This is a genomic window from Azospirillum sp. UENF 111221 (assembly GCF_058780625.1).
Genome location: NZ_JBSNCH010000005.1, coordinates 2,786,117 through 2,840,686 on the forward strand (window position 1 = coordinate 2,786,117; position 54,570 = coordinate 2,840,686).

The window sequence follows — 54,570 nt, forward strand, 5'->3', positions numbered from 1 at the left end:
GTCGGAGGAACTGACCGGCTCCATCGTCGAGATCGGCCGGCAGGTGTCGGAAGCCAGCCGCGTCGCCGGCGAGGCGGTCGGCATGGCGCAGCAGGCCACCGGCCGCATCGGCAGCCTGGCCGAGGCGGTCGAGCGGATCGGCACCGTGGTCGGGCTGATCAACTCCATCGCCGGCCAGACCAATTTGCTGGCGCTGAACGCGACCATCGAGGCGGCGCGGGCAGGGGAGGCCGGCAAGGGTTTCGCCGTCGTCGCCAGCGAGGTGAAGGCGCTGGCCAACCAGACGGCCAAGGCGACCGACGAGATCGGCGGCCAGATGAGCGGCATCCAGACGGTGACCGGTCAGGCGGTGACGGAAATCCAGAAGGTGGCGGCGGTGATCGAGCGGCTGAGCGGCATCGCCACGGCGATTTCCGCCGCGGTCGAGCAGCAGAACGCCGCAACCGCGGAGATCACCCGTTCGGTCCAGCAGGCCGCCGCCGGCACCGGCGAGGTGTCGAGCAGCATTTCCGGCGTCACCGCCGCGTCCGACGAGAGCGGCCGCACTGCCCGCGAACTGGTCGACGCGCTCGGCAAGCTGACAAGCGAGGCGGCCGGGCTGAACGCGCAGGTCGGCGACTTCCTGGCGACGGTGCGGGCGGCCTGAGGGCGGCCTGGGAACAGGTTGTCTCAAAGAAAAAAGGCGCCTTCCGTGGGGAAGGCGCCTTTTTCTTGCCGAAGCGAGGCTTACTTGGCGTTCGCCATGGCGACGGCGGTGTCGCTCATGCGGTTGGAGAAGCCCCACTCGTTGTCGTACCAGGTCATGATGCGGACGAAGTTGCCGTCGATGACCTTGGTCTCGTTCAGCGCGAAGATCGAGCTGTGCGGATCGTGGTTGAAGTCGGTCGAGACCAGATCCTCGGTGTAGGCCTCCAGCACGCCCTTCAGCGGGCCGTTGGCGGCGTCGGAGATCGCCTTGGTGATCTCTTCGACCGAGGTGGCGCGCTTGGACGTGAACTTGAAGTCGACGACCGACACGTTCGGGGTCGGAACGCGCATGGCGGTGCCGTCCAGCTTGCCCTTCAGCTCCGGCAGGACCTTGCCGACAGCCTTGGCCGCACCGGTCGAGGTCGGGATCATGTTCAGGGCCGCGGCGCGGGCGCGGTGCAGATCCTTGTGGTTGGTGTCGACGATCCGCTGGTCACCCGTGTAGGAGTGGATCGTGGTCATGAAGCCCTTCTCGATGCCCACCAGGTTGTGGAGGACATGCGCGACCGGCGCCAGGCAGTTGGTGGTGCAGGACGCGTTCGAGACGATCTTGTGCTCGGCCGTCAGCTTGTCGTGGTTGACGCCGTAGACGACGGTGATGTCCTCGTCGGTGGCCGGGGCCGAGATCAGCACCTTCTCGGCGCCGGCTTCCAGATGCTTGGCGGCGTCGGCGCGCTTGGTGAAGATGCCAGAGCACTCCATGGCGATCTGGACGCCCAGATCCTTCCACGGCAGCTTGGCCGGGTCACGCTCCTGCACGACCTTGATGGAGTGGCCGTTGACGATCAGGACGCCGTCGCCGGTCTCGATGGTGCCGGGGAAGCGGCCGTGGACGCTGTCGTACTTCAGCAGGTGCGCGTTGGCCTTCAGATCGGCGAGGTCGTTGATCGCCACGACCTCCACGTCCTTGCGGCCGCTCTCGTAGATGGCGCGCAGAACCAGACGGCCGATGCGGCCAAAACCGTTGATCGCTACCCGTACAGCCATGACTTCCTCCAGTTGGATATGGGGCGCCCGAATTCGGCTGGACGCCCCTTCGGCTTCTCTCAGAGACGCGCCTTAACGGCGTCCACGACCGCTTCGGCGGTGATGCCGAAGTGCTTGTACAGTTCCTGGTAGGGGGCCGATTCGCCGAAGCCGGCCATGCCGACGAAGGCGCCCTTGTCGCCCAGCCAGCGGTCCCAGCCCAGACGGATCGCCGCCTCGACGCCGACGCGCACGCCGGTGCCCAGCACGGATGCCTTGTACGCATCGTCCTGGCGCTCGAACAGTTCCCAACTCGGCATAGACACAACGGCGGTGCCGATGCCCTGGGCCTGCAGCGCCTTGCGGGCCTCCACCGCCAGCGACACTTCCGAGCCGGTGGCGAGGATGGTCGCCTTGCGCTCGCCCTCGGCCTCGACGATCACGTAGGCGCCGCGGGCCGACAGGTTTTCGGCGGTATGCTCGGTGCGCAGCGTCGGCACGTTCTGACGGGTCAGCGCCAGCACCGACGGGGCACCGGTGGCCTCCAGCGCGATCTGCCAGCATTCGGCGGTCTCGACCGCGTCGGCCGGGCGCAGGACCAGCAGGTTCGGGATGGCGCGCAGCGCGGCCAGATGCTCGACCGGCTGGTGGGTCGGGCCGTCCTCGCCGAGACCGATCGAGTTCGTGGGTCATCACGAAGACGGTGCGCTGCTTCATCAGCGCGGCCAGACGGATGGCCGGACGGCAATAGTCGGCGAACTGCATGAAGGTGCCGCCGTAGGGGATGATGCCGCCATGCAGCGTCATGCCGTTCATCAGCGTCGCCATGCCGTGCTCGCGCACGCCGTAGCGGACGTAGCGGCCGGCGAACTCGCCCTTGCCCTTCACGTCGGCGGTGTTCTTGACCTTGGTGTTGTTCGACGGGGTCAGGTCGGCGGAGCCGCCGACCATCTCCGGGATCGCCGGCACCAGGACTTCCAGCGTGTTGCCGGAGGCGACGCGGGTCGCCCAGCTCGGCTTCTCGGCGCTGACCTTCTGCTTGAAGGCGACGATGGTGTCGGTCAGCGCGCTCGGCACGCCATGGCTGAACGCCTCGTCGAAGGCCTTGCCGGCCTCGGCGCTCAGGGTGGCGCGGCGGCTGCTCCAGGCATTGTAGGCCTCGGCGCTGCGGGTCCCGGCGGCGCGCCAGGCGGACAGTACCTCGTCGGGAACGACGAAGGCCTCATGGGTCCAGCCGATGGCGGTGCGGGTCGCGGCGATCTCGTCGGCGCCCAGCGGCGAGCCGTGGCAGGCGTGGCTGTTGGCCTTGTTCGGCGCACCCTTGCCGATGATGGTGCGGCAGGCGATCAGCGTCGGCTTGTCGGTGGAGGTCCGCGCCTGGGCGATGGCCTTCGACACGGCGTCGGTGTCGTGGCCGTCGACGGCGATGGTGTTCCAGCCGTATGAGCGGAAGCGCGCCTGGGTGTCGTCGGTGAAGCTGAGGTCGGTCGTGCCGTCGATGGAGATGTGATTGTCGTCCCACAGCACGATCAGGCGGTTCAGCCCGAGATGGCCGGCCAGCGAGCAAGCCTCGTGGCTGACGCCCTCCATCAGGTCGCCGTCGGACGCGATGACGTAGGTGAAGTGGTCGATCAGCTCGTCGCCGAAGCGGGCGTTGGTGATCCGCTCGGCCAGCGCCATGCCGACGGCGGTGGAGACGCCCTGGCCCAGCGGGCCGGTGGTCATCTCGATGCCGAGGCTGGGGTCGACTTCCGGGTGGCCGGGGGTCAGGCTGTGCAGCTGGCGGAAGCGCTTGATCTGGTCGATGGTCATCCGCTCGTAGCCGGTCAGGTAGGCCAGCGAGTAGAGCAGCATCGAGCCGTGGCCGGCCGACAGCACGAAGCGGTCGCGGTCGGCCCAGGTCGGGTTCTTCGGATCGAACTTCAGGAACTGCGTGAACAGGACCGTGGCGACGTCGGCCATGCCCATCGGCATGCCGGGGTGGCCGGACTTCGCGGCCTCGACCGCGTCCATGGAGAGCGCGCGGATCGCGCTGGCCATCGTGTGGAGGGAGGGCTGGGCGGAGTCAGCGGACATCTGGCGTTTCCTGCGGGTCGGACGCGGTTGCGGCGTCGGCAACGGTGGTTGCGCGGTCGCCGGAAGAGGCGCCGCGAAACGGGCGCACCATGCAGAACCGCCGTCCGCAGGTCAACATGGGATTGGGGTAGGGAAGGGCATGGCAGAGGCCCCTCGTCCGTGTGGGACGCCCCGCACCCGTTAAGGGTTCGAAACCGATGCGTCGGTTGCGGCGTTCCGTCACGCCCCGGTATTCGGTATGGGCATTCGGTGGAAGAGTCCGTCGTGATGGTTGACGCGGTCGGCGTGCCGGCCCAACTCTATGCGCTCCGATAAGGCAGCGGCTCGGCTTGGCGGAAAGCCGGTCCGGGTCCGCGGCCCGTCGAACATGACGTGCCCACAGGTCGAGGTTGACGTCCATGGATTCCCTGAAAGCTGCTCTCGACCGTCTCGGCCGCGCCGTGGAACGTCTCGACCATGCCGCCGCCGCCCGCGAGGAGCGGGTGGTCCGACGGGAGCAGGATCTGTCCCAGGCGCTGGAAACCGCGCGGGCGGACCGGGCGACCGCCCAGGCCACCGCGGAGGCGGTGTCGCAGCGGCTGGAGGTCGCCATCGCCCGACTGCAACACGTGCTGGAGAGCTGACGCCATGGCGCAGGTCGATATCGAGGTGAATGGCCGCTTCTACCGCATGCTGTGCGAGGACGGGCAGGAGGGCCGGCTGCGCGAGCTTGCGGCCTATGTGGACGACCGCCTGCGCCGTCTGACCGGCGGCGGGCGCAGCGGGTCGGAAGCACAGATGATGCTGATGACCTGTCTGGTGCTGGCCGACGAGCTGCAGGACGTGATGTCCGGCAAGGGCATCGCCCCCTCGGTGGACGAGGGCGCGGTGGTCGTCGAACTCGATCGTGTCGCAAAACGCATCGAAGAGGTTGCCGCGCGGCTCGAGCGCGCCTAGATTGGTGCACGGAAGGACCGCTGCCTGGTTCGACAGGCTGCAATAATCCCCAGGGCCGATAACCTTGAACTCTAGGGAGCTGTCCCTGTCCGGCCCATCGGGCCGGGTACACGGCGCCCACCTGCTCATGCAGGCCATGGAGGATAGGCACATGGCCACCGGCCGAGGCGGCGCCTTCCACCCTCTTTCCGGGCCTCCCCGTTCCGGGGACTCCCTCGTTCCTCCCTCCGCACGCAGTCCACGATGACCGATCCGCAAGCCAAGGACGCCGCCCGACGCGAGGCGCGCGCCCGGCGCGACGCCATCGCCGACGGCGACCGCTCCACTGCCTCCGCCGCCGTGCGCGACCGCATCGCCGAACTGGCGCGGGACGGCCATCTGCCGCGCGGTGCCGCCGGGGGATATTGGCCGTTGGGCTCGGAACTCGACGCGCGGCCGGCTTTGCTCCATCTTAAAAACCTCGGCCATGCGGTCGGGCTGCCGGTCTCCGGGCCGCGCGGCACCGCGCTGCTGTTCCGCGACTGGGATCCCCAGGCGCCGATGGCGGCCGGCCGCTACGGCATCCAGGAACCGGCGGAGGGGCGCGCGGCCCTGCTGCCGTCGCTGCTGCTGGTGCCGCTGCTGGCCTTCGACCGCTCCGGCCACCGGTTGGGCTATGGCGCCGGCTATTACGACCGGACGCTGGACGGCCTGCGGGCAGGCGGCGCGGTGGTCGCTGTCGGCGTGGCCTTCGCCGCGCAGGAGATGCCGGCGGTTCCGGTGGACGGCCATGACGAGCGGCTGGACTGGATCGTGACGGAGCGCGAGACGCTCCGCATTCATAAGTGAGCTTTTCTGGAAGGTTGGGGCGATGCGGATTCTGTTCTTCGGCGATGTGGTGGGCCGGTCCGGGCGCGAGGCTGTGCTGGCGCATATGCCGATGCTGCGCGAGAAGCTGGACCCCGACCTGACGGTGGTGAACGGCGAGAATTCGGCCGGCGGCTACGGCGTCACCGTCAAGATCGCCGAGGAGTTCTTCGAGGCCGGCATCGACGTGGTGACCCTGGGCAACCATACGTGGGACCAGAAGGAACTGGTCTCCACCATCGAGCAGCAGCCGCGCATCGTCCGCCCGGTGAACTACCCGGAGGGCACGCCCGGCCGTGGATACGTCCTGCTTCAGGCGCGCGGCGGCCGGAAGGTGCTGGTCGTCAATGTGCTGCTGCGCCTGTTCATGGAGCCGATGGATGACCCCTTCGCGGCGGTGGACCGGGTGCTGAAGGCCCATCGCCTCGGGCCCGGGGGCGTCGATGCCGTGCTGATCGACATGCATGGCGAGGCGACCAGCGAGAAGATGATCATGGGGCATTTCTGCGACGGCCGCGCCTCGCTGGTGGTGGGCACCCACAGCCATGTGCCGACCGCCGACCACATGGTCCTGCCGAAGGGCACCGCCTACCAGTCCGATGCCGGCATGTGCGGCGATTACGACAGCGCCATCGGCATGAAGAAGGAGGTGGCGCTCGCCAAGATGGTGCGGAAGCTGCCGACCGAACGGCTGTCGCCGGCGGAAGGCGAGGGCACCGTCTGCGGCTGCTACGTCGAGACCGACGACCGCACCGGGCTGGCGGTCCGCATCGAGCCGCTGCGCATCGGCGGGCGGCTGAGCCGGGCCTTGCCGGAACGGACGCAGTAAGGTGGTCACGGCTTAGGGGGCGCGGTCCATGGGGTTCCAGGCCAAATACGACAAGGATTTCTACGCCTGGGCGATGGAGCAGGCTGCACGGCTGCGCGAGGCTGCGGCGTCGGGAGCCAGCTTGCCGTTGGACTGGGAGAACCTTGCCGAGGAAATTGAGAGCATAGGGCGCCGCGAGCAGATCGAGGTCACGTCCCGGCTGGCCCGCATCATCGAACATCTGCTGATGCTTGAGCTATCGCCCGCCGACTGGCCGCGCAACGGTTGGAAGCGGTCGGTGAACCAGCAGCGGACGTCATTGACCCGCGTGCTGCGCGACAGTCCAAGCCTGAGTGCCAAGCTGGACGAATTTCTGCCCGATGCCTGGGTGGATGGGAGGCAGGATGCGTTGTTCGGCCTGGAAGCCGACTGCCTGTTCGACCGCGACCTGCCGCGCGAATGCCCGTATCGTCTGGGAGAACTGCTCGATCCTGAGTTTTGGCCGGACAATCAGAGCGGGAACCAATAGGGGCTTGCGCCAGTAAGAGTCCGTGATGGAGCCCTTGGCAAAAGCGGCCAAGCCGCGCCGCAATCTCGCCATATTGACTTTCTAATCCCGTGGGTGTCGTCTCCCGCGCCGAAAAGGTGCGGTGGAGCGGCAGACCTGTTACATGTGTCGTGCGCTTAACCCCGCCCGATTGACCAATTCCGTTTCGAGGCTCGTTCGACCCATGGCCGGTCATTCCCAGTTCAAGAACATCATGCACCGCAAGGGCGCGCAGGACGCCAAGCGGTCCAAGATCTTCAACAAGCTCGCCCGCGAGATCACCGTCGCCGCCAAGAGCGGCCTGCCGGACCCGGCGGCCAACCCGCGCCTGCGCGCCGCCATCCTGGCCGGACGCGCGCAGAACATGCCGCGCGACCGCATCGACCGCGCCATCAAGCAGGGCACCCCCGGCGGCGGCGACGACGCGAACTACGAAGAGGTGCGGTACGAGGGCTACGGCCCCGGCGGCGTCGCCCTGATCGTCGAGGCGCTGACCGACAACCGCAACCGCACCGCCGCGGAAGTGCGCTCCAGCTTCACCAAGTACGGCGGCAGCCTGGGCGAGACCAACTCGGTCAGCTTCATGTTCAGCCGCATCGGTGCGATCTTCTATCCGGCCGCCGCGGCCGACGCCGACGCCGTGTTCGAGGTGGCGCTGGAGGCCGGTGCCGACAACGTCGAATCCGACGAGAACGGCCACGAGGTCACCACCACGGTGGAGAATTTCGGCATTGTGCGCGATGCGCTGGAGGCCAAGTTCGGCGGTGCGGAGAGCGCACGCCTGACCTGGCGTCCGCTGAACACCGTCGCGCCGGGCGAGGACGCCGCCGCCAGCCTGCTGAAGCTGCTGGACGTGCTGGAAGACAACGACGACGTCCAGGTGGTCGAAGGCAACTTCGACATCTCCGACGAGCTGATGCAGAAGCTGACCGCGTAAGCTGAACGCGGGTCTTGCAAGCGGAGAGCGGGTGCCGTGTTTGCGCGGGCAGGACGAAGTGAGGCGACGGTGCCTTCGCCGGTGCGGCTGCTGGGGATCGACCCCGGATTGCGCCACACCGGCTGGGGCATCATCGACGTGGCGGGCAACCGCCTGAGCCACGTCGCCGACGGCGCTGTGCATTCCGACGACCGCTGTCCGCTGGCCGAGCGTCTGGTGCAGCTCCACGACGCCCTGTCGGCGGTGGTGGAGCGTTACCAGCCCGACGAGGCGGCGGTAGAGGAGACCTTCGTCAACAACAACGCGGTCTCGACGCTCAAGCTGGGACAGGCCCGCGCCGTGGCCCTGCTGGTGCCGGCCCAGGCCGGGCTGGCGGTGGCGGAATACGCCAACAACATGGTCAAGAAGGCGGTCGTCGGCCAGGGTCGCGCCGAGAAGGCGCAGGTCCAGACGATGGTGCGCCTGCTGCTGCCCGGCTGCGAGATCGCCTCGCCGGACGCCGCCGACGCGCTCGCCATAGCGATCTGCCATGCGCACCACCGTGCAAGCTGGACGATGTGGCGGCGGGGCGGCGACACCACGGGGAAGCAAACCCTCTCCCCCCGGGGAGAGGGCAGGGTGAGGGGGATGCACAGCGCTCCTCTCCCAAGAGTCCACGCAGCGCTTCCCCCTCACCCCGACCCTCTCCCCGGGGGGGAGGGGGATGGTCCCCTGGGGCGAGTGGAGGATATGGCGAGCATCGCAAAGGCGAAGCCAGCCGATTACATAACCGGGCGCGCGCGAGACCTGCGGATGAACGCCACGGACGTGGAAAAGATCGTCTGGCAGAAGCTGCGCAATGCCCAGCTCGGCGCGAAATTCCGGCGGCAGGAGCCGATCCTGGGCTTCGTCGCCGACTTCGTCGCCCACGACCATCGCCTGATCGTCGAACTGGACGGCGGCCAGCATGCCGAGCAGCGCGCCGCCCATGACGAGCGGCGTGCGCGCATGCTGGAGCAGGCCGGCTTCCGCATCCTGCGCTTCTGGAACACCGACGTGATCGACAACCTAGACGGCGTGCTGGAGACCATCCGCGCGCGTCTCGAAGAGACCCCCATTCTTCGCAGCCAGCCTTCGGGCCGGGAGTTCCCATGATCGCCAAGCTGACCGGCATCGTCAATTCCACCGGCACCGACTGGGTCGTGCTCGACGTGAACGGCGTCGGTTACCTGCTGTCCTGCTCCAACCGCACGCTGTCGCGCCTGGCGGTGGGAGAGCGGGCGTCGCTGGTGGTCGAGACCTTCATCCGCGAGGAACGCATCGTCCTGCACGGCTTCGGCGACCAGGCCGACCGGGAGTGGTTCAAGCTGCTCACCACCATCCAGGGCGTCGGCGCCCGGCTGGCGCTGTCGATCCTCGGCGTGCTCGACCCCGACCAGCTGACCCGCGCCATCGCGTCCCAGGACAAGACCGCGCTGGTGCGCGCCGATGGCGTCGGGCCGAAGGTGGCGGCGCGCATTCTCAACGAACTCAAGGACAAGGTCGGCAATCTGGCGCTCGGTCCGGCGGCGACCGCGGGCGCGCCGGCAGGCAAGGGCGCCCCCGCCGCCGTGCCGGGCGCCACCCCGGCGCTGGCCGATGCGGTGTCGGCGCTGGTCAATCTCGGCTATGGCCGGTCGGAGGCCTTCGGCGCGGTCGTCGCCGCCGGGCGGGTGCTGGGCGATGATGCCGGCGTGTCCGATCTGATCCGCCAGGGCCTCAAGGAACTGAGCCAATGAGCGATCCCAACCACGACCGTCTCGTCCAGCCGGGCCAGGGCCACGGCAATTCGGCCGAGGCGTCGATCCGCCCGCTGTCGCTCGCCGAATTCATCGGCCAGCGGCAGGCGCGCGAGAACCTGTCGATCTTCATCCAGGCCGCCCGCTCCCGCAACGAGGCGCTGGACCATGTGCTGCTGTTCGGGCCCCCCGGCCTCGGCAAGACCACGCTGGCGCAGATCGTGGCGCGCGAGCTGGGCGTCGGCTTCCGCGCCACCTCCGGCCCGGTCATCGCGCGGGCCGGCGATCTGGCGGCGCTGCTGACCAACCTCCAGCCGCACGACGTCCTCTTCATCGACGAGATTCATCGCCTTAATCCCGCCGTGGAAGAGGTGCTCTATCCCGCCATGGAGGATTTCCAGCTCGACCTTATCATCGGCGAAGGCCCGTCGGCACGGTCCATCCGGATCGACCTGCCGCCCTTCACCCTTGTCGGCGCCACGACGCGCAGCGGCCTGATCACGCGCCCCTTGCGCGAACGCTTCGGCATTCCCGTGCGCCTGCAATTCTACGAGCCGGACGAACTGGAGCTGATCGTGCGCCGCGCCGCCGGCGTGCTCGGCATGGGCATCACGCCCGAGGGCGCGCGCGAGATCGCCAACCGGGCGCGCGGCACCCCGCGCGTGTCGGGCCGGCTGCTGCGCCGGGTGCGTGATTTCGCCGCGGTCGCCGGCGTCGAGGAGGTCGACAAGCGCGTTGCCGATGCCGCCCTGACCCGGCTGGAGGTTGACCGGTTGGGACTCGACAGCATGGACCGCCGCTATCTCGGGCTGGTCGCCACCAATTATGGCGGCGGGCCGGTCGGCGTCGAGACGCTGGGGGCGGCGCTGGGCGAACAGCGCGACGTGCTGGAGGAGGTGGTGGAACCCTACCTGATCCAGCAGGGCTTTTTGCAGCGCACGCCGCGCGGGCGCATGCTGACCGACCAGGGCTTCCGCTATCTCGGGCTCAACCCGCCGAACGCGCCGCTTCGGCAGCTCGACCTGTTGGACCGAGTCCCCGACCCGACGGAGGGGGATGGCGATGAGTGACGCTCCCGCTCTCTCGGGATGGTTCGCGGAGGACGGCACGCACCGGTATCCGCTGCGGGTCTATTACGAGGACACCGACGCCGGCGGCATCGTCTACCACGCCAATTACCTGCGATTCGCGGAGCGGGCGCGCACGGAGATGCTCTCCCTGATGGGCTTCCGTCAGAGGGAGATGGCCGAGGGTTTGGGCGATGTCACAGGTGTGTCATTTGCGGTACGGCGCCTGACCATCGATTTTGACGCCCCTGCCAAGCTGGAGGACACGCTTGAAGTGGAAACCCAAATCGTCGATATCCGCGGTGCCTCCTTCGCAGTTGCACAAGTCATTCGCCGCGACGGTCGCGTGCTGGCGCGCGCCGACCTGCAGCTGGTGACGATCAACCGGTCAGGTCGGGCCGTGCGCCTTCCCGAACCGGTGAAAGCGGCGATGGAGACGCTGCATGCCAAGCAGACCACGCCTGCCCACTCTTAACCGACCGTTTTCCTTCCACATCCCCGTGCCAACAGCGCAACCGCGAGACTGACTGCGATGGACGCCCTGCAAACCGCCCAGCTGGCCGGCAATGCCGCCGCCACGACGGCACATGAGATCACGATCCTCGGCCTGTTCTGGCAGGCCGACGCGGTCGTCAAGATCGTGATGATGATGCTCGTCGTCGCCTCGATCTGGTGCTGGGCGATCATCATCGAGAAGCTGATGCGCATCCGCCGGCTGAACGCCCAGGCCAACTCCTTCGAGGAGGCCTTCTGGTCCGGCGGGTCGCTCGACGCGCTGTACGACCGCATCGGCCAGACCCCGGCCGACCCGATGGCGGCGACTTTCGCCGCCGGCATGCGCGAATGGCGCCACGCCGCCGACCGCGGCATCGGCGGCACGATGAAAAGCTCGCTGCAACAGCGGGTGGAACGGGTGATGGCGGTGACCATCGGCCGCGAGATGGCGCGGGCCGAACGCTACATGACCTTCCTGGCCTCGGTTGGCTCGACCGCCCCCTTCATCGGCCTGTTCGGCACGGTGTGGGGCATCATGAACTCCTTCACCTCGATCGCCGGCTCGGGCAACACCAGCCTCGCCGTGGTGGCGCCGGGCATCGCCGAGGCGCTGTTCGCCACCGCCATGGGCCTGCTGGCCGCCATCCCGGCGGTGCTCTCCTACAACAAGTTCTCCACCGACCTCGGCCGCTACGCCGACCGGCTGGACACCTTCTCGGGCGAGTTCTCGGCGATCCTGTCCCGCCACCTCGAGGAGCGGGGAGCCGCCTGAACCATGGCCGGACAACTCGCAGGCAAATCCCACGGCCGCGGCAAGCGCCGGGGCTATCGCGCGATGGCAGAGATCAACATGACGCCGTTCATCGACGTCATGCTGGTCCTGCTGATCGTCTTCATGGTCGCCGCCCCGATGCTGACCGTCGGCGTGCCGGTCGACCTGCCCAAGACCAACGCCGCTCCGCTGGAGCAACAGAAGGATCCGCTGTTCGTCACCGTGCAGACCGACGGCCGCGTCTTCGTCCAGGAGACGCCGGTCGAGCTGGCCAACATGGTGCCGCTGCTGATCGCGGTCACCAACAACAACCCCGAGGCCCGCATCCTGGTCCGCGGCGACGCCAAGATCGCCTATGGCAAGATGCTGGAGGTGATGGGCACCATGAGCGCCGCCGGCTTCAAGAAGGTCGGGCTGGTCGCCGAGATGCCCAACGGCCCGACCGCGTCCAGCGCGCGGGTCGGCGCGCCCAAGCCGGCGCGTTGAGGCGGGCGGAACTCCCATGCGCAAGCCCCTGATCGCCTCGGCGGTGCTGCACGTCGCGCTGGTCGCGCTGATGGTGCTCGGCATGCCGCCCAGCGATCGCAAGCTCGAGATCGCCTCCTCGATCCCGATCGAGATCGTCGACGTCGGCGAGATCACCCAGGCTGCCCGCGTCGAGAAGGGCGAGCCGAAGCCGGCCACCGCCGCCCGTCCGCCGATGCCCGAGGCCAAGCCCGCCCCGCCGGCGCCGGAACCGCCGGACGAGGAGGACGAGCCGCCTCCGCCCCCGCCTCCGCCGTCCAAGACGCCGGAGCCGCCGAAGGTCGCCCAGGTGCCGCCGCCCCCGCGCGAGCCGACGCCGCCGCCCAAGCCGACCCCGTCGCCCCCGCCGCCTCCACCGCCACCCCCGCCGCCTCCGCCCCCGGATCCGGCGCCGTCGCCGACTCCGAAGCCGCCGGAGCCTCCCAAGCCCGAGCCGCCGAAGCCGGAACCGCCCAAACCGGAACCGCCGAAGCACGAGCCCAAGCCCGAGCCTCCGAAACCGGAGCCTCCCAAGCCCGAGCCGAAAAAGCCCGAGCCTCCCAAGCCGGAACCGCCGAAACCGGAACCGCCCAAGGCGGAGCCGAAGAAGCCGGAGCCTGCCAAGGAGGTCGCGAAGGCCGAGCCGCCGAAGGATGCCAAGGCCGAGACGAAGAAGGCGGATGCGCCGGCCAAGCAGCCGGAGAAGCCGTCGGCCAAGGCCGACCCGCTGTCCGACCTGCTGTCGAACGTCGGGAAGATCAAGCCGTCGGACAACCCGAAGGCTGACGGCAAGGCATCGGCCAGCGCCAACAGCGACGCCAAGCCCAGCCAGAAGACCGCGTCGGCGGCTCCGGCCGGGGCGGCCAAGGCAACAAACGGCCCCGACAAGCCGTTCAAGCCATCCGGCCGCGCGTTGGACGCCATCCGCGGCCAGCTGAGCAAGAACTGGAACTTCGACAGCGGCCGCAAGGACGCCGGTTCGATGCAGATCGAGATCCATGTGGAGGTCGGCCGCGACCACAGCGTGGTTCGCGCCTGGATCGACGACAAGTACAGGTCGCGCTACATGTCGGATGCCGCCTTCCGGGCGTCGGCCGACGCGGCGGTGCGCGCGGTCAAGCGGTCCAGCCCCCTGGAGCTGCTGACCAGCGAGTTCACGCCGCAGACTTATGAAGATTGGCGCTTCATCGTGTTCAATTTCGACCCGAGGGACATGTTCTGACCATGACGACGAAGACGAGGCTTCTGTTGAAGCTGGCCGGGGCCACCGGCGCGCTTCTCCTCTCCCTCGGCGTTGCCGCTCCGCAGGAGGCGCGCGCCGAGTTGCGCATCGACATCACGCGGGGCGTGTCCGAGCCGCTGCCCATCGCCATCACCAGCTTCGCCGGATCGGGCGGGCGCGATGCGCAGATGGGCGCCGACATCTCCAAGGTGATCTCCGACGACCTGGAGCGCTCCGGCCTGTTCAAGCCGCTGGACCCGCGCGGCTTCCTGCAGACGCCGGACCAGCTGCGCAGCGGCGAGCCGCGCTACCAGGACTGGAAGGCGCTGGGCGCCCAGGCCCTGGTCGCCGGCAACACCACCACGGGCGCCGACGGCCGCATGAAGGTCGATTTCCGCCTGTGGGACGTCGCCGCCGGCCAGTACATGCAGGGGCTGAGCTACAGCGCCTCGCCGCAGGAATGGCGCCGCATCGCCCACATCGTGGCCGACGCCATCTATAAGCGCCTGACCGGCGAGGACGGCTATTTCGACACGCGCATCGTCTATGTCGCCGAATCCGGCCCGGCGAACGCGCGCAAGAAGCAGCTGGCCATCATGGACCAGGACAGCGCCAACCATCAGTTCCTGACCGACGGCCAGACCCTGGTCCTGACGCCGCGCTTCTCGCCGACGTCCCAGGAAATCACGTACATGTCGTACTTCAACAAGAAGCCGCGCGTGTACCTGTTCAACATCGACACCGGCCGCCAAGAGGTCCTGGGCGACTTCCCCGGCATGACCTTCGCCCCGCGCTTCTCGCCGGACGGCAACAAGGTCATCATGTCGATGGCCCAGAATGGCAACACCGACATCTACACGCTGGACCTGCGCACCCGCCGCCAGACCCAGCTGACCGATGCGCCGGGCATCGACACCGGCCCCAGCTACTCGCCGGACGGCCAGCGCATCGTCTTCGAGTCGGACCGCGGCGGCACCCAGCAGCTCTATGTCATGGGCGCCGACGGCTCGGGCGTGAAGCGGCTGACCTTCGGCGAGGGCCGGTACGGTACGCCGGTGTGGTCGCCGCGCGGCGACCTGATCGCATTCACGCGCCAGCGTGGTAGCAGCTTTGCAGTTGGCGTAATCCGTCCGGATGGGACGGGGGAACGGATCCTGACCGAAGCCTTCCACGTCGAGGGTCCGACCTGGGCCCCCAACGGCCGAGTCATCATGTTCTTCAAGGACTTGCCGTCGGGTGACGGGCGTGGCCGCAACGCAAAGCTGTACAGCATCGACATCACCGGCGCCAATGAGCGTCGCGTGAGCACCCCGGTCGATGCGTCGGACCCCGCGTGGTCGCCCTTGATTCCCTAGTGGAGTAGCCCTATTTTGCGGCCACGCGGGAGCAATGCTCAAGACAAAGGTCGAACGTCGTCTTTTCGTCGGGGATTGGCGGAAAGAAGCGGCTCCTGTGCAGACAAAGTTCGACCATCAAACAAGTTTCGTTCAAGGGGTCCCTGAACATGCGTATGAAGTTCCTCGCTCTCGCCGCGGTCGCTCTGCTCGCCGCTTGCAAATCCACTCCGAACGACGCCGCCAACGGCGCCAACACCGGTGCCCAGCAGTCGTCGGTCCGTCCGGGCTCGGCGGAAGATTTCGTCGTCAACGTCGGCGACCGCGTCTTCTTCGGCCTCGACCGCTTCGACCTGTCGCCGGAGGCTCGCGCCACCCTCGACCGTCAGGCCAAGTGGCTGCAGACCTACGGCTCGGTCACCGTCACCGTCGAGGGCCATGCCGACGAGCGCGGCACCCGCGAGTACAACCTCGCCCTGGGTGAGCGTCGCGCCAACTCGGTGAAGAACTACCTGGCCGCCAAGGGCATCACCCCGAACCGCGTCAACGTCGTCTCCTACGGCAAGGAGCGTCCGGCCGTCGTTGGTTCGAACGAGGCCGCTTGGTCGCAGAACCGCCGTGGCGTGACCGTCGTCAACTGATGACGCCGGTCCCCGCCTGACGGGGAACAGGGAAGGGCGCCGCCGCCGGGTAACCGGGGGCGGCGCCTTTTCTTTTTTGGCGGCATCTTCCCGGGGGAGCCTTTTCGGGGGCCGGAAAAATCCGGCAAGGTCGGTTCTTTGCGTGGACGCGCAAGTTCTGCTAAACAGCGGCCATCGCGTCGCCTTTATCGTTCGCCATGGTCGCCGTGGGTGCTCCCCCGGCATCGAATCTCCTCAGGATCCCACGCGCATGACCAACATCCGTCCCGTCGCCGCCCTCCTGCTGGGTGGCATGCTCGCGGCAACCCCAGCCGTGGGCCCCGCCCTGGCCCAGTCGAAGGGGCAGATCGAGCGGCTGCAATCGCTGGAAACGCAGGTCGCGGCACTGGGCGGTCCGGTGGAGGTGGCGCAGCTGTCGCCCTCCGTCGCCGCCGATTTCGAGATCCGCCTGCAGAACCTGGAGCGCACCATCCAGGATCTGACCGGCAAGTACGAGGAATCGACCTATCAGCTCAGCCAGCTGCGCGAGCGCCTGGAGAAGGTGAACGCCGACGTCGATTTCCGCCTGAAGGATCTGGAGAAGGGCGGCGGGACCGCCGGCGGCGCCATGGGGGGTGCCATGTCCGATGCCGCCCCGACCAAGCCGTCCAAGGCTGCCGCGGCTGACGAGAAGAAGGCCGACAAGCCGGCGCAGACCGCTTCGGCCAATCCGCCCTCGACCGCCGGACTGTCGCCGGAAAAGCAGTATGAGCAGGCGTTCGAGTTGCTGCGCAACTCCGACTATGACCGGGCGGAGAAGGCGTTGCAGGAGTTCATCGTCAAGAACAAGTCGCATGCCTATGCCGGCAACGCGCAATATTGGCTGGGCGAGAGCTATTACGTCCGCAACAAGTTCCCGGAAGCGGCCCAGGCCTTCGCCGAGGTGCTGTCCAAGTACCGCACCAACCCGAAGGCGGCCGACAGCCTGCTGAAGCTGGGCATGACCCTGCAGCAGATGAACAAGAAGTCGGACGCCTGCACCGCCTTCGGCCAGCTGCTGACCAAGTTCCCCGAAGCCTCGGCCAGCGTGAAGCGCCGCGCCGATACGGAGCGCAAGCGCATCAATTGCCCGGCCTGATGGGCGGCAACTCCGGAGACGGCCCCGGGGACGGTGGGCCGGTATCGCGGGAGGAGTTCGCCCACGCCCTGGCGGCGCTGGGCGGATTCGAACCGTCACCGGCCGTCGCGGTCGGGGTTTCCGGTGGTGGCGACAGCGTGGCGCTGGTCCTGCTGCTGCGGCATTGGGTCGCGGAGCGGGGCGGAAGCCTGCTGGCGCTGACGGTCGATCATGGGCTGCGGCCCGAGTCCGCCGGGGAGGCGGCAGCGGTCGGGCGGGCGATGGCCCGTCTTGGCGTTCCCCACCGCATCCTGCGCTGGGACGGGGCGAAGCCGTCGGCCGGAATCCAGGCTGCCGCCCGGACGGCGCGGCACCGGCTGCTCGGCGCGGCCTGCGCCAAGGCCGGCATCCTGCATCTGGCGCTCGCCCATCATCGTGACGATCAGGCTGAAACGGTTCTGCTGAGGCTGGCCCGCGGGTCCGGCATCGACGGGCTGGCCGGGATGGCGCCCGTCCGTGCCGATGGGGCGGTGCGGGTGATCCGGCCGCTGCTGCGCTTTTCCCACGAGCGGCTGCTGGCGACCTGCCGCGCGGGAGGCGTGGACTGGATCGAGGATCCCTCCAACAGCAACCCGCGCTTCGCCCGTGCCCGGCTGCGCGCCGCCCGCGAGACTTTGGGCGGGGAGGGGCTCGACGCCGGCCGGTTGGGCGAGGTCGCCCGGCGCGCCGGCCGTGCCCGGGCGGCGCTGGAACAGGCGACGGCCGCGCTGCTGGCAGAGGCCGCAACCATTCATCCCGAGGGCTGGATCACCCTGGCGCCGGCACCGCTGCGCGCCGCACCGCTGGAGATCGCGCTGCGGGCTCTGGGTGCCGCGCTGGCCGCGGTCGGCGGACCGGCGTACCCGGTGCGCGACGAAGCGCTGGAGCGGCTGCTCGACGGTTTGAAGGACGGGCAGGGCGGAGCGAAGACGGGCGCGACCTTGGGCGGCTGCGTCGTCCGGATGCGGCGCGGCGCGGTCATGGTCGCGCGCGAACCGGTGGCGGTGACGGAGCGGCCGACGGTGGCCCCCGGAGGAACAATTCGCTGGGACGGTCAATTCGACCTGAGGGTGTCGCCCGGCCATTGCCGGCCCGTCACGGTCGCGGCGCTGGGGGCCGAGGGTTGGCGCGAATGGGCAGGTCGCCAAGCGCCGAAGGGGGTGCCCGACCTGCCGGTTCCGGTGCGGGAAACCCTGCCAAGCCTTTGGTCGGGCACGGATTTGCTTGGTGTGCCGATGATCGGCGTGTGCTACGGGTTCGACGCGGATGGACAGCATCCGGTGGACCGCGCAAGGTTTTGTCCACTTTCGTCGTTGGGAAGACCAGCTTTTACGGTTGTTTCGGACCGGGACGGCATTATTTAATCTGGGAACGTGCCCGTAGGAGACCGGGGTGCGGCCTTGTCGGCGCACCGCATGGCGATGGGTTCGCAGAAAGGCGTGTGACGTGAACAATTTCGGCAAGAACCTCGCTCTCTGGATCATCATAGGGCTGCTGCTCGTGGCCCTGTTCAACCTGTTCCAGAGTTCCTCCACCCGCAGCCCGCAAACGACCGTTCCGTTCAGCGAGCTTCTCGCCGAAGTGGACCGGGGCCAGGTCGCCGACGTGACGATCAAGGGCAACCAGGTTTCGGGCCATTTCTCCGACGGCCGCTCCTTCAGCACCTATGTCCCGCCCGAAGCGGGGCTGGTGGAGCGCCTGACCAACAAGAACGTCCGGATCAACGCGGTCCCCGACGACAGCAACGTGCCGTCGCTGTTCTCGGTGCTGCTGTCCTGGTTCCCGATGCTTCTGCTGATCGGCGTCTGGATCTTCTTCATGCGCCAGATGCAATCCGGCGGCGGCAAGGCCATGGGCTTCGGCAAGTCGCGGGCCCGCCTGCTGACCGAGAAGGTCGGCCGCGTCACCTTCGACGACGTCGCCGGCATCGACGAGGCCAAGCAGGAGCTGACGGAGATCGTCGAGTTCCTGAAGGACCCGCAGAAGTTCCAGCGGCTGGGCGGCAAGATCCCGAAGGGCTGCCTGCTCGTTGGTCCTCCGGGCACCGGCAAGACGCTGACCGCCCGCGCGGTGGCCGGCGAAGCCAATGTGCCGTTCTTCACCATCTCCGGTTCGGACTTCGTCGAAATGTTCGTCGGCGTGGGTGCGTCCCGCGTCCGCGACATGTTCGAGCAGGGCAAGAAGAACGCTCCCTGCATCATCTTCATCGACGAAATCGACGCGGTCGGCCGCCATCGCGGTGCCGGCCTGGGCGGCGGCAACGACGAGCGTGAGCAGACCCTCAACCAGCTGCTGGTCGAGATGGATGGCTTCGAGGCGAACGAGGGCGTGATCCTGATCGCCGCGACCAACCGTCCGGACGTTCTCGACCCCGCTCTGCTGCGTCCGGGCCGCTTCGACCGTCAGGTCGTGGTGCCGAACCCCGACGTGCTGGGCCGCGAGAAGATCCTCAAGGTCCACATGCGGAAGGTTCCGCTGTCGCCGGACGTCGACGCCAAGGTCATCGCCCGCGGCACCCCCGGCTTCTCGGGCGCCGATCTGGCGAACCTGGTGAACGAGGCGGCGCTGCTCGCGGCCCGCATCGGCAAGCGCGTCGTCGGCATGTCCGAGTTCGAGAACGCCAAGGACAAGGTCATGATGGGTGCGGAACGCCGCTCCATGGTGATGACCGAGGACGAGAAGAAGCTGACCGCCTACCACGAGGCCGGCCACGCCATCTGCGCCATCCACTGCGCCGACAGCGACCCGGTCCACAAGGCCACCATCATCCCGCGCGGCCGTGCGCTGGGCATGGTGATGCGCCTGCCGGAAGGCGACCGCATCAGCCTGTCGCAGGCCAAGCTGCTGGCCGACCTGACCGTCGCCATGGGTGGCCGCATCGCCGAGGAGCTGATCTTCGGCAAGGAGCGGGTGACCACCGGCGCCTCGGGCGACATCAAGATGGCGACCGAGATGTCGCGCCGGATGGTGACGGAGTGGGGCATGAGCGACAAGCTCGGCCCGCTGCTCTACGGCGAGCCGACGCAGGAAGTGTTCCTGGGCCATTCCGTGACCCAGCACAAGAACATGTCCGACCGCACGGCCCAACTGGTCGACGAGGAAATCCGCCGCATCGTGGACGAGAGCTACGACCGCGCGCGGGTCATCCTGACCGAGAACATCGACCAGCTGCACACACTGGCCAAGGGCCTGCTCGAGTACGAGACGCTGAGCGGCGACGAGATCAACCGTCTGCTGCGCGGCGAACCGATCCTGCGCGACGATGACCGCGAGACGATGGCCGTCCCGCCGCGTCCGACCACCGGCTCCGGCCGCCGCTCCTCCGTTCCGCCCAGCACCGGGCAGGAAAGCGGTGGCATGGGTCCGGAACCGCAGGGCACCTGAGGCTCCGGGTTCGGAAATGAAGAAGGCGGCGCTGCGAGGCGCCGCCTTTTTCTTTGGCAGATTTCGAAGTGGGCAGGAACCGCTCAGAGCGCGCCCTTCTGCTCGCGGCGGCGGTCCAGCGCCACGTCGAACTGGCGCAGCAGCTTCTGCATGCCCTCGAAATACAGCTTGCGCGTCGGCGTGTTCTTCATGCAGCGGGCGTCGAGATGGGCGACGCTGGTGAGCGCGGACACGCAGTAGCCGAGCAGCCAGTAGCGCGACCGGATGCTGCGCAGATAGTCGCGGAACGGCTCCGGCTGGCCGGCCATGAAGCTGCTGAAGGAGGTCTCGTAGTCCGACAGGATGGTGCGGATGTCCAGCAGCGTCGTCTCCAGCAGCTTGCCCACCTTCTCGATGTGCATCAGCAGCTGGGTCTCGTAGGGCTTGTGCATGCGGATGTCGACCGGGATGCACTCGCGCGATTTCAGCCAGGTCAGGATGGTGCGGGCGCGCGGGGCGATGCGGCGCAGCTGGTATTCGTAGAAGGTCGTGCCCTTCCACGCGCTGAAGATGGTGTCGGCCTCCGACCGTTCGATGCCGAAGGCGGAGACGAACAGGCCGGCTTCTTCCAGGTTGGGGTTCCAGATCGCCTCCAGGAAGCGTTCGACGCTTCCGGCGCTGCCCTGGCTGCCCGACAGCGCCTTGCGGACGATCGGCTCGATGCGGGCGCGGATCAGGCGGCGGAGCTGGTGGTCCTCCTCGTTGGAGATCAGCCAGTGGCGCGGATCGACATTGATCTTCTCCGCCTCGAAGCAGGTCTTCAGCAGGAAGGCGTCGAGCGACGGCACGTCGTCGATCATCTGGAGCATCTTCATGTCACCGATGATGCCGTTTTCCTGCGGCCCGTGCTTGATGCCGAACTGCTCTTCCAGCAGGGCCGCACTGTTGCGGCCGCGAAGATAGACGGCGACACCGCCGGCCTCCGGTGCCTTGGAGTTGTGCGGCACATAGATCCCGGTTTCGACCGGGCGCTCGCCGCCCTCCAGTTCCTCGTCCTCGGCGATGGGATCGCCGCCGTCGTCGTCGCGGTCGTCGAAGTTCGGGTACTTGAACAGGATGCAGTTGTTCAGGCCCTGAGCCTTGAACATGCGCTGCTCTTCCGGAATCTCGCGCGTGATGCCGATGAGATTCATCGACACGCTGGATCCGCCATAAAGGATCTGCTCAAGGATCGGAGAAACCGAGTCCATTTTCTTGCGAGCGCGCATGAATATTACCCAATCCCGCGAATATTTCTCAAATCATAAACGCCGTATTCGCAAACGCAAAGAGGGATCGGCGGACCGATCCCTCTCTTCATCGTGCGATTGCGTGCACCGTCCGGCTGTTCCACCGAGCGGGCCGTGGCGTCAGCCGGCCTTCGGCGTGCCGCCCAGCGAGCCGAGCAGGCTGGCGACTTCGGCCGCCTCGTCCACCGCGACCATGCCGACGGTGTGGTAACCGCTGTCGACATGCATCACCTCGCCGGTGACGCCGCTGCCCAGATCGGACATCAGGAACAGGCCGGCGCCGCCGACCTCCTGGATGGTGACGTTGCGCTTCAGCGGGGCGTTCAGCTCGTTCCACTTCAGGATATAGCGGAAGTCCCCGATGCCGCTGGCGGCCAGAGTCTTGATCGGACCGGCGGAGATGGCGTTGACACGGATGTTGCGGCCACCCAGATCGACTGCCAGATAGCGCACGCTGGCTTCCAGCGCGGCCTTGGCGACACCCATCACGTTGTAATGGGGCATGACGCGCTCGGCGCCATAGTAGGATAGGGTAAGCAGGCTGCCGCCGTCCTTCATCAGCGGCACGGCGCGCTGCGCCACCGCGGTGAAGGAGTAGCAGGAGATGTCCATGGTGCGCAGGAAGTTGGCCCGCGTGGTGTCCAGGTACAGCCCGTCCAGCTCGTTCTTGTCGGAAAAGGCGATGGCATGAACCACGAAGTCCAGCTTGCCCCAGTCCTTCTCGATGGCGGCGAAGGTCGCATCGATGCTGGCCTCGTCCGTGACGTCGCAGGGCAGGACCAGCTTGGCGCCGACCTGCTCGGCCAGCGGCTTCACCCGCTTCAGCAGCGCGTCGCCTTGGTAGGTGAAGGCAAGCTCCGCCCCGTGCTGGGCCAGGGCGGAGGCGATCCCCCAGGCGATCGAACGATCGTTGGCCACGCCCATGATCAGGCCACGCTTGCCGGCCATGAGCGGCATCGGATTGGACATCGGAACCTCGTGAACGACGGATGTGCTGCGGCTCCAGCCGCGAAAAGTGGGGCGCATCCTACACGAAAGCGCCCAACGGTCAAACCGACGCGGGCTGTCTTGCCGCAGGAGGCGTCGCATGTCTCATCCTAAGGACAATCCGGGCCATGAGGACGCCGAGCGCAGCCGCATCCTGACCGGCCTGCGGGAGCTTGGCGGCTTCTTCGGCCACTCCATGCTGCGCTTCTACAACGACAACTGCTTCCAGACCGCCGCGGCGCTGACCTATACCTCGCTGCTGGCCATCGTGCCGATGATGACCATCGGCTTCGCCATCTTCTCGGCATTCCCGGCCTTCAGCGCCCTGCAGCTGCGCATTCAGACCGCGCTGGTCAAGAACCTGGTGCCGGAGATCGGCGACGCGATCCTGGAATATCTCGGCCGCTTCATGGCGAACGCCGGCCAGATGCCGATCTTCGGCGTGATCGGGCTGGCGGTGTCGGCGGTGCTGCTGATCTGGACCATCGAGGGATCCTTCGCCACGGTCTGGCGCGTGCGCGAGCCGCGGTCCTACGTGACGCGCATCCTGTCCTTCTGGGCGGTGGTCTCGCTGACCCCGCTGTTCGCCGGTGCCAGCCTGTCCCTGTCCAGCACGCTGTGGACGGCGCTGGAGGTCGCGCATCTGGAAGGGGTCGTCCATCCGCTGGCGGGGATCGGCATGCTGCTGCCCTTCGCCTTGCAGCTGGTCGGCTGCTCGCTGCTGTATCTGGTGATCCCGAATCGGGATGTGTTCTGGCTGGACGCGCTGTGCGGCGGGGCCATCGGCTCCATCCTGCTGGAAGGGTCGAAGGCGATCTTCGGCTGGTACATGCGGGAATACCCGGCCTACCAGACCATCTACGGCGCCCTGTCGGTGGTGCCGATCTTCCTGTTCTGGCTCTACATCGCGTGGTCGACGGTGCTGTTCGGCGCGGTTGTCGCCGCGTCGCTGCCCGAATGGCGGGCGGGCAAGGTCACCCGCGGCGGCATGGAGGGGCTGCTGCCGGCCCAGCGGCTGGCGCTGGCTCTGGCCGTCCTGCATGAGTTGATGGAGGCGAGCCGGCTCGGTGTCGGCATGCGCCGCCGCACGCTGGTCGGGCGGGTGCCGGTGGGCACGCTGCTGATCGACGGCATCCTGGAACAGCTGCGCGATGCCCATTGGGTGGCGCACACCACCCGCGACGCCTGGGTGGTCACCCGCGACATGGGCGAGGCGACCCTGCTGGAGCTGATGAAGGCGCTGGGCATCGGCATGCGCGGCTCGGTCCATGGGCTGGGCGGCCTTGACCTGCCCTGGCAGGAGCGCACCGCCCGCCTGCTGGACACCGCCGAGGCGCGGCAGGGCGATCTGCTGAACGTGCCGCTGAAGACCCTGCTGAACGACGATCCGCCGCCGGAAGGTCAGCCGGCGGGGCAAGGGGCGGGGCAAGGGGCGGGGCAGGCAGGCACCGGGCCGGTGCCGCTGCGGGCGGTGAAGAAATAGGGGACCGGCAGCGGCGGCGGGCCGAAGCGGTTCTGCGCCCTGAGGGGAGGGGGAAACCCGGCGGCGGCGGTTACTCCAGCCCGGCTTTCTTGCGGACGTCGTAGCTGCGGGTCTTCGCCCATTCCTCGACGAACTTGACCAGTTCGCCGTCGGGCGGGTCGGGCAGGACGACCTTCAGCTTCACATACTGGTCGCCCGGCTGTTTGGTGGCCTGGTTGACCACGCCCTTGCCGCGCAGGCGCAGGACGGAGCCGGTGTTGGCGCCCGGCGGCACCTTCACCGCGACCTTGCCGCTGATCGTCGGGACATTGACGGTCGCACCCAGAACCGCCTCGTTCAGCGTGATCGGCACCTCGACATGGATGTCACCGTCCTGCCGGGTGAAGAAGGGGTGGGATTCGACATGCACCTCGACGATGGCGTCGCCGTTGGGCATGCCGCCCATGCCGGGCAGGCCCTGGCCTTTCAGGCGCAGCTTCAACTCGTTCTCCGTCCCGGCCGGGATGGCGACGTCGATGCTCTTGCCGTTGGACAGGTTGATGCGGCGCTTCGACCCGTTCGCCGCCTCGATGAAGGGGACGGTGACGGAATAGGAGATGTCGCTGCCCCGCACCTTCGGCCCGGCGGAGCCGCCGGCCCCGGCTCCCGCTCCGGCCCCCGGCCCGCCGGGGCGGCGCCGGCCGCCGCCGAACAGGTCGGAGAACCAGTCGTCGCCGCCGCCGAAGAAGCTGTCGTCGGCGGTGCTGCTGTAGGCCTTGCCGCGGCTGCCGGCGGTCCGGCCGCGCGAGCCGAAGCCCGCGTGCCGTTCCTGCCCCGACGGGTCGATCTCGCCGCGGTCGTAGCGGGCGCGCTTCTCGGCATCCGACAGCAGCGTGTAGGCGGCCGAGATTTCCTTGAACCGCTCCTCGTTGGCGGCATCGCCCGGCTTCAGGTCCGGGTGATGCTGCTTGGCGAGCTTGCGGTATGCCTTCTTGATGTCGTCGGCACTGGCGGACCGGCTGACGCCGAGAACGCTGTAGGGATCGCGCGTAGCCACGGGCAGAGATTTCCCGCCCCAGGGGGGCTCAAAGGTTGCGGGTCGGCGGTGTTACGAGTTGCCGATGATCTTCCACGTACCGTCGGCCTGTTTGCAAGCGGTTCCGTAGGCCTGCTCCGTCCGCCCCTTGACCACGATGGTCTGCTGGAACTCGCGGCAATAGGTGCCGGTGTTGCTGTAGCCGTCGCGGGTGGTCACGATGGTGCCGGAATTGCCCGACTGCGGGTTGTTCCAGTTGATGCGGTCGCCGACCGGGGCGGCATAGGCCTGACGGGCGGCGGTCTCGGCATAGCCGGCATCGGCCTTGTCGAGCGAGCCGCCGATCTCCTTGCCGATGAAGGCGCCCAGCAGCGTGCCGACGCCGGTCGCCACCAGCTTGCCCGTTCCGCCGCCGATCTGCGAACCGATCAGGCCGCCGGCGACCGCACCGCCGACCGTGCCGACCGTTTCCTTCTGACCGCCCGTCTGGCACCCGGCCAGCAGGCCCACGACGATCACGGCCGGAACGACTTTCTTCACGAACATCCTTGCGCCTCGAAAAGGTTGGTTGCCGCGGCAGCCAATCGGTGGCTTCGCGGTGGACAGTGATATAAGCGACCCTATGCTTGCTGTGAATTGTGATGAGGCTGTGACCCTTTCGCTTTTGCACAAAAGAACGCTCCCGCACCGGCCGCGCAACCCCTTGTCCGGCGGCGCGGGACCCATCGAGACAGGACCACAGGAATGACGGACAGCAACGACCGCGATCCCCGCTCCCCCTACGACCTCTTCGCCGACTGGATGAAGGAGGCGGAACAGAGCGAGCCCAACGATCCCAACGCCATGGCGCTCGCCACCGCCGACGCCAGCGGCATTCCGTCGGTGCGGATGGTGCTGCTGAAGGGGATCGATCCGCGCGGTTTCGTCTTCTACACCAACACCGAGAGCCGCAAGGGCACGCAGCTGCTGGCGAATCGGAACGCCGCCCTGTGCTTCCACTGGAAGAGCCTGCGCCGGCAGGTGCGGGTCGAGGGGGCGGTGGAGATCGTCACCGACGCCGAGGCCGACGCCTATTTCGAGAGCCGTCCGCGCGACAGCCGGATCGGCGCCTGGGCCTCGCAGCAGTCGCGCCCGCTGGAGGGCCGGTGGGAGCTGGAGAAGCGCGTCGCGCAGTTCGCCGCCAAATACGCCATCGGCACGGTGCCGCGGCCGCCGCACTGGACCGGCTTCCGTGTCCTGCCGTCGCGGATCGAGTTCTGGCGCGACCGTCCGTTCCGCCTGCACGACCGGCTGGTGTTCCAGCGGGTGGACGGAGCGGCTGCCGATGCGCCGGGTTGGACGACCGAGCATCTGTTCCCGTAAAGGGAACCGTCAAACCGGAGCGCGCCGTAAGCGACCTGTAAGGATGGGCCGCTACGGTCGCGCCCCGGCCGGCATTGCGGAGTGGGGGAACCAGTGGGCGACAATGGGGAAAACGTGGCTTCGGCGGACCGTCTGCGCCGTTATGCCACCTATGCCAGCGTGTCGGTGGCCTCGACCCTGATCGCGGCGAAGCTTGGCGCCTATCTCTTGACCGAGTCGGTCAGCATCCTGTCCTCGCTGATCGATTCCTGCACCGACCTGATGGCCTCGGTGGTGACGCTGCTGGGGGTGCGCCATGCCCTGCGCCCGGCCGATGCCAACCACCGCTTCGGCCATGGCAAGGCGGAGGCGCTGGCGGCGCTTGCCCAGGCCGCCTTCATCGGCGGCTCCGCCGTGCTGCTGAGCATCGAGGCGGTGCGGCGGCTGGTCCGGCCGGAGCCGATCGCCGAGGGGACGATGGGCATCGCGGTGATGCTGCTGTCGATCCTGTTGACCGCCGGGCTGATCACCTTCCAGCGCCGGGTGCAGACCGCCACGGGGTCGGTCGCCATCGGGGCGGACCGGCTGCATTATTCAGGCGACCTGCTGATGAACGGTGCCGTCATCGTCGCCATCCTGCTGACCGAGGCGACCGGGCTGGCCGCGGTCGATCCGCTGTTTGGCATCGGCATCGCCCTGTTCCTGCTGAACGGCGCCCGCGGCGTTGCGCGCGATGCGCTGGACGTGCTGATGGACCGCGAACTGGGGGAAGAGGAGCGCGGCCGCATCGCCGAACTGGCGCTGGCCGAGCCGGGGGTGCGCGGCCTGCACGACCTGCGCACCCGCAATGCCGGTACCGGCTGCTTCATCGAGCTGCATCTGGAGCTGGACGGCGGCCTGACCCTGACCGCCGCGCACGAGATCGCCGACCGGGTGGAGGTGCGGCTGCGCGATGCCTTCGCCAATGCCGAGGTGCTGGTCCACCAGGAGCCCGCCGGTCTGGCCGACGAGCGTTTGGACCACCGGATCGCCGGCTGAGAGCGGAACGTCACCGCGCACGGCGCGTAATACGGAACCGTATTGCGGGATATCCCGTATTTCGCGTCCAACCAGGGAGGCTGCACAATCACTGGGCGCGCCTCTCCTTAAGGTATCCTACCAATGGACAGGGGGGCCGGGTTCGGCTCGGTCACCCCGTTCGTTGCGAATCTGTATCAAAAGCGCAATAATCGGTCTCGGGAGAAAGCGCTCAGTTATAAAACAGCAAAAATGGTGGACATGATGGATGGTGGCTTTGGGCTTCGTCCGCATCTGATCGCGGACATCGCGGAGGAGGCTGGCAACCTCGGCATCGAGATTGCGGATATCGCCGGCCATATCGAGGATGTGAACGCCCGCGTCACCCACCAGTCGGAGGTGTTCGCCCAACTGCGCGACACCGGCGCCAAGATGTCGCGCAGCACGGACCGGATTTCCCAGGCCTCGGCCATCGCGCGCTCGGTGACCGAACAGGCGCGGCAGGAGGTCGACAGTTCCCACGACCGCGTGCAGAAATCCTTGTCCGACATCCATTCCCTGGTGTCGTCGGTGACGGGGATCGAAGGGCAGATCGCCGGGCTGCGCGACGCGCTCGACCGCGTCGGCAAGGTCGCCAAGGAGATCTTCACCATCGCCAAGCAGACCAACCTGCTGGCGTTGAACGCCACCATCGAGGCGGCACGCGCCGGCGATGCCGGGCGCGGCTTCGCCGTGGTGGCGAACGAGGTGAAGTCGCTGTCCACCAAGACCAGCGAGGCGACCACCGAGATCGATGCGACGCTGAAATCCTTGAACGAGCAGGCGCAGCGCCTGATGGCGGAGAGCGCCGCCAGCGCCGCCAAGGCCCGCGCGGTCAGCGAGGGGACCACCGCCATCGGCACGGTGATCGAGACGGTCGGCCGCGCCATGCGCGAGCTGAACGGCGAGACCGACAAGATCGATGCCGCATCGGCCGAGATCGGCGGCAATTGCGGCGAACTGGAGCGCGAGATCGCCGATCTGGCGGTGGGCGTGAAGCTGTCCAGCGAGAATCTGGCCCAGGCGCGCGACCGGGTGAACAGCCTGGTCGGGATGAGCGAGCGGCTGATCGGCGTCACCGCCGAACTGAACATCGAGACGGTCGACACCCCCTTCATCGCCGCGGTGAAGGACGCCGCCGCAAAGGTGTCCGCCGCCTTCGAGGATGCGCTGGCCCGCGGCGACATCAGCGAATCCGACCTGTTCGACCGCCAGTACCAACCGGTCGCCGGATCGGACCCGCAGCAGGTCATGACCCGCTACACCCAGCTGTGCGACCGCGTCCTGCCCGGCATCCAGGAGCCGGTGCTGACGGCCAACGGCCGCATCGTCTTCTGCGTGGCGGTGGACGAGAACGGCTATCTGCCGACCCACAACCGTCAGTTCAGCCAGCCCCAGGGCCGCGACCCGGTCTGGAACGCCGCCAACTGCCGCAACCGCCGCATCTTCAACGACCGCGTCGGGCTGGCCGCCGGCCGCAGCACCAAGCCCTTCCTGCTCCAGACCTACCGGCGCGACATGGGCGGCGGGAAGTTCGCGCTGATGAAGGACGTCTCCGCCCCCGTCACCGTGCGTGGACGCCATTGGGGCGGGCTGCGGCTGGCCTACAAAGTCTGACGGCGGGACGATTTCCCGGGCTTCCCTCTTGATCCGTATCAACGCATACGATCAGCCTTGCGGGTGAAATGGCGGGGCAGAGGGAGCGACCATGAAATACGTCGAAGAGTTCCGCGATCCGGTTCTGGCCCGCAATGTCGCCGCCGCCATCGCGCGGGAGGTGCGGGCCGACCGCTCCTATCATCTGATGGAGTTCTGCGGCGGCCACACCCACGCCATCTCCCGCTATGGCATCCCCGACCTGCTGCCCGGCAATGTGCGGATGATCCACGGGCCGGGCTGCCCGGTCTGCGTCCTGCCGGTCGGGCGGATCGACGACGCCATCGCGCTCGCCCGCCGGCCGGAGGTGACGCTGTGCACGTATGGCGACGTGATGCGCGTGCCGGGATCGGGGCGGCTCAGCCTGCTGAAGGCCAAGGCGCAGGGGGCCGACGTGCGGATGGTGGTGACCGCCGATGCGGCGGTGCGCATCGCCGCCGAAAATCCGGACCGGCAGGTGGTGTTCCTCGCCATCGGCTTCGAGACGACGACCCCGCCGACGGCGCTGGCCGTGCGTGCCGCCGCGGCGCAGGGGCTGACCAACTTCTCCGTCTTCTGCAACCATGTGCTCACCCCGTCGGCCATCCAGGGCATCCTGGCCGGGGCCGACGAGGGGCTGTCGCTCGACGGATTCGTCGGGCCGGCCCATGTCTCGGTCGTCATCGGGTCGGAGGCCTATGCCCCGGCCGCGGCGGAGCACGGCAAGCCGGTGGTGATCTCCGGCTTCGAGCCGCTCGACGTGCTGCAATCCATCCTGATGCTGGTCCGCCAGATCAACGACGGTCGGGCGGAGGTGGAGAACCAGTTCACCCGCGCCGTCACCGCCGACGGCAACCGCAAGGCCCAGGCGCTGGTTCTGGAGATTTTCGAGACCCGGCCGTCCTTCGAATGGCGTGGACTGGGCAGCATCCCGCACAGCGGGCTGAAGCTGCGCGACGCCTATGCCGCCTTCGATGCCGAGCGGCGCTTTCCCATCGCCGGGGCCAGCGTTCCCGACCACAAGGGCTGCGATTGCGGCGCCATCCTGCGTGGGGTGAAGCGGCCGGTCGACTGCAAGCTGTTCGACACCGTCTGCACCCCGGAGAACCCCATGGGGTCCTGCATGGTCTCGGCCGAGGGCGCGTGCGCCGCGCATTACACCTATGGACGGTTCCGCGACGCCTGACCGGTTCCCGGCTCGGTTTTTCCGCACGGCCGGTTCGTCTCGTTGCGACTTCTCGCCGCAGGCCGGAAGAACGCGGCTGGACGAACGCCGCCCGGCTGAACATGATGCATATGAAACAATCCGTCTGGCCGCGTTTCGTCCCGCAGATCGGTCCGGCGGAGAACCGCAGACGTCATAAGACTTCGCATTTCATACCGGGAGGGCCCGCATGACCTACAAGCACATCCTCGTCCATCTCGACAGCAGCCCGCATGTCGAGGCGCGTCTCGATGCCGCAATCGCGCTGGCCCAGCGTCATGGCGCCGTCCTGCGCGGCCTGTTCGCGCAGGGCGACCGCAACGCCACCAGCGTGATCGCCCGCCGGTCCAGCGACCATCTGGGCGAAGCCGCTGCCCGCAGCGAGGCGCTGTTCAAGGAAAAGCTCGCCGCGTCCGGGTTGCAGGGCCATTGGCACGGCCTGACCCATGGCGAGTACAACCATGTCATCCGCGAGGTCATCATCTGGTCGCGCTTCGCCGACCTGACGGTGCTGGGCCAGTATGACCGCGAGGCCGGATCGCAGGCGGCGCCGGAGGAGTTGAACGAGCAGGTGGTGCTGAATTCCGGCCGCCCGGTGCTGGTCATCCCCTATGCCGGCCGCTTCGCCACCATCGGCCAGCGTGTGGCCGTCGCCTGGAACGCCGAGCGCGAAGCCGCCCGCGCCCTGTCCGACGCCATGCCGATGCTTGAGCAGGCCAAGGAGGTGACGGTCATCACCGTGCTGACCCAGGCCTCCTCCTCCGCGCCGGAGACGCCGCGGGTCGGCGTGCTCGACCATCTCGCCTTGCACGGCGTGACGGCCGAGCAGACCCACTTCACCGTGACCGACATCGGCGCGATGGACGCGCTGCTGGCCCGCGCCATGGACACCGGGGCCGACCTGCTGGTGATGGGCGCCCATGGGCATTACGGCTTCCCGTTCCTGCACCGCGGCAGCGGGACGCGGCATGTCCTGCGCACCTGCCCGGTGCCGCTGCTGCTGTCGCATTGAGGACTGGGGCAGGGGGGCGCCGGGTCGCGTCCCCCTGGTTCATCACGCCGCCTTCACCCCGTCGAGGAAGCTCTCCACCTCTTGGCGCAGGCGGGTGGATTCGCCGGTCAGGTGCTCGGCGACGCTGCGGACTTCGCCGGCAGCGCGGCCGGTGTCGCCGGCGGCGCGGGTGACGCCGACGATGTTGCTGGTCACCTGCTGCGTGCCCTGGGCCGCTTCCTGGACATTGCGGCTGATTTCCTGGGTCGCGGCGCTCTGCTGTTCCACCGCCGAGGCGATGGTCGCGGAGATCTGGCTGATCTCGGTGATGATGCGGCCGATCTCCTCGATGGCGGACACCGCCTCGCGCGTCGCGCCCTGGATGGTGGCGATCTGGCCGGTGATGTCCTCGGTCGCCTTGGCTGTCTGGTTGGCGAGGCTCTTCACCTCGCTCGCCACGACGGCAAAGCCCTTGCCGGCCTCTCCGGCCCGCGCCGCCTCGATGGTGGCGTTGAGCGCCAGAAGATTGGTCTGCGCCGCGATGTTGTTGATGAGGTCAACCACCTCGCCGATCTTCTGCGCTCCTTCGGCGAGGCCGGACACCACGCCGTTGGCACGGTTGGCGCCGCTGACCGCCTGTTCGGCGACGCGGGTCGACTGGGTGACCTGACGGCCGATCTCGGCGATGGAGGAGGACAGTTCCTCCGCGGCGGCGGCGACGGTCTGGACGTTGGCGGATGCCTGCTCGGCGGCCGACGCAACCGTGGTGCTCTGGCGGTTGGTCTCGTCGGCGGTGCTGGTCAGCGTGCCGGCCGACTGCTGCATCTGGGTCGCGGCACCCGACAGGCTCTGCACCACCGCGCCGACGTTGCCCTCGAAGGCGTGCATCAACTCCTCCAGCCGGGCGGCGCGGCGGGCTTTGGCCTCCTCCTCGGCGCGCTGGGCGGCAGAGAGGCGGTCGGCTTCGATGGCGTTGCGCTTGAAGACATCGACCGCCTCGGCCATGGCACCGACCTCGTCCCTGCGGCCGACGCCGGGCACCTCGACGGCGCGGTCGCCGCCGGCCAGCCGTGCCATGGCGGCGGTCATGGCGACGATGGGCGTGGCGATGGAGCCGCGCAGCACCAGACCGGCGGCCACGGCGACCAGAAGGGAGATCAGCGCGCCGGCGACGGCGGTGACGTAGCCGGTCGAGAAGGCGGTCTTCTGCTCCGCGTCGCGCAGCGCCAGCAGCGCACGTTCAGCATCGTCGACCTCGCGGACCAACCTGCGGATGTGGTCCATCGATGCCTTGCCGAGCGCCTTCGCCTCCATCGCGCGGGCCTCCTCACGCGTGTCGGCCTTGGACATCAGGGCGATTTCCTTTTCCGCCACCGTTTCGCGCCAGATGGCGGCGTGCCTGCGCAGATCCTCCACCCGGGCCTGCTGCTGCGGGTTGTCGGCGGTCAGCGACTTCACCTCCGCCAGGGCCCGGTCGAAGGACTGCGTGCCAGAGCGGTAGGGCTCGAGGAAGGCCGGATCGCCGCTGACCAGATAGCCGCGCAGACCGGTTTCCTGATCCACCATCGCCGCCATCGCCGCATCGGCGGTCTGGATCACGCGGTAGGTGTGGATTGTCCAACCGATGGAGGACTGGATCGACGAAAGGGTCGAATAGTTGGCAATGCTGATTGCGCCAATGATGACGATCAATGCAGAAAATGCCGTCAACAGCTTTCCGCCGATGCGGAGATTGGTGAACCAGGACATCGTCTTGCCCCTCATGTAACCGGACAGGCCTTTGCCTAGCGGGGACAGTCGCCTCGCCTTTGGAGTTGCATACGAAAGGGTGATGCTTTGACCCGATCGAATGCGAACACTGATACGTCATCGATTTCGATTTCGATCATCGAAAATTTTACGTATGACGAAATCATCGGACTGTTACGTAAGGCTTATGCCTGAGCGGAAAACAAAGCGTTAACAACGATCCGTTGTCTTTCGCAGGCGGCAATACTACCGTATGCGTGAGGCGTTGTGTCGCATCGACGTGGTGGCGGCACGGGGATGGGATTCGGGGGGCAAGCGACGGCAGAGGCGGCGGGCCGGTGAAAGGAGCGTCAGCGCCGCAGCCGCATGTCGATGTGGGGAATGCCGAAATCGTCGTACGGCTCGGTATCCCGGACGAAGCCGAAGCTGCCGTAGAAGCGTTCGAGATGCTGCTGCGCGCCGATGACCACGTCGCGGTCGGGCCAGCGCTCCGCCAGCACCGTCAGCGACTCCGCCACCAGCGCCCGCCCCAGCCCGGTGGAGCGTTGCGACGGGTCGACCGCCAGACGGCCGAAGGAGACCGGCGCGTCCGGATTCGCTCCATCCGGGCCATTTTCACCAGGGCCGAGGCAGCGGGCACAGCCGACGATGGCGCCCGCTTCGTCCACCGCGATCAGGTGAAGCGCGCCGGGATCGCGGCCGTCGATGTCGGGGTAGGGGGAGGCCTGCTCGACCACGAACACGCGGCTGCGCAGGGCCAGCATGTCGTGCAGGTCGCGCAGCGTCATGGCATCGAAAGCGACGCGGCGGACGGGCGGCGGGGCGGTCTTCACGGGGATTTCTCAGGCAATCGCGTTGCGGATCATGTAGTCGGCGATGTCCTTGGGCTTCACCTTGACGTCGGTCAGCGGCTCGTCCGCGGTCATCGCCTTGGCGACCAGCAGGCTGTTCTGAACGTTGGTCAGGGTGATGCGGTACACGCCGGCCGCTCCCTTGAGCCGCGGGTAATAGGTGGGGTCGATGGCCTTTTCGCGCCGGCCGAGCCGGGCCAGCGCGGTTTCCTCGTCCAGCTCCTCGACCGGCTTGGTCTGGATCAGCTTCCAGTCGGATTCGCCACCCCAGCCGGCGGCGACCTCTGCCTTGACCGCGGCCTCATCCTCCGCGATGCCCAGCTTGTAGATGTGCTTTCCCTGTCCGACGTCGGACGCCCATTTGGTCAGGGCGGCGCTGCGCGCGACATAGACGAGGGGCATGACGGGTCGATCCTTGAAGGGGGCTTCAATACGGGGGCCTTGTACGGCGCCTTGAATTGCGGAGCTTGTCCGGGGAGCAGTCTACTGCAGCGATGACTGCCGCGCGATGGGCGTGATGAGGATGCGGCTGACCACGTCCTTGCCGAACATGGCGATCACCGATTCGTCGATGCGGCGGCGCAGGGCAGGCACGTTCGCGATGTTGCCGCGGACGATCCAGCCCTCGTCCACGCCCTTGTAGATGGCGGTCAGGATGGCGTCGTGCAGGCGCGGGATGCTGAGCTGCACCTCGCCCAGCTTCAGGGCGTTGCCGATCTCCAGGTTCACTTCGACCTGGGTGTACTTCTCGATCCGTCCGGCATTCACCACCGGGACCATCAGCGGCTTGATCCGCACCGACGGTGGAAGTGCGCCCGGCGCCCCCTCGTTCGCAACGGCCGATGGCGCCGACGGCAGCGTCAGGAGCAGGGCAAGGCCGAAGGCACACAAAAGGCGACGCATGACGGAACACCGCGAAGGACCGGACAGCGGGGATGCTATCGGTCCGACGCGGCGCTTGCAACCAGGGTCCGGCCCTTATGCAGGGCCGGGAACGATTGGTCACGGAAGACTTGAGGGATTACGGGATCAGGCGGCCTTCCTGCCGCTGGCCGCCATCGCCTTCTTGTTGACGTCGCCGATCGCCAGCTTGTTGAGCAGCGTGTCGGTGTCCTTTTCCTCCTGCAGCGTCTCGTCCAGCAGCTGGGCGACCTTGTCGAGGCCGCAGGCGGTGGCGAAGGCATGCAGCGTGCCGTAGCTGGCGATCTCGTAATGCTCCACCTTCTGGGCGGCGGCGATCAGGGCGGCGTCCTGCACCTCGGGCGCCAGGCCCATCTCCAGGATTTCCTGGGCTTCGCTGATCAGCCCCTCCATCGCGTCGCAATGCTTGCCGCGCGGACGGGTGTCGAGCTCCTCGAACACCTGCTGGAGCCGCTCGATCTGCCCATGGGTCTGTTCCAGATGGGTTTCAAACGCCTGGCGCAGTTGGTCGGAGCTGGCGGCCTTGGCCATCTTCGGCAGGGCCTTCGCGATCTGCTTCTCGGCGTGGTAAATGTCGCGAAGATCCTCGATCAGCAGATCCTGCATCGTCTTGGCGGCCATTTTGGTGGTCCTTCCTCGCAGTGGGGGTTGGCGGAGCGGGGCTCCTGCGCGCCGAATGGCTGGATGGACAACAGCGATGGCTGCCGGGTGTTGCGGTCTCGAACGGGGACTGACCTTAGGGTAAGGAAGACCGGGCGATGTGGAACCGGGCCGAGGGAGGGCATTGGGCATGACCGACGGTGACGTGCTGTTCGAGTTCCAGCGGGTCGGCAGCTATCTGCGGGTGACCGCCATCGATGCCAGGACCGGCGTCGAGGTGACGGTGGCCGGCCCGGCAACCGGCAGCCAGGAACTGCTGAAACGGACGGCGATCAACAAGCTGCGCTTCGTGCAGAACAAGGGCGTCGGCCCAGCCGCCCCGGCCAAGCCGGGGCCGAAGCGGGGCGGCGGACTTTACTGACCGGGCCTGAACATCCAGAGGTTGCGCATCTGCCGTGGATTGCTCCCTTTCGCAAGGGGCGAAAAGAAAACGCGCCGCCGGACGGGGCCGGGCGGCGCGTATCGAAGTCTGGCTTTTGCTGATGGTGAGCGCCGGCATGCCTCCGCCGGCGGCCCCGACACTTGGTCGGCCCGCCGGTCGTAGAGCGAACCGCTCGACCCCGACAGTAGACCTATGCCTGCCCGTTGACACTGGCGCAGGGGGTGTAACGCTTGTAGAACCGCGCATCTCTGAACGAATGGCGCATAAGGAAAGCCCCTTTCCCTGCGCCGTTCAGCCGGTTAAGCGGGGTGTCGGCCGGGCCGTTTTCCGTGCCGGCCTTCGGGCAGAAGAATGAAACGCCAGAGGATCGAGGCCATGTTGGGTTTTAAGGCGGCGGGTTTTAGGGCGGCAGGCTTCGGGACGCTGGGCGTGACGGCTTTCCTGCGTGTGTCGCTGATGTCTGCGGCGTTGGGAACCGCTTCGGTTGCAGCCTTGCCGGTCCTGGCGATCCCGCAGGCGGCGCTGGCCGCTTCGTCCCAGCCGTCCCAGAAGCCGGGCCATGGCGCACAGGACCATGGCGGCCGTCAGTCCGCCCCCGGTGCCGCCGGTGCCGCTGCCGGGACGGCAAACGGTGGAGCGGCCCCGACCGCCCCGCAACCGACGACGCCGGCCGCGGGCTGCCTGAAGCCGGGTGTGCCGCTGTGCATGGACGACCAGGCGACCTTCCTCAGCGCCGACAAGATGTCTTCCTGTCAGGGCGAAGTGAAGGATTACGTCGACAAGTCGATGACCTATCTGACCTGCCTGAACGAAGAAAATGTGTCGACTGGACGCGAATTGAGTCGAAATGTCGACCGTTTCAACTGCCGCCTGTCGGGCCGCAAAGGGTGTGCCAACTGAGGCTTGCGGCCCATCGAATGCAACCGATTCGCAGCTTCAACCAATCGGATGGCAGGGCCATCGACCGGACACGCACACGGGCCGAATCCTGGGTGGATCGGCCCGCGTTGCATACGGACTTTACGCGATCAACCGGCCTTGCGGCGGGTCTGACGGCCGGAACTGCGGCCCAGGCCGATGCGCTTGGCGAATTCCGAACGCTGAGCCGCATAGTTCGGCGCGACCATCGGATAGTCGGGCGGAAGTCCCCAGCGTGCGCGATATTCGTCCGGCGACATGTTGTAGGTCGAGCGAAGGTGCCGCTTCAGCATCTTCAACTTCTTCCCGTCTTCCAGGCAGACGATGTATTCGGGCGTCACTGACTTACGAATCGGAACGGCCGGCTTCAGCGGCTCCGCCGCGACCTCTCGGGGCTGACCATTCAGACCGGTCAGCGACGAGTAGACCGTATTGATCACGTCGGGGATTTGCTGAGCAGGCAACACGTTCTTGCTGACATACGCCGATACGATGTCGGCGGTCATCCGCAGCAGCGCATTGTCCGGTACATCGGCGCGAAGCTGGTCGCTCATTGCACTGTGTCCTGGTTTTTCATTTGTCCGTAGGAACCAAGTTGCATACCGTGATTTGGGTGTCAATATAATTTCGGCAAGCATCAAATTAGTTGCTCTTGTCGGCCAGAACAAAGGAACGCCGCTTAAATCAGCCTTCGCTGAAAATCGTTGCACGGTTGTGGCTGTGCCGCGGCTTTAAGGCGCGTCTAGTAGGCGCCGGCTTGCGATTTTCCCCCGACTCCGTTGCAGCAATTGGCGGATTTCCCCCGCATATAACGAATCGGCTATCTCCCTTGTTTTGCCCCTTCGGCAACGAAGAGGTGAAAACAGAGGCCAAACTTTCGCGGTGATGGGCGTCGGTGCCGCTCCGGCTGTGTGCCGGCCGATCGTGCGCCGTAAATCGACCGCCAAATCGACCGCTGCCCGGCGGTGCTGGGTTTAGCTATGCATCCATGTCATGGTGTGGCTGTGGCGGTTGGCACCGACATCTGGTAGGGTGCCGGCGTCTTTCGCCCGATTGCAGGCCGCTTCGCCGGCCCGGTTGCCGCCCGTGCATCCGTACTGCCCGTATCCGTTACCGACCGCACCGGAGTTTCCGCCGTCATGACCGTCCGCACCGTGGCACTCGCATCCGATCACGCCGGCTATGAGCTGAAGGCTCAGATCGCACGGCAGCTTGAGGGCGCCGGTTACACCGTCCTCGATCTCGGTACCGACGGTCCGGCCTCGGTCGATTACCCGGACTTCGCCGCGGCGCTGGCCGCCGCCGTCACCGACGGCCGGGCGCAGCGCGGCGTGCTGGTCTGCGGCAGCGGCATCGGCATCAGCATCGCCGCCAACCGCCATCCCGGCATCCGCGCCGCCCTGGTGCACGACGTGACCACCGCGCGCCTGTCGCGCGAGCACAACGACGCCAACGTGATCGCGCTGGGCGCCCGCATCGTCGGGCCGGAGATCGCCAAGGATTGCGTCGAAATCTTCCTGAAGACCGACTTTGAAGGCGGCGAGCGTCACAGCCGCCGCATCGCCAAGATGGGCTGAGCGCGTTCCCGCGCCGCTTTTCCTGGCCCAATCATTTGGCCGTGAAGGCCCGCAACCGGGACGCGACAGAGCCCGGAAAGACCTGACGACGGCAGGTTGGCCGCGCGCCTGTCCTGCCTGATGCCACTTCGATTGAGGAACCTCCCGCCATGACCAGCAGCAACACCGCAGAGATCGGCCGCTTCTTCGCCGCCTCGCTTGCCGAGACCGATCCCGAACTGGCCCGCGCGGTGCGCGACGAGCTGGTCCGCCAGCAGGAGCAGATCGAGCTGATCGCCTCCGAGAACATCGTCTCCCAGGCGGTGCTGGAAGCGCAGGGCTCGGTCCTGACCAACAAGTATGCCGAGGGCTATCCGGGCAAGCGTTACTACGGCGGCTGCGAATTCGTCGACGTGGCGGAGAACCTCGCCATCGAGCGCGCCTGCAAGCTGTTCGGCTGCGATTTCGCCAACGTGCAGCCGAACTCCGGCTCCCAGGCCAACCAGGCGGTGCTGCTGGCCCTGCTGCAGCCGGGCGACTGCGTGCTGGGCATGTCGCTGGCCGCCGGCGGCCACCTGACCCACGGTGCCGCCCCCAACATGTCGGGCAAGTGGTTCAAGGCCGTGCAGTACGGCGTGCGCAAGGACGACCACCTGATCGACTTCGATCAGGTCGAGGCTCTGGCCCGCGAGCACAAGCCGAAGCTGATCATCGCCGGCGGCTCCGCCTATCCGCGCGTGCTGGATTATGAGCGCTTCCGCGCCATCGCGGACGAGGTCGGCGCGATCTTCATGGTCGACATCGCCCACTATGCCGGCCTGATCGCCGGCGGCGTCTATCCGAACCCGTTCCCCTATGCCGACGTGGTCACCACCACCACCCACAAGACGCTGCGCGGCCCGCGCGGCGGCATGGTGCTGACCAACAAGGAAGACATCGCCAAGAAGATCAACTCGGCCGTCTTCCCCGGCCTCCAGGGCGGCCCGCTGATGCATGTCATCGCCGCCAAGGCGGTTGCCTTCGCCGAGGCGCTGCGTCCGGAGTTCAAGACCTATGCCCAGGCGGTGGTCGACAACGCCCAGGTGCTGGCCAAGACGCTGATCGCCGGCGGGCTGGACATCGTGTCGGGCGGCACCGACAGCCACATCGTGCTGGTCGACCTGCGTCCGAAGAACCTGACCGGCAAGGCGGCGGAAGCCAGCCTCGAGCATGCCGGCATGACCTGCAACAAGAACGGCGTGCCGTTCGACCCGCAGAAGCCGATGATCACCTCCGGCGTCCGCCTGGGCAGCCCGGCGGCGACAACCCGCGGCTTCGGCACCGCCGAGTTCAAACAGGTCGGCGAGATGATCGTCGAGACGCTGGACGGGCTGGCCGCCAGCAACTCCGGCGACAACACGGCGGTCGAGGCGGCAATGCGCGAGCGTGTCCGCGGCCTGTGCCGTCAGTTCCCGATCTACCCGACGCTGTAATCGCCCACGCCGTAAAGGGGGGAAACCACCAGATGCGCTGCCCGTTCTGCGGAAACGAGGACACCCAGGTCAAGGACTCGCGCCCGACCGAAGACAACTCGGCAATCCGCCGGCGGCGCTTCTGTCCCAGTTGCAGCGCCCGCTTCACCACCTTCGAACGCGTCCAACTGCGCGAACTGACGGTGGTGAAGAGCAACGGCCAGCGCGAAGCCTTCGACCGCGAGAAGCTGTTGCGGTCGATGAGGATCGCGCTGCGCAAGCGCCCGATCGACGGCGACCGCATCGACCGGGTGGTGAACAGCATGGTCCGCCAGCTGGAATCCTCCGGCGAGAGCGAAATCCCGTCGAAGCAGATCGGCGAGAAGATCATGGAAGCGCTGCAGACGATGGATCAGGTGGCGTATATCCGCTACGCCTCCGTCTACAAGGATTTCCGCGAGGCTTCCGACTTCAACGAGTTCGTGGAAACTCTGGCGCCGGAAGCCTCGCCGGGACTGTAAATGCGTCGGTGCGGGGCAGGCGGTTGTCCTGCCCCGCACCGGTCGCTCACCCGAGCCCTCAGCCGAGCCCTCATCCGACCTGGGCCAGGATCGCCAGCAGCAGGATCGCCACGATGTTGGTGATCTTGATCATCGGGTTCACCGCCGGGCCGGCGGTGTCCTTGTAGGGGTCGCCGACGGTATCGCCGGTCACCGCCGCCTTGTGGGCGTCGGAGCCTTTGCCGCCGTGATTGCCCTCCTCGATGTACTTCTTGGCGTTGTCCCAGGCACCGCCGCCCGACGTCATCGAAATGGCGACGAAGATGCCGGTGACGATGGTTCCCAGCAGCATGGCGCCCAGGGACGCGAAGCCGGCCGCCCGCCCGCCGATGGCGGCGATCACCAGATAGAGGACCACCGGGGCCAGGACCGGCAGCAGCGAGGGGATGATCATCTCCTTGATCGCCGCCTTGGTCAGCATGTCCACCGCACGGCCGTAATCGGGCTTGGCGGTGCCTTCCATGATGCCGGGGATTTCGCGGAACTGGCGCCGCACCTCCACGACGACGGACCCGGCGGCGCGGCCGACGGCGGTCATGCCCATGGCCCCGAACAGATAGGGCAGCAGGCCGCCCACCAGCAGCCCGACGACGACGTAGGGGTCGTTCAGCCGGAACTCGACCGGAATGTTGGGGAAGTAATGGCCCAAATCCTGGACGTAAGCCGCGAAGAGAACCAGGGCGGCCAGACCGGCGGAGCCGATGGCATAGCCCTTGGTCACCGCCTTGGTCGTGTTGCCGACGGCGTCCAGCGCGTCGGTGGTGACTTGGATGTTGGCGGGCATGTCCGACATCTCGGCGATGCCGCCGGCATTGTCGGTGACCGGCCCATAGGCGTCGAGCGCCACCACCATGCCGGCCAGCGCCAGCATCGTCGTCGCGGCGATGCCGATGCCGAAGACGCCGGCCTGCCCGTGGGCGATCAGGATGCCGGCGCAGATGACGATCACCGGCAGGGCGGTCGATTCCATCGACACGGCAAGACCCTGGATGACATTGGTGCCATGCCCGGTCTCCGACGCCTTGGCGACGCTGCGCACCGGGCGGAAGGCGGTCGAGGTGTAGAACTCGGTGATCCAGACCAAGAGGCCGGTGACGCCCAGCCCGACCAGGGCCGAGACCAGCAGGTTGAAGCCGGTGATCGACACGCCGTCGGTCATGGTGATGGCGCGGGTGAAGCCGAACAGGATCGCCGTGACGATCAGGATCAGCACCAGCGAGATGCCGGCCGCGACCGCCAGCCCCTTGTAGAGCGCCTTCATGATGTTGTTGTCGGGGCCGAGCTTCACCGCGAAGGTGCCGGCGACCGAGGCCAGGATGCAGACAGCGCCGATCAGCAGCGGATAGACCAGCATCATCCGCAACACGCCGCCGGTAAAGAAAATCGCCGCCAACAGCATGGTGGCGACGATGGTGACGGCGTAGGTCTCGAACAGGTCGGCGGCCATTCCGGCACAGTCGCCGACATTGTCGCCGACATTGTCGGCGATGACCGCCGGGTTGCGCGGGTCGTCCTCCGGGATGCCGGCCTCCACCTTGCCGACGAGGTCGGCGCCGACGTCGGCGCCCTTGGTGAAGATGCCGCCGCCCAGCCGGGCGAAGATCGAGATCAGCGAGGCACCGAAGCTGAGCGCCACCAGCGCCTCGAGGATCGTGCGCACCTCGACGGGATCGTTGACGTGGTAGACCAGCGTCAGGATGCCGAAATAGCCGCCGACGCCCAGCAGCCCGAGCCCGACCACCAGCATGCCGGTGATCGCGCCCGACTTGAAGGCGATGTCGAGTGCCGGCGCCAGGCCGCGGGTGGCGGCCTCGGCGGTGCGGACGTTGGCGCGGACCGAGACGTTCATGCCGACATAGCCGGCGCTGCCCGACAGCACGGCGCCGATCAGGAAGCCCAAGGCCACCGGAAAGCCCAGCGTCACCCACAGGATGACCAGCAGGACGGCGCCGGCGATGGCGATGGTGGTGTATTGGCGGTTCAGATAGGCGCGCGCCCCTTCCTGCACCGCGGCGGCGATGGCCTGCATCCGTTCGGACCCAGGCGACGCGGCCATGACTTCTTTTCCGGTACGAAAACCGTAGGCCAGCGCGAGCAGGCCGGCGGCGATGATGACGATGAACGCTAGAGCCATCGCATCCCCCGATTGATTTTAAGGTCGCGCCCCGGAAAGGCTGGTCCCACCACGGTGATCAAGTGGGGGAGAAGTCGGGCGCAAGTATTATCGGGAAAAGCATGCGCCCGGTGCGGCCGCTTTGCAACCGCCGCACGGGGCGGCGCAACGCGGCGAAATGGCCGGGGGTGCCCCTGGCCTTTGTGGGTAGTGTCGGGATAATGCACCGCAAAATGGGTGCGAATTGCGGGTGCCCTGGGAGGCGGTCAGAGATTGCGCTGCGTAACCGCCTGGACCAGCACGTCATAGACCGCATCCTTGCCGACGACTTTGCCGGCGGCCTCCGCCAACTTGGTCTTTACGGCAGGAATATTGACCAAAGCCCCGTTCAGGATCGACTTGTCCGCAATGCCGCCATAGAGCGCGGTCAGGAAGGCGTCGGTCAGGCGCGGCTGGTTGGCCTGGACCATCGGCTGCTTTTCCAGAAGCACTTCCACCGCGACCACGACGGTCACGAACTGTTCGACTCGGGTCGGGCCGATCATCGGCACCACCAGCGGGGGCAGGCGGACGAAGGCGGTCGGCGGCTTGGGCGGCGGCTCCACCTTCTTCGGCGGTGCGTCGGGATGTTCGGTGAAGTATTTCTGATAGACGAACCAGCCACCGAAGCTGGCGCCGCCCAGCAAGACGATGCCGAGAACGAGGACGATCAGAGCCTTGACCACGGCAACACACCTCAGACAGACGGCGAAGCGCCGAACCCTGCGCCGCGGATGCTTTCGATTGTCTTAAACGCGGGGCGGGGGAGGTGGACGGTCAGAAATGGTCCCAGCCGCGCCGGGCCAGCGGCAGGGGCACACCGGCACCGTCCAGCACCGCGACCTCGCCGGGCGTACCGGGACAGAGTTCGCCGATCTCGGTGATCGCAACCCCGCATTCCGCGGCCAGGGCCGCCAGGGCGTCGCGGGCCGACGGCTGGGCGGTGAACAGAAGCTCGTAATCGTCGCCGCCGGTGATGGCCAGCGCCAGTCTCACCGGATCGCCGTCGATGGCGCCGCGGGCAGCCTCCGACAGCGGCACCGCATCGGCGCGGAGCAGGGCGGCGCAGCCGGACTCCTCGCAGAGATGGCCGAGGTCGGCGACCAGCCCGTCCGACACGTCCATCGCACCGCTGGCCAGACCGATCAGGCACGGCCCGACGCCCATGCGCGGGTCGGGCCGGCGCATCCGGCGCAGCAGATGGGCGCGCGTGTCCTGGTCCGGAATGTCGAGACGGCCATAGGCGACTTCGAGCCCGAGCGCGGCATCGCCGATGCTGCCGGTGACGAAGACGCGGTCGCCCGGTTGCCCGCCCCAGCGCGGCAGGGCACAACCGGTGGGGACCAGCCCGAAGGCGGTGACCGACAGGGTGATTGGGCCGCTGGTCGAGACCGAATCGCCACCGGCCAGCGCAATGCCGAACTGCCGCTGCTCCTCGCCCAGCCCGGCGGCGAAGCCCTCCAGCCAGGATTCGTCGAGGCCGCGGGGCAGGGCGGTCACCAGCGTGTAGGCCAGCGGCTCCGCCCCCATGGCGGCGAGGTCGGACAGGTTGCTGCGCATCAGCTTGGCGGCGATGTCCGCCGGCGCATCGTCGGGGAAGAAATGCACCCCGGCGACCATGGCGTCGGTGGTGACGACCAGTTCCCGCCCGTCCGGCACGCCGAACACGGCGGCATCGTCCCGCAGGCCGCGGGCGCCGGGAAAACCGGCGGCCAGCGGCTTGAAGAAGCGGGTGATCCGGCCGAACTCGCCGAGAGGGCGATTCCCCCTCTCCCCCCGGGGAGAGGGTCGGGGTGAGGGGGATGCACGGGGTTGATTCTCGTGAAAGGCACGCGGTGCGACCCCCTCACCCTAACCCTCTCCCCGGGGGGAGAGGGAATTTCTTCGGGTATTACTCCTCGACCGCACTGCGGCCGGGGTCGGGCTTGGCGAGGTCGTCGGCGCGCAGCGCGCGGGCGACATGGTCGAGCACGCCGTTCACCATCGCCGGCTCGCGGCCGGAGAAGAAGGCGCGGGCGACGTCGACATACTCGCTGATGAGGATGCGCGGGTGGGTGTCCATATGCACCGCGATCTCGTAGGCACCGGCGCGCAGGATGGCGCGCAGCAGCAGCTCCAGCCGGTCGAGCGGGAAGCGCGGGTCGAGGGCGGCGCCCAGCACCCCGTCGACCTCGGCGCGGCGGTGGATCGCACCGCGGACGATGTCGGCGAACAGCTGCGGATCGCCGGAGACGAACTTGTCGCCGTCGATCTCCTCGCCCAGCCGGTGGGCGACGAACTCGCCGACGACATTCTCGACCGGGGCCTGGGCCAGATCGATCTGGTACAGCGCCTGGGCCGCGGCCAGACGGGCGGCCTTGCGGCGCGCCTTGGCGGAGCCGCCGCCGGTCTTGTTCTTGCGGGACTTCGATTTGCCCTTGGAGTCGCCGCCCTTGGGGGCGTGATCGGGTGTCACGGGGCTGCCCGCGTCGTCGTTGCTCATGATCTGCAGTCGCTAAAAGAGAGGAGATGTCGGGGTCAGCGCGGATAGAGGCGGAATTTGCGCTTCAGGTCAATCATGTCAAGACAGGCACGCGCGGCACGCCCGCCGGTATTGACCGATCCGACATTGGCGCGGGCCCAGGCCTGCTCGCGGTTTTCCACCGTCAGGATGCCGTTTCCGACCGCCAGACTGTAGCGCAGGGCCAGATCCTGCAGGCCGCGGGCGCTTTCGGCACAGATCGTGTCGTACCGCGTCGTCTCGCCCCGGATCACGCAGCCCAGCGCGACATAGCCGTCGAACCGCTTGCGGGCGGTGAAGAAATCCATGGAGCGGATGGCGTACATGATCGCCGCCGGAAGCTCCAGACAGCCGGGCACGCCATAGCGGATGTGCGTGGCGCCGGCGCGGTCGAGTTCCGCGACGGCGCCACGCGCCAGCTCATCGGCAATGTCCTCGTGGACGCGGGCGTCCACGACCATGATGTGGGGCGTATCGGTCATCCGGCGGCGTTCTGGTCCTCAGTCCTCACCGGGGTCGGTGGCGCCCGGATTGATCGCGCGGTGGCCGACCACGGTCAGGCCGTAGCCCTCCAGCCCGATGATCGGCTTCTTGCGGTTGGAGATCAGGGTCATCTTGCGCACGCCCAGATCCAGCAGGATCTGCGCGCCGATGCCGTAGTCGCGCAGTTCCGGAACGCTGCCGGCCTGACCTTCCAGCCGCGCCTTCAGCACGGTGGAAAGGCCGTTCGGGTTCGGCTCGCGCAGCAGCACGACGACGCCGCGGCCCTCCTTGGCGATCAGCTCCATCGAGGCGTGCAGGTCGTTGTCGCGGCCGGAGTTGCGGTCGCCCAGCACGTCGTCCAGCACCGACTGGGCATGCATGCGCACCAGCACCGGCTCGTCGCCGGAGATGTCGCCGCGCACCAGCGCGATGTGCTCGGCATACTGGATCTTGTTGATGTAGACGTAGGACTGGAAGCGCCCGCCATAGCGGCTGTCGAGATTGCCGGCCAGAACCTGCTCGACGATGGTCTCGGTGCGGCGGCGGTAGGCGATCAGGTCGGCGATGGTGCCGACCTTCAGCCCGTGGAACTGGGCGAACTGCACCAGATCGGGCAGGCGTGCCATGGTGCCGTCGTCGTTCATGATCTCGCAGATCACCGCGGACGAGGAATGGCCGGACAGCCGGGCGATGTCGACCGAGGCCTCGGTATGGCCGGCGCGGACCAGCACGCCGCCGTCACGCGCCAGCAGCGGGAAGATGTGGCCGGGGGTGGCGAGGTCGTGCGGGCCGGACGCCGGGTCGATGGCGACGGCGATGGTGCGGGCACGGTCGGCGGCGGAGATGCCGGTGGTCACGCCTTCGCGCGCCTCGATGGAGACAGTGAAGGCGGTCTGGTGGCGGGACGCGTTCTGCTGCGCCATCAGCGGCAGGCGCAGCCGTTCGATGTTCGGCCGGTCCATGGTCAGGCAGATCAGGCCGCGCCCATGCTTGGCCATGAAGTTCACCGCGTCCGGCGTGGCGCAGGAGGCGGGGATCACCAGATCGCCCTCGTTCTCCCGGTCCTCGTCGTCGACCAGGATGAACATCCTGCCCTGACGCGCCTCTTCGATGATCTCTTCGGCCGTCGACAGGTAGTGGTGAAACTCGGACGTCATTCCTGCCCCGCGAGCCGGGCGACATAGCGCGCCAGCATATCGATTTCGAGATTGACCGTATCGCCCTCCGTCAGCCCGCCGAAGGTGGTGGCGGTCTGGGTGTGGGGGATGATGTTGACGCCAAAGCGGTTGCCTTCGACCTCGTTGACGGTCAGCGACACGCCGTCGATGGCGACCGAGCCCTTGGGCGCGATGTATTTGGCGAGAGTGGCCGGCGCCTCGAAGGTCAGGCGCAGCGATTCGCCTTCGGGGCGGATCGACAGCAGCCGGCCGACCCCGTCGACATGGCCGGACACGATGTGGCCGCCCAGCTCGTCGCCGACCTTGAGCGCGCGCTCCAGGTTGATGCGCGTGCCGGCTTCCCAGCCGCCGAGCGTCGTCTTCGACAGGGTTTCCCCCGAAGCCTGGATGACGTAGGTCCCCGGTCCCTTTTCGATGACCGTCAGACAGACGCCGTTGTGGGCGATGGACGCCCCGATCGCGATCGTCTCCGTGTCGAAGGCGGTCTCGATGGTGAACCGGGTGTCGCCCTGCCGCTCCACGGCCCGGACGCGCCCGACATCGGTGATGATTCCGGTGAACATGCGGGGGAATTTAGCAGGTTTCGCGGCCAGGGGAAGCGGGCGCGACACCGCAAGCGGCGCAACGGTCTGTTGCGCGGGCTAGACCGACGCTTTGGGGCCGATCCGGCGATAGCTTTCGGCCAGATCGGTGCCGGCGCTGCGGAAGGCAGTGCGTTCGAAGCGCGCCATCGCGGCCAACGCCTCGACTCCGAAGCCGGCGACCGCCGGCAACCCGTCGCCGCCGATCAGCGAGGCGGCGCGGAACCACTCCAGCCGGTCGACCAGACCGGCGCCGAGCAGGGCGCCGGCCATCGACGCTCCGCCTTCCACCAGCACGCGGGTGATGCCGCGGGCGGCGAGGGCGGTCATCGCGGCGGCGGGATCGACACGGCCGTCGGGCCCGGCGGTGACCGGGATCGGCTCGACGCCGAGGGCAGCCAGAGCCTCGGCACGCGTGGGGTCGGGGGTGGGGCCGGTGACGACCCAGGTCGGAATGCGGCGAGCGCCGGTGGCGAGCTTCGCCGTCGGCGGCAGGCGCAGGCCGCTGTCCACCACAACCCGCACCGGGCTGCGGTCTTCCAGGCCGGGCAGGCGGCAGGTCAATTCGGGGTCGTCGGCCAGCGCGGTGCCGATGCCGACCAGGATGGCGTCATGGCTGGCGCGCAGCCGGTGGCCCCAGGCGCGCGCCGTCGGGCCGGTGATCCACTGCGACTCGCCGGTGGCGGTGGCGATGCGGCCGTCCAACGTGCTGGCGACTTTCAGCGTGACCAGGGGGCGGCCCAGCGTGATGCGGTTGAAGAAGCCCTCGTTGAGTGCAAGCGCATCGGCCTCGCAGACGCCCGTCGTGACCGCGATGCCGGCATCGCGCAGCCGGGCCAAGCCGCCGCCGGCAACCCGCGGGTCGGGGTCCTGGCAGGCGACGACGACACGCGCCACCTTCGCCTCGACCAGCGCCAGGGCGCAGGGCGGCGTCTTGCCATAATGGTTGCAGGGTTCCAGCGTGACGTAGGCGGTGGCACCGTCCGCTCCGCCGGAAAAAGCGCGGGCTCGGTCCAGCGCCTGGGTCTCGGCATGGGGGCGGCCGCCGGGCTGGGTCCAGCCGCGGCCGATCACGGCGCCGTCGCGGACCAGCACGCAGCCGACCGCGGGATTGGGCCAGGTCCGCCCCAGCCCGCGCGCCGCGAGCGACAGGGCGGCGCGCATGTGGCGCAGGTCGGTGTCCGTATCGGAAGGAATGGGCACGGCGGGCCGGGCTATCGGCCGGCCGATCAGCTGCCGGGGCCCTTGCCCTTGGTATCCTTGGCGGAGAAGCGGCCGACGTTGCCCATCATCTGTTCCAGGAAGCCCATCTCGCGGCCGGCGGTGGGGGTCGTGCGCTCCACCAGATCGATGTCCTGGCCGTTCGACTTGTCGAGCGTCTTGATCTCGCGCAGGACGCCGTTGTCGTCGAAATGGGCGACGACGACGCGGCGCTCCGTCACTTCCGGCTCGAAGAAGGCGGTCTTCTCAGTCTTCTGCCCGATATAGTACCAGACGTTCGGATCGAAGGTGCCGACCGAGGTCGGCGTGCCCAGCACCGCGGCGACGTCGTCGCGCCGGCTCTGGCCCGGTTGCAGTTCCGCCACCAGCTGCGGGTCCGTCAGGTTGCCGCGGGTGGCGAGGGTGGGCGAGCAGCCGGTCGCGGCGAGGCCGGCGAGCAGGATGCTGCCCAGCAGGGCGGTGCGAATGACGGCGCGGGGGGCGGAAAAGTTCGATCTGGTCATGGTGCTCGGGCTATGATGGAGCCGGCGGGGCAGCGAGGCCGTTCACGGCTGTGGACAGTCTCCGGGCGGGACAATCGCACCGGCTGCTTCGCCCTGTCAACGAGACTCCGAGTCGGGGAAGGGTTGCCGTTCGTGTCAGGAAGCTTTATCGGCCGTTTGCTGGGCCCGCTGTTGGGTGGTGTGGGGGGCGGAGACCGCGCCCGCACCGCCGCCGCGGTTGGTGGCCTGTTCACCGCCATCGTCGGGCAGGCCCGCGAACCCGGCTTCTACAGCGCGCTTTCCGTGCCCGACAGCCTGGACGGGCGGTTCGAGATGGTGGCGCTGCACATGCTGCTGGTGATGCGCCGGCTGAAGGGTCAGGGGCCGGAGGCGGGCAAACTGTCGCAGCGCCTCTATGAGACGATGGTCGACGATTTCGAGAAGTCGCTGCTGGAGATGGGGGCCGGCGACAGTGGCATCGCCCGGCGCGTGAAGACGATGGCGCGCGGGATGGCCGGGCGGATCCGCGCCTATGACGAGGCGCTGGCCGACTCCGACGGCCGCCGGCTGGAGGTGGCGCTGGACAACAACCTCTACGGCACGGTCGATCCGGTGCCGGACGAGGCGCTGGCGGCGATGGCCGCCTATGTCCGCAGCTGTGCCGCGACGCTCGACGCCCAGCCGCTGGAGTCGCTGTTGCAGGGCGAGATCCGCTTCGCACCGGTGCCGGCCTGACCGCTTCGCTATATATGTAGAGTGTCGCCGATGCCTGCCGCCGTGTCTGGGGGCTTGCCTTTCCAGGCCGCGGGCTGCATGTGACTTGGGACTTGCCGGGCGTTCGCCGCGCCGGCCGTTTTGGTTTTCGATCGGAAAGTCTTTGCCATGAGCCCTGCCAACGGCGCCCAGCCGGCCCCGGAATTCTCACGCGTCGTCAATGCCGACACGGTGCGTCGTGCCGAGGTGAGCGAAACCATCGAAGCGACGGAGACGGAGCGCCGCGCGCTCGCCGAGCGGCTGGAGTTGGAGGCGATCGGCAGCCTGACCGCCACGGTGAGGCTGCGCGCCGTGCGCGGCGGCCAGATGATCCGGGTCTCCGGACAGCTGGAGGCCGATGTGGTGCAGACCTGCGTCGTGACGCTGGAGCCGGTGCCGGCCCATGTCAGCGAACGGTTCGAGGCGCTGTTCGCCCCGGAGTCGATGATCGAGGATCCGGGGCTGGAGATCGATTTCGACGCCTCCCTGTCGGACGAGGACGTTCCCGAGCCGATGGAGAACAACCGAATCGACATCGGCGAACTGACGGCGCAGCACCTGTCGCTCGGGCTCGACCCCTATCCGCATGCCGAAGGCGTGGATTTCGAGGGGTATCGCGAGCATGAGGACGGCGAGACGGCCGAGGACGAGGCCGCCGAAGAGCCTGAAAAACCCAATCCCTTCGCCGTCCTGCAGAAGTTGAAGCCGGGGAACTGATCCGGCTGTTGCTTTCCCCGCCGCGTCTTGTATAAGGGCCGGCACTTCCACCCCCACCAATGAGCGGCCCGGGGTTGCGGAATGGGGGTTGTTCGGGCTTGCCCTTTTGGGGCATTTGCCTTATTGAATGCCGCTCGCGCTGGGCGGCCCCTGTTCGGGCCGCCCTTTCCAATGAAGAGAGTTTACGGTCATGGCTGTTCCGAAGAAGAAGACCTCCAAGTCGCGGCGCAACATGCGTCGTTCGCACCACGCTCTGCCCACCTCGGCCTACAACGAGTGCCCGAACTGCGGCGAGCTGAAGCGTCCGCACCACGTCTGCGGGTCTTGCGGCCATTACGACCAGCGTGAAGTGGTTCAGAGCGGCACCGCGGCCGCTTGATCCGCATCGCGTTGTCTGAGGTCCCGTTGATCGGGGGCGCCCGTCGCCCCTGCCGGGGTCCAAGCCGGGGAGCCTGTTCGCGGTGAGCCAGCGCCTGACCATCGCCCTGGATGCCATGGGTGGCGATCACGGTCCCGACATGGTCATTGCCGGGGCGGACATCGCGCGGGAACGCCATCCCGACGTGCGTTTTCTGCTGTATGGCGACCAGCAGCGGCTTGAACCGCTGCTGAACCAGCGGCCTGCGTTGAAGGCAGTGGCGGAAATCCGCCACACCGCCGACTTCGTGGCCGGGGACGCCAAGCCTGCGGTTGCGCTGCGTGCGGGTCGCCAGTCCAGCATGCGGCTTGCCATCGACGCCGTCGCGGCGGGCGAGGCGGCCTGCGTGGTGTCGGCCGGCAACACCGGCGCCCTGATGGCGATGGCCAAGTTCGTGCTGAAGACGCTGCCGGGCATCGACCGGCCGGCGATGGCCTCCTTCTTCCCGACGCAGCGGGGCGAGAGCGTTATGCTGGATCTCGGCGCCAACGCCGAGTGCCAGCCTGAAAACCTCGTCCAGTTCGCCGTGATGGGGGCCGTCTTCGCACGTGCCATCCTGGGCCTGCCGCAGCCGTCGATCGGCGTGCTGAACATCGGCTCGGAGGACATGAAGGGCAATGAAGTGGTGCGTGCCGCGGCGGCCAGCCTGCGCGACATGCCGCTTCCCGGCCGCTTCCATGGCTTCGTCGAAGGCACCGACATCGGGCTGGGCACGGTGGACGTCATCGTCACCGACGGCTTCACCGGCAATGTCGCGCTGAAGACGGCGGAGGGGACGGCGAAGCTGTTCTCCGAATTCCTGCGCCGCACCTTCGCGACGTCCTTCCTGGCACGGATCGGTTATCTGCTGGCCCGCGGCGCCTTCAAGCGCTTCCGCGAGCGGATCGACCCGCGCCGCTACAACGGCGCGATGTTCCTCGGCCTGCGCGGCGTCTGCGTGAAGAGCCATGGCGGCACCGACGCTGTCGGCTTCGCCAATGCCGTCGCGGTCGCCATCAACCTGGCGACGCACGGCTTCAACGAACGCATCAAGGAAGAGATGGGACGTATAGCCGACGCGACCCCTCTTCCCGACACGAAGGCGGCGGCGGGCTGAACAATGGTCATGCGTTCCCGAGTTCTGGGTTGCGGCATCTTCCTGCCGTCCAACGTCGTCACCAACCAAGATCTGGAACAGCGGGTCGACACGACGGACGAATGGATCGTCCAGCGCACCGGCATCAAGTCCCGCCATATCGCCGCCGAGGGGGAGAAGACCTCCGACCTCGCCATCGCCGCGGCGATGCGGGCGCTGGAGCATGCGGGCGTGCCGGGCAGCAGCATCGACTGCATCATCCTGGCCACCACCACCCCGGACAACACCTTCCCGGCCACGGCGACCAAGGTGCAGGCCGCGCTGGGCGCCGCCGGTTTCGCCATGGACATCCAGGCGGTCTGTGCCGGCTTCGTCTATGCCATGTCGGTGGCCGACAATTTCCTGCGCAACGGTCAGGCGCGCCGCGCCCTGGTGATCGGGGCGGAGACCTTCTCCCGCCTGCTGGACTGGAACGACCGCACCACCTGCGTGCTGTTCGGTGACGGCGCCGGCGCCATCGTCATGGAAGCCTACGAGGCCAAGGGCGATTCGAGCGACCAGGGCGTGCTGTCCACTCATCTGCATTCCGACGGCAACCAGTACGACCTGCTCTATGTCGATGGCGGCGCGTCCTCGACCGGCACCATCGGCCATGTCCGCATGCATGGGCAGGAAATCTTCCGGCATGCCGTGTCGAAGCTGTCGGCGGTGGTCGAAGAGGCCCTGGCCGCCAACGGCCTGGAGTCGGCCGACATCGACTGGATGGTGCCGCACCAGGCGAATCGCCGCATCATCGACGGGCTGGCCCGCAAGATGAAGCTGTCGCCGGAAAAGGTGGTGCTGACGGTGGACCGCCACGGCAACACCTCCGCGGCCTCGATCCCGCTGGCCTTGGGCGAAGCGGTGGCGGACGGCCGTATCAAGCGCGGCGACCTGATCCTGATGGAAGCCATCGGCGGCGGCCTGACCTGGGGTTCGGCGCTGGTCCGCTGGTAAGGCGCCGGCGTCCTCCGCACATCGCACATCCGTCATGCTGCAATGCACGCCCGGCCGGGCTTCGGCCGGGCCGTATGGGGCTGCCAAGCTTTTGAATTGACGGACCTTCTTTCGCCGGATTACCGTCTTTGCAACGGTTGCGGGGGGAGGTCTGACAATGTCGCAAAATACCGTAACGCGCGCCCAACTGAGCGAAGCCGTCTACCAGGAAGTCGGACTTTCGCGCAACGAATTGGCCGATCTGGTCGAAACGGTGCTGGACGAGATTTCCGATGCCCTGTCCCGGGGGGAGATGGTCAAGATCTCCTCCTTCGGCAGTTTCCAGGTCCGCCAGAAGGGCGAGCGAGTCGGCCGCAACCCCAAGACCGGGGAAGAGGTGCCGATTCTGCCGCGTCGTGTTCTGGTGTTCCGTGCCAGCCATGTGCTGAAACACCGGATCAACGAGGTTCAGGAGGGTGGGGCACCGACGCCTGCGCGGGCGTTGTCCTGACGCCGGTCGTTTGCGATGACCTCTCCGCCTTGCCCGTCGCCGTGCCGTGCCTTTCCGCGGAGTGCCGCCACTGGCCGTTGTCGGATGGCGGCCTGATCGCGCCATGAAATTCGCGCCATGAAATCCGCCACGGCCTATCGCACCATCAGCGAGGTGTCGACCGACCTCAACGTGCCTCAGCATGTGCTGCGGTTCTGGGAAACGAAGTTCCCCCAGATCCGTCCGCTGAAGCGTGGCGGCGGCCGGCGCTATTACCGGCCGGAGGATGTCGAACTTCTCCGGCGCATCCAGGCTCTGCTGTATGAGGACCGCTACACCATCAAGGGCGTCCAGCGCCTGCTAAAGGAAGGGCGCATGTCCGACCCGACGCCGCCGCTGCCCGAGGATGCCGACGATGGCGGCGGGTCGGTCGATGCGGACGGGTTCGGCGGCGACGTCACCGACGATGACAGGGATGACGACAGGGGCGGGAGCGAGGATCATCCGCCGCTGTCGGACGCGGTCCGGCACGAGATCACCATGGTCCTGGACGAGCTGAAATCGCTGCAATCGGTGCTGTCCCGCCTGTCCGAAATTGGGGGCAAAAAAAGCTGAAAAATCATCACGGGAGATGTTGCATCGGCGAAAGCCCGCGGCTATAGTCCCGTTCCCTTCCGGAGCCAAGCCGCAAGCACTGCGGTGAAGTTGACGGAGCGTAGCGCAGCCTGGTAGCGCATCAGACTGGGGGTCTGGGGGTCGCAGGTTCGAATCCTGTCGCTCCGACCAGTTCCGGAAGGACCGGAGAAGCCTTGGAACCCAACGGTTCCAAGGCTTTTTCTTTTGGGGCCTGCGAAGCTGGTCTCACATCGGTCGACGCGACTGTTTGGGACTTCTGTTTGGGACTTTTCGCAAGCGCCGTTGCCTTGCCCCCAAACGCGATGGCCTGGACCGCCTGACGACGAACCGGGTCCGCCACCTCGATGTACCGCTCGGTGGTGCGGTGGTCCTTATGTCGGGCAAGCGCCTTCGTGGTGGCGGCAGAGGCAACCTGTGCCACGGCGGTGACGAAGCTGGCCTTGGTGTCATGCCAGCGGTGCTTGATGCCAAGCTTCTTCAGCACGGTGTTCCATGCCCGCCGGGGATTCTTCACCGGCCGGCGCTCCCCCTTCTCTCCATGCTGGTAGGTGAAGAGGTGGTCGACCTCCCACTTCCTTGCCTGCGCCACGAGGCGTGCCAGCAGCTCCAGTGCCTCGTCGTTGGCCGGCACGCACTCCGCCCGTCCACCCTTGGTCGACTCGGCATCCAGCCAGACCCCGCGAACGCTGAAATCGATCTGCTGGATC

The 54,570-nt window shown here is 67.6% G+C and carries 58 protein-coding genes, 1 tRNA gene, 1 other RNA gene and 2 pseudogenes (2 of these 62 only partly in view); 40 read left to right on the plus strand and 22 right to left on the minus strand.

Annotation, left to right across the window (positions count from 1 at the left end; genetic code table 11):
* A protein-coding gene (locus tag ACWPN3_RS28020; protein ID WP_492240211.1) for a methyl-accepting chemotaxis protein crosses the window boundary here: on the plus strand, positions 1 to 646 show its 3' end. 1,043 nt of this gene lie to the left of the window's left edge; the window shows 646 of its 1,689 coding nt (coding positions 1,044-1,689); the start codon falls outside the window, past its left edge; it ends in the stop codon at positions 644 to 646.
* Positions 647 to 726: 80 nt separating this feature from the next.
* Here the strand turns inward: ACWPN3_RS28020 and gap are convergent, their stop codons facing one another.
* Together gap and tkt are read right to left on the minus strand one after the other, a co-directional pair.
* On the minus strand, positions 727 to 1,734 hold the full coding sequence (gap, locus tag ACWPN3_RS28025) for a type I glyceraldehyde-3-phosphate dehydrogenase (protein ID WP_492261863.1): 1,008 nt from the start codon (positions 1,732 to 1,734) through the stop codon (positions 727 to 729).
* A 59-nt stretch (positions 1,735 to 1,793) separates the two neighbouring features.
* Positions 1,794 to 3,789, minus strand: a pseudogene (gene tkt / locus ACWPN3_RS28030) (transketolase).
* 398 nt (positions 3,790 to 4,187) lie between these two features.
* Here tkt and ACWPN3_RS28035 point away from each other — a divergent pair.
* The 20 genes and pseudogenes from ACWPN3_RS28035 to ftsH all read left to right on the plus strand — a co-directional run bounded on the left by ACWPN3_RS28035 (position 4,188) and on the right by ftsH (position 20,174).
* The gene (locus ACWPN3_RS28035) at positions 4,188 to 4,412 is read left to right on the plus strand and encodes a hypothetical protein (RefSeq protein WP_109448310.1); all 225 of its coding nucleotides are present in this window, start codon (positions 4,188 to 4,190) and stop codon (positions 4,410 to 4,412) included.
* 4 nt (positions 4,413 to 4,416) lie between these two features.
* Positions 4,417 to 4,725 carry a cell division protein ZapA gene (locus ACWPN3_RS28040; RefSeq protein WP_109448308.1) on the plus strand — a complete coding sequence of 103 codons (309 nt, stop codon included), beginning with the start codon at positions 4,417 to 4,419 and terminating at the stop codon, positions 4,723 to 4,725.
* A gap of 14 nt (positions 4,726 to 4,739) precedes the next feature.
* Positions 4,740 to 4,903: non-coding RNA, 6S RNA (ssrS, locus tag ACWPN3_RS28045), on the plus strand.
* 65 nt (positions 4,904 to 4,968) lie between these two features.
* Positions 4,969 to 5,553, plus strand: a complete 585-nt coding sequence (locus ACWPN3_RS28050; RefSeq protein WP_492240213.1) for a 5-formyltetrahydrofolate cyclo-ligase — start codon at positions 4,969 to 4,971, stop codon at positions 5,551 to 5,553.
* 22 nt (positions 5,554 to 5,575) lie between these two features.
* The gene (locus ACWPN3_RS28055) at positions 5,576 to 6,400 is read left to right on the plus strand and encodes a TIGR00282 family metallophosphoesterase (RefSeq protein WP_492240214.1); all 825 of its coding nucleotides are present in this window, start codon (positions 5,576 to 5,578) and stop codon (positions 6,398 to 6,400) included.
* 28 nt (positions 6,401 to 6,428) lie between these two features.
* Positions 6,429 to 6,908: a DUF29 domain-containing protein gene (locus ACWPN3_RS28060; RefSeq protein ID WP_492240215.1), complete on the plus strand. Its 480-nt coding sequence runs from the start codon at positions 6,429 to 6,431 to the stop codon at positions 6,906 to 6,908.
* A 202-nt stretch (positions 6,909 to 7,110) separates the two neighbouring features.
* The gene (locus ACWPN3_RS28065) at positions 7,111 to 7,863 is read left to right on the plus strand and encodes a YebC/PmpR family DNA-binding transcriptional regulator (protein ID WP_492240216.1); all 753 of its coding nucleotides are present in this window, start codon (positions 7,111 to 7,113) and stop codon (positions 7,861 to 7,863) included.
* An 81-nt stretch (positions 7,864 to 7,944) separates the two neighbouring features.
* A pseudogene (ruvC, locus tag ACWPN3_RS28070) lies at positions 7,945 to 8,436 on the plus strand (crossover junction endodeoxyribonuclease RuvC); the annotation flags it as partial.
* A gap of 156 nt (positions 8,437 to 8,592) precedes the next feature.
* On the plus strand, positions 8,593 to 8,997 hold the full coding sequence (locus tag ACWPN3_RS28075) for an endonuclease domain-containing protein (protein ID WP_492261906.1): 405 nt from the start codon (positions 8,593 to 8,595) through the stop codon (positions 8,995 to 8,997).
* The gene (gene ruvA / locus ACWPN3_RS28080) at positions 8,994 to 9,620 is read left to right on the plus strand and encodes a Holliday junction branch migration protein RuvA (RefSeq protein ID WP_492261864.1); all 627 of its coding nucleotides are present in this window, start codon (positions 8,994 to 8,996) and stop codon (positions 9,618 to 9,620) included. Before ACWPN3_RS28075 ends, ruvA begins: the two co-directional genes overlap by 4 nt.
* On the plus strand, positions 9,617 to 10,690 hold the full coding sequence (gene ruvB, locus ACWPN3_RS28085; protein WP_492261865.1) for a Holliday junction branch migration DNA helicase RuvB: 1,074 nt from the start codon (positions 9,617 to 9,619) through the stop codon (positions 10,688 to 10,690). The genes ruvA and ruvB overlap by 4 nt, the downstream gene beginning before the upstream one ends.
* A complete protein-coding gene (ybgC, locus tag ACWPN3_RS28090) occupies positions 10,683 to 11,162 on the plus strand; it encodes a tol-pal system-associated acyl-CoA thioesterase (protein ID WP_492261866.1) in 480 nt (159 codons plus the stop codon). The genes ruvB and ybgC overlap by 8 nt, the downstream gene beginning before the upstream one ends.
* 57 nt (positions 11,163 to 11,219) lie before the next feature.
* Positions 11,220 to 11,954: a protein TolQ gene (tolQ, locus tag ACWPN3_RS28095; RefSeq protein WP_492240219.1), complete on the plus strand. Its 735-nt coding sequence runs from the start codon at positions 11,220 to 11,222 to the stop codon at positions 11,952 to 11,954.
* Positions 11,955 to 11,957: 3 nt separating this feature from the next.
* Positions 11,958 to 12,440, plus strand: coding sequence for an ExbD/TolR family protein (locus ACWPN3_RS28100; protein ID WP_109051801.1), 483 nt, complete (start codon positions 11,958 to 11,960; stop codon positions 12,438 to 12,440).
* A 16-nt stretch (positions 12,441 to 12,456) separates the two neighbouring features.
* Positions 12,457 to 13,680 (plus strand): hypothetical protein, encoded by a 1,224-nt coding sequence (locus ACWPN3_RS28105; protein ID WP_492240220.1) that lies wholly within the window; start codon positions 12,457 to 12,459, stop codon positions 13,678 to 13,680.
* Between the two features lie 2 nt (positions 13,681 to 13,682).
* A complete protein-coding gene (gene tolB / locus ACWPN3_RS28110) occupies positions 13,683 to 15,035 on the plus strand; it encodes a Tol-Pal system beta propeller repeat protein TolB (RefSeq protein ID WP_109095397.1) in 1,353 nt (450 codons plus the stop codon).
* Positions 15,036 to 15,184: 149 nt separating this feature from the next.
* A complete protein-coding gene (pal, locus tag ACWPN3_RS28115) occupies positions 15,185 to 15,655 on the plus strand; it encodes a peptidoglycan-associated lipoprotein Pal (RefSeq protein ID WP_492261867.1) in 471 nt (156 codons plus the stop codon).
* A 250-nt stretch (positions 15,656 to 15,905) separates the two neighbouring features.
* Positions 15,906 to 16,772, plus strand: a complete 867-nt coding sequence (gene ybgF, locus ACWPN3_RS28120) for a tol-pal system protein YbgF (protein ID WP_109095398.1) — start codon at positions 15,906 to 15,908, stop codon at positions 16,770 to 16,772.
* Complete coding sequence (gene tilS / locus ACWPN3_RS28125; protein ID WP_492261868.1) at positions 16,760 to 18,154, plus strand: tRNA lysidine(34) synthetase TilS; 1,395 nt, start codon at positions 16,760 to 16,762, stop codon at positions 18,152 to 18,154. Before ybgF ends, tilS begins: the two co-directional genes overlap by 13 nt.
* A gap of 82 nt (positions 18,155 to 18,236) precedes the next feature.
* On the plus strand, positions 18,237 to 20,174 hold the full coding sequence (gene ftsH, locus ACWPN3_RS28130) for an ATP-dependent zinc metalloprotease FtsH (protein WP_109095399.1): 1,938 nt from the start codon (positions 18,237 to 18,239) through the stop codon (positions 20,172 to 20,174).
* An 83-nt stretch (positions 20,175 to 20,257) separates the two neighbouring features.
* Here ftsH and ACWPN3_RS28135 read toward each other — a convergent pair whose 3' ends face one another.
* Together ACWPN3_RS28135 and fabI are read right to left on the minus strand one after the other, a co-directional pair.
* The gene (locus ACWPN3_RS28135; protein ID WP_492241374.1) at positions 20,258 to 21,346 is read right to left on the minus strand and encodes a hypothetical protein; all 1,089 of its coding nucleotides are present in this window, start codon (positions 21,344 to 21,346) and stop codon (positions 20,258 to 20,260) included.
* 216 nt (positions 21,347 to 21,562) lie between these two features.
* Complete coding sequence (fabI, locus tag ACWPN3_RS28140; RefSeq protein ID WP_109095401.1) at positions 21,563 to 22,411, minus strand: enoyl-ACP reductase FabI; 849 nt, start codon at positions 22,409 to 22,411, stop codon at positions 21,563 to 21,565.
* Positions 22,412 to 22,529: 118 nt separating this feature from the next.
* On the opposite strand from fabI, the gene ACWPN3_RS28145 reads away from it, so the two are divergent.
* On the plus strand, positions 22,530 to 23,912 hold the full coding sequence (locus tag ACWPN3_RS28145) for a YihY family inner membrane protein (protein WP_247872701.1): 1,383 nt from the start codon (positions 22,530 to 22,532) through the stop codon (positions 23,910 to 23,912).
* A 70-nt stretch (positions 23,913 to 23,982) separates the two neighbouring features.
* Here ACWPN3_RS28145 and ACWPN3_RS28150 read toward each other — a convergent pair whose 3' ends face one another.
* Together ACWPN3_RS28150 and ACWPN3_RS28155 are read right to left on the minus strand one after the other, a co-directional pair.
* Positions 23,983 to 24,948, minus strand: coding sequence for a DnaJ C-terminal domain-containing protein (locus ACWPN3_RS28150; protein ID WP_492261869.1), 966 nt, complete (start codon positions 24,946 to 24,948; stop codon positions 23,983 to 23,985).
* Between the two features lie 51 nt (positions 24,949 to 24,999).
* Positions 25,000 to 25,473 (minus strand): RT0821/Lpp0805 family surface protein, encoded by a 474-nt coding sequence (locus ACWPN3_RS28155; protein ID WP_109095404.1) that lies wholly within the window; start codon positions 25,471 to 25,473, stop codon positions 25,000 to 25,002.
* Positions 25,474 to 25,671: 198 nt separating this feature from the next.
* Between ACWPN3_RS28155 and pdxH the strand changes: the two genes are divergently transcribed.
* From pdxH to ACWPN3_RS28180, 5 genes are all read left to right on the plus strand, one after another.
* Complete coding sequence (gene pdxH, locus ACWPN3_RS28160) at positions 25,672 to 26,289, plus strand: pyridoxamine 5'-phosphate oxidase (protein ID WP_492240222.1); 618 nt, start codon at positions 25,672 to 25,674, stop codon at positions 26,287 to 26,289.
* 114 nt (positions 26,290 to 26,403) lie between these two features.
* Complete coding sequence (locus ACWPN3_RS28165) at positions 26,404 to 27,306, plus strand: cation diffusion facilitator family transporter (RefSeq protein WP_492240223.1); 903 nt, start codon at positions 26,404 to 26,406, stop codon at positions 27,304 to 27,306.
* A 231-nt stretch (positions 27,307 to 27,537) separates the two neighbouring features.
* A complete protein-coding gene (locus ACWPN3_RS28170; protein WP_492240224.1) occupies positions 27,538 to 28,941 on the plus strand; it encodes a methyl-accepting chemotaxis protein in 1,404 nt (467 codons plus the stop codon).
* 91 nt (positions 28,942 to 29,032) lie between these two features.
* Positions 29,033 to 30,145, plus strand: coding sequence for a hydrogenase formation protein HypD (gene hypD / locus ACWPN3_RS28175; RefSeq protein WP_174471894.1), 1,113 nt, complete (start codon positions 29,033 to 29,035; stop codon positions 30,143 to 30,145).
* A gap of 208 nt (positions 30,146 to 30,353) precedes the next feature.
* Complete coding sequence (locus ACWPN3_RS28180) at positions 30,354 to 31,175, plus strand: universal stress protein (protein ID WP_492240225.1); 822 nt, start codon at positions 30,354 to 30,356, stop codon at positions 31,173 to 31,175.
* Between the two features lie 42 nt (positions 31,176 to 31,217).
* Here ACWPN3_RS28180 and ACWPN3_RS28185 read toward each other — a convergent pair whose 3' ends face one another.
* The 5 genes from ACWPN3_RS28185 to ACWPN3_RS28205 form a co-directional block, all read right to left on the minus strand.
* The gene (locus ACWPN3_RS28185) at positions 31,218 to 32,903 is read right to left on the minus strand and encodes a methyl-accepting chemotaxis protein (RefSeq protein WP_492240226.1); all 1,686 of its coding nucleotides are present in this window, start codon (positions 32,901 to 32,903) and stop codon (positions 31,218 to 31,220) included.
* Positions 32,904 to 33,253: 350 nt separating this feature from the next.
* Complete coding sequence (locus ACWPN3_RS28190) at positions 33,254 to 33,736, minus strand: GNAT family N-acetyltransferase (protein ID WP_492240227.1); 483 nt, start codon at positions 33,734 to 33,736, stop codon at positions 33,254 to 33,256.
* 9 nt (positions 33,737 to 33,745) lie between these two features.
* Positions 33,746 to 34,156: a hypothetical protein gene (locus ACWPN3_RS28195; RefSeq protein WP_109095410.1), complete on the minus strand. Its 411-nt coding sequence runs from the start codon at positions 34,154 to 34,156 to the stop codon at positions 33,746 to 33,748.
* Between the two features lie 81 nt (positions 34,157 to 34,237).
* A complete protein-coding gene (locus ACWPN3_RS28200) occupies positions 34,238 to 34,657 on the minus strand; it encodes a hypothetical protein (protein WP_109095411.1) in 420 nt (139 codons plus the stop codon).
* A gap of 126 nt (positions 34,658 to 34,783) precedes the next feature.
* A complete protein-coding gene (locus ACWPN3_RS28205) occupies positions 34,784 to 35,296 on the minus strand; it encodes a YciE/YciF ferroxidase family protein (RefSeq protein WP_098740217.1) in 513 nt (170 codons plus the stop codon).
* Between the two features lie 169 nt (positions 35,297 to 35,465).
* Here ACWPN3_RS28205 and ACWPN3_RS28210 point away from each other — a divergent pair, with 169 nt between their 5' ends.
* Both ACWPN3_RS28210 and ACWPN3_RS28215 read left to right on the plus strand, forming a co-directional pair.
* On the plus strand, positions 35,466 to 35,696 hold the full coding sequence (locus ACWPN3_RS28210) for a DUF6898 family protein (RefSeq protein ID WP_098740216.1): 231 nt from the start codon (positions 35,466 to 35,468) through the stop codon (positions 35,694 to 35,696).
* 396 nt (positions 35,697 to 36,092) lie between these two features.
* A complete protein-coding gene (locus tag ACWPN3_RS28215; protein WP_109095412.1) occupies positions 36,093 to 36,617 on the plus strand; it encodes a hypothetical protein in 525 nt (174 codons plus the stop codon).
* 128 nt (positions 36,618 to 36,745) lie between these two features.
* Here the strand turns inward: ACWPN3_RS28215 and ACWPN3_RS28220 are convergent, their stop codons facing one another.
* Entirely contained in the window at positions 36,746 to 37,189 is a 444-nt protein-coding gene (locus ACWPN3_RS28220) for a Ros/MucR family transcriptional regulator (protein ID WP_014247241.1), read from the minus strand.
* Between the two features lie 585 nt (positions 37,190 to 37,774).
* On the opposite strand from ACWPN3_RS28220, the gene rpiB reads away from it, so the two are divergent.
* The 3 genes from rpiB (at position 37,775) to nrdR (ending at position 40,163) form a co-directional block, all read left to right on the plus strand.
* Complete coding sequence (gene rpiB / locus ACWPN3_RS28225; protein ID WP_109095413.1) at positions 37,775 to 38,212, plus strand: ribose 5-phosphate isomerase B; 438 nt, start codon at positions 37,775 to 37,777, stop codon at positions 38,210 to 38,212.
* Between the two features lie 149 nt (positions 38,213 to 38,361).
* Entirely contained in the window at positions 38,362 to 39,663 is a 1,302-nt protein-coding gene (gene glyA / locus ACWPN3_RS28230) for a serine hydroxymethyltransferase (protein WP_098740214.1), read from the plus strand.
* A 32-nt stretch (positions 39,664 to 39,695) separates the two neighbouring features.
* Positions 39,696 to 40,163, plus strand: a complete 468-nt coding sequence (gene nrdR, locus ACWPN3_RS28235) for a transcriptional regulator NrdR (RefSeq protein WP_109095414.1) — start codon at positions 39,696 to 39,698, stop codon at positions 40,161 to 40,163.
* A gap of 70 nt (positions 40,164 to 40,233) precedes the next feature.
* On the opposite strand, the gene ACWPN3_RS28240 is transcribed toward nrdR, so the two are convergent.
* The 9 genes from ACWPN3_RS28240 to ACWPN3_RS28280 form a co-directional block, all read right to left on the minus strand.
* Positions 40,234 to 42,336: a sodium-translocating pyrophosphatase gene (locus tag ACWPN3_RS28240; protein WP_492261870.1), complete on the minus strand. Its 2,103-nt coding sequence runs from the start codon at positions 42,334 to 42,336 to the stop codon at positions 40,234 to 40,236.
* A 245-nt stretch (positions 42,337 to 42,581) separates the two neighbouring features.
* The gene (locus ACWPN3_RS28245; RefSeq protein ID WP_109095416.1) at positions 42,582 to 43,040 is read right to left on the minus strand and encodes a hypothetical protein; all 459 of its coding nucleotides are present in this window, start codon (positions 43,038 to 43,040) and stop codon (positions 42,582 to 42,584) included.
* Positions 43,041 to 43,131: 91 nt separating this feature from the next.
* Complete coding sequence (thiL, locus tag ACWPN3_RS28250; protein WP_492261907.1) at positions 43,132 to 44,091, minus strand: thiamine-phosphate kinase; 960 nt, start codon at positions 44,089 to 44,091, stop codon at positions 43,132 to 43,134.
* A gap of 154 nt (positions 44,092 to 44,245) precedes the next feature.
* Positions 44,246 to 44,836 carry a transcription antitermination factor NusB gene (gene nusB / locus ACWPN3_RS28255; protein ID WP_109095418.1) on the minus strand — a complete coding sequence of 197 codons (591 nt, stop codon included), beginning with the start codon at positions 44,834 to 44,836 and terminating at the stop codon, positions 44,246 to 44,248.
* Positions 44,837 to 44,871: 35 nt separating this feature from the next.
* The gene (gene ribH, locus ACWPN3_RS28260) at positions 44,872 to 45,336 is read right to left on the minus strand and encodes a 6,7-dimethyl-8-ribityllumazine synthase (protein WP_098740208.1); all 465 of its coding nucleotides are present in this window, start codon (positions 45,334 to 45,336) and stop codon (positions 44,872 to 44,874) included.
* Between the two features lie 18 nt (positions 45,337 to 45,354).
* The gene (gene ribB / locus ACWPN3_RS28265) at positions 45,355 to 46,494 is read right to left on the minus strand and encodes a 3,4-dihydroxy-2-butanone-4-phosphate synthase (protein ID WP_109095419.1); all 1,140 of its coding nucleotides are present in this window, start codon (positions 46,492 to 46,494) and stop codon (positions 45,355 to 45,357) included.
* Positions 46,491 to 47,078: a riboflavin synthase gene (locus ACWPN3_RS28270; RefSeq protein ID WP_492240229.1), complete on the minus strand. Its 588-nt coding sequence runs from the start codon at positions 47,076 to 47,078 to the stop codon at positions 46,491 to 46,493. Before ACWPN3_RS28270 ends, ribB begins: the two co-directional genes overlap by 4 nt.
* A 78-nt stretch (positions 47,079 to 47,156) precedes the next feature.
* Positions 47,157 to 48,299 carry a bifunctional diaminohydroxyphosphoribosylaminopyrimidine deaminase/5-amino-6-(5-phosphoribosylamino)uracil reductase RibD gene (gene ribD / locus ACWPN3_RS28275; protein ID WP_492240230.1) on the minus strand — a complete coding sequence of 381 codons (1,143 nt, stop codon included), beginning with the start codon at positions 48,297 to 48,299 and terminating at the stop codon, positions 47,157 to 47,159.
* A gap of 26 nt (positions 48,300 to 48,325) precedes the next feature.
* A complete protein-coding gene (locus ACWPN3_RS28280) occupies positions 48,326 to 48,820 on the minus strand; it encodes an outer membrane protein assembly factor BamE (RefSeq protein WP_109095422.1) in 495 nt (164 codons plus the stop codon).
* 132 nt (positions 48,821 to 48,952) lie between these two features.
* Between ACWPN3_RS28280 and ACWPN3_RS28285 the strand changes: the two genes are divergently transcribed.
* The 8 genes from ACWPN3_RS28285 (at position 48,953) to ACWPN3_RS28320 (ending at position 54,013) form a co-directional block, all read left to right on the plus strand.
* Complete coding sequence (locus ACWPN3_RS28285; RefSeq protein WP_492240231.1) at positions 48,953 to 49,534, plus strand: ubiquinol-cytochrome C chaperone family protein; 582 nt, start codon at positions 48,953 to 48,955, stop codon at positions 49,532 to 49,534.
* Positions 49,535 to 49,681: 147 nt separating this feature from the next.
* Positions 49,682 to 50,269: a YceD family protein gene (locus ACWPN3_RS28290; protein WP_492240232.1), complete on the plus strand. Its 588-nt coding sequence runs from the start codon at positions 49,682 to 49,684 to the stop codon at positions 50,267 to 50,269.
* A 190-nt stretch (positions 50,270 to 50,459) separates the two neighbouring features.
* Positions 50,460 to 50,648, plus strand: a complete 189-nt coding sequence (gene rpmF, locus ACWPN3_RS28295) for a 50S ribosomal protein L32 (RefSeq protein ID WP_012973646.1) — start codon at positions 50,460 to 50,462, stop codon at positions 50,646 to 50,648.
* An 82-nt stretch (positions 50,649 to 50,730) separates the two neighbouring features.
* The gene (plsX, locus tag ACWPN3_RS28300) at positions 50,731 to 51,783 is read left to right on the plus strand and encodes a phosphate acyltransferase PlsX (RefSeq protein WP_109095424.1); all 1,053 of its coding nucleotides are present in this window, start codon (positions 50,731 to 50,733) and stop codon (positions 51,781 to 51,783) included.
* Between the two features lie 3 nt (positions 51,784 to 51,786).
* The gene (locus tag ACWPN3_RS28305) at positions 51,787 to 52,758 is read left to right on the plus strand and encodes a beta-ketoacyl-ACP synthase III (RefSeq protein WP_109095425.1); all 972 of its coding nucleotides are present in this window, start codon (positions 51,787 to 51,789) and stop codon (positions 52,756 to 52,758) included.
* 157 nt (positions 52,759 to 52,915) lie between these two features.
* On the plus strand, positions 52,916 to 53,248 hold the full coding sequence (locus ACWPN3_RS28310; RefSeq protein WP_492261871.1) for an integration host factor subunit alpha: 333 nt from the start codon (positions 52,916 to 52,918) through the stop codon (positions 53,246 to 53,248).
* A 117-nt stretch (positions 53,249 to 53,365) separates the two neighbouring features.
* Positions 53,366 to 53,842 carry a MerR family transcriptional regulator gene (locus tag ACWPN3_RS28315; protein WP_492240233.1) on the plus strand — a complete coding sequence of 159 codons (477 nt, stop codon included), beginning with the start codon at positions 53,366 to 53,368 and terminating at the stop codon, positions 53,840 to 53,842.
* 94 nt (positions 53,843 to 53,936) lie between these two features.
* Positions 53,937 to 54,013 (plus strand) — tRNA-Pro (locus ACWPN3_RS28320).
* Here the strand turns inward: ACWPN3_RS28320 and ACWPN3_RS28325 are convergent.
* On the minus strand, positions 53,964 to 54,570 hold the 3' end of the coding sequence (locus tag ACWPN3_RS28325) for a tyrosine-type recombinase/integrase (protein WP_492261908.1). The gene runs 746 nt beyond the window's last position; only the last 607 of its 1,353 coding nucleotides appear in the window; the start codon falls outside the window, past its right edge; its stop codon occupies positions 53,964 to 53,966. The genes ACWPN3_RS28320 and ACWPN3_RS28325 overlap by 50 nt on opposite strands.

Bases quoted from the DNA above. Each gene is read 5' to 3' on its own strand.
- gap (WP_492261863.1), bottom strand. From the start codon at position 1,734: ATGGCTGTACGGGTAGCGATCAACGGTTTTGGCCGCATCGGCCGTCTG.
- ACWPN3_RS28035 (WP_109448310.1), top strand. From the start codon at position 4,188: ATGGATTCCCTGAAAGCTGCTCTCGACCGTCTCGGCCGCGCCGTGGAA.
- ACWPN3_RS28040 (WP_109448308.1), top strand. From the start codon at position 4,417: ATGGCGCAGGTCGATATCGAGGTGAATGGCCGCTTCTACCGCATGCTG.
- ACWPN3_RS28050 (WP_492240213.1), top strand. From the start codon at position 4,969: ATGACCGATCCGCAAGCCAAGGACGCCGCCCGACGCGAGGCGCGCGCC.
- ACWPN3_RS28055 (WP_492240214.1), top strand. From the start codon at position 5,576: ATGCGGATTCTGTTCTTCGGCGATGTGGTGGGCCGGTCCGGGCGCGAG.
- ACWPN3_RS28060 (WP_492240215.1), top strand. From the start codon at position 6,429: ATGGGGTTCCAGGCCAAATACGACAAGGATTTCTACGCCTGGGCGATG.
- ACWPN3_RS28065 (WP_492240216.1), top strand. From the start codon at position 7,111: ATGGCCGGTCATTCCCAGTTCAAGAACATCATGCACCGCAAGGGCGCG.
- ACWPN3_RS28075 (WP_492261906.1), top strand. From the start codon at position 8,593: ATGGCGAGCATCGCAAAGGCGAAGCCAGCCGATTACATAACCGGGCGC.
- ruvA (WP_492261864.1), top strand. From the start codon at position 8,994: ATGATCGCCAAGCTGACCGGCATCGTCAATTCCACCGGCACCGACTGG.
- ruvB (WP_492261865.1), top strand. From the start codon at position 9,617: ATGAGCGATCCCAACCACGACCGTCTCGTCCAGCCGGGCCAGGGCCAC.
- ybgC (WP_492261866.1), top strand. From the start codon at position 10,683: ATGAGTGACGCTCCCGCTCTCTCGGGATGGTTCGCGGAGGACGGCACG.
- tolQ (WP_492240219.1), top strand. From the start codon at position 11,220: ATGGACGCCCTGCAAACCGCCCAGCTGGCCGGCAATGCCGCCGCCACG.
- ACWPN3_RS28100 (WP_109051801.1), top strand. From the start codon at position 11,958: ATGGCCGGACAACTCGCAGGCAAATCCCACGGCCGCGGCAAGCGCCGG.
- ACWPN3_RS28105 (WP_492240220.1), top strand. From the start codon at position 12,457: ATGCGCAAGCCCCTGATCGCCTCGGCGGTGCTGCACGTCGCGCTGGTC.
- tolB (WP_109095397.1), top strand. From the start codon at position 13,683: ATGACGACGAAGACGAGGCTTCTGTTGAAGCTGGCCGGGGCCACCGGC.
- pal (WP_492261867.1), top strand. From the start codon at position 15,185: ATGCGTATGAAGTTCCTCGCTCTCGCCGCGGTCGCTCTGCTCGCCGCT.
- ybgF (WP_109095398.1), top strand. From the start codon at position 15,906: ATGACCAACATCCGTCCCGTCGCCGCCCTCCTGCTGGGTGGCATGCTC.
- ACWPN3_RS28135 (WP_492241374.1), bottom strand. From the start codon at position 21,346: ATGAATCTCATCGGCATCACGCGCGAGATTCCGGAAGAGCAGCGCATG.
- fabI (WP_109095401.1), bottom strand. From the start codon at position 22,411: ATGTCCAATCCGATGCCGCTCATGGCCGGCAAGCGTGGCCTGATCATG.
- ACWPN3_RS28145 (WP_247872701.1), top strand. From the start codon at position 22,530: ATGTCTCATCCTAAGGACAATCCGGGCCATGAGGACGCCGAGCGCAGC.
- ACWPN3_RS28155 (WP_109095404.1), bottom strand. From the start codon at position 25,473: ATGTTCGTGAAGAAAGTCGTTCCGGCCGTGATCGTCGTGGGCCTGCTG.
- pdxH (WP_492240222.1), top strand. From the start codon at position 25,672: ATGACGGACAGCAACGACCGCGATCCCCGCTCCCCCTACGACCTCTTC.
- ACWPN3_RS28170 (WP_492240224.1), top strand. From the start codon at position 27,538: ATGGTGGACATGATGGATGGTGGCTTTGGGCTTCGTCCGCATCTGATC.
- hypD (WP_174471894.1), top strand. From the start codon at position 29,033: ATGAAATACGTCGAAGAGTTCCGCGATCCGGTTCTGGCCCGCAATGTC.
- ACWPN3_RS28180 (WP_492240225.1), top strand. From the start codon at position 30,354: ATGACCTACAAGCACATCCTCGTCCATCTCGACAGCAGCCCGCATGTC.
- ACWPN3_RS28185 (WP_492240226.1), bottom strand. From the start codon at position 32,903: ATGTCCTGGTTCACCAATCTCCGCATCGGCGGAAAGCTGTTGACGGCA.
- ACWPN3_RS28195 (WP_109095410.1), bottom strand. From the start codon at position 34,156: ATGCCCCTCGTCTATGTCGCGCGCAGCGCCGCCCTGACCAAATGGGCG.
- ACWPN3_RS28200 (WP_109095411.1), bottom strand. From the start codon at position 34,657: ATGCGTCGCCTTTTGTGTGCCTTCGGCCTTGCCCTGCTCCTGACGCTG.
- ACWPN3_RS28205 (WP_098740217.1), bottom strand. From the start codon at position 35,296: ATGGCCGCCAAGACGATGCAGGATCTGCTGATCGAGGATCTTCGCGAC.
- ACWPN3_RS28210 (WP_098740216.1), top strand. From the start codon at position 35,466: ATGACCGACGGTGACGTGCTGTTCGAGTTCCAGCGGGTCGGCAGCTAT.
- ACWPN3_RS28215 (WP_109095412.1), top strand. From the start codon at position 36,093: ATGTTGGGTTTTAAGGCGGCGGGTTTTAGGGCGGCAGGCTTCGGGACG.
- ACWPN3_RS28220 (WP_014247241.1), bottom strand. From the start codon at position 37,189: ATGAGCGACCAGCTTCGCGCCGATGTACCGGACAATGCGCTGCTGCGG.
- rpiB (WP_109095413.1), top strand. From the start codon at position 37,775: ATGACCGTCCGCACCGTGGCACTCGCATCCGATCACGCCGGCTATGAG.
- glyA (WP_098740214.1), top strand. From the start codon at position 38,362: ATGACCAGCAGCAACACCGCAGAGATCGGCCGCTTCTTCGCCGCCTCG.
- nrdR (WP_109095414.1), top strand. From the start codon at position 39,696: ATGCGCTGCCCGTTCTGCGGAAACGAGGACACCCAGGTCAAGGACTCG.
- ACWPN3_RS28240 (WP_492261870.1), bottom strand. From the start codon at position 42,336: ATGGCTCTAGCGTTCATCGTCATCATCGCCGCCGGCCTGCTCGCGCTG.
- nusB (WP_109095418.1), bottom strand. From the start codon at position 44,836: ATGAGCAACGACGACGCGGGCAGCCCCGTGACACCCGATCACGCCCCC.
- ribH (WP_098740208.1), bottom strand. From the start codon at position 45,336: ATGACCGATACGCCCCACATCATGGTCGTGGACGCCCGCGTCCACGAG.
- ribB (WP_109095419.1), bottom strand. From the start codon at position 46,494: ATGACGTCCGAGTTTCACCACTACCTGTCGACGGCCGAAGAGATCATC.
- ACWPN3_RS28270 (WP_492240229.1), bottom strand. From the start codon at position 47,078: ATGTTCACCGGAATCATCACCGATGTCGGGCGCGTCCGGGCCGTGGAG.
- ACWPN3_RS28280 (WP_109095422.1), bottom strand. From the start codon at position 48,820: ATGACCAGATCGAACTTTTCCGCCCCCCGCGCCGTCATTCGCACCGCC.
- ACWPN3_RS28290 (WP_492240232.1), top strand. From the start codon at position 49,682: ATGAGCCCTGCCAACGGCGCCCAGCCGGCCCCGGAATTCTCACGCGTC.
- rpmF (WP_012973646.1), top strand. From the start codon at position 50,460: ATGGCTGTTCCGAAGAAGAAGACCTCCAAGTCGCGGCGCAACATGCGT.
- ACWPN3_RS28305 (WP_109095425.1), top strand. From the start codon at position 51,787: ATGGTCATGCGTTCCCGAGTTCTGGGTTGCGGCATCTTCCTGCCGTCC.
- ACWPN3_RS28310 (WP_492261871.1), top strand. From the start codon at position 52,916: ATGTCGCAAAATACCGTAACGCGCGCCCAACTGAGCGAAGCCGTCTAC.
- ACWPN3_RS28315 (WP_492240233.1), top strand. From the start codon at position 53,366: ATGAAATCCGCCACGGCCTATCGCACCATCAGCGAGGTGTCGACCGAC.